This window comes from Microbacterium sp. GW823-FHT02G05 (assembly GCF_058797175.1).
Genome location: NZ_JBXAJK010000001.1, coordinates 283,263 through 340,933 on the forward strand (window position 1 = coordinate 283,263; position 57,671 = coordinate 340,933).

Annotated in this window: 47 protein-coding genes (2 of these 47 cut by a window edge); 11 read left to right on the forward strand and 36 right to left on the reverse strand. The window is 68.1% G+C overall.

From position 1 onward, the window contains the following. Window positions 1-604 carry the 3' portion of a lipopolysaccharide biosynthesis protein gene (locus tag AC1REM_RS01360; RefSeq protein WP_492512957.1) on the forward strand. 908 nt of this gene lie to the left of the window's left edge, so 604 of the gene's 1,512 nt are visible here — the last part of the coding sequence; its start codon lies off the left edge, out of view; the stop codon is at window positions 602-604. Window positions 605-606: 2 nt separating this feature from the next. Here the strand turns inward: AC1REM_RS01360 and AC1REM_RS01365 are convergent, their stop codons facing one another. Genes AC1REM_RS01365 through AC1REM_RS01375 form a run of 3 tightly spaced genes read right to left on the reverse strand, consistent with a single transcriptional unit; the run spans window position 607 to window position 2,532 of the window. After that, entirely contained in the window at window positions 607-1,173 is a 567-nt protein-coding gene (locus AC1REM_RS01365) for a glycosyltransferase (protein ID WP_492512958.1), read from the reverse strand. After that, entirely contained in the window at window positions 1,173-1,622 is a 450-nt protein-coding gene (locus AC1REM_RS01370) for a glycosyltransferase family 28 protein (RefSeq protein ID WP_204938260.1), read from the reverse strand. Before AC1REM_RS01370 ends, AC1REM_RS01365 begins: the two co-directional genes overlap by 1 nt. A 1-nt stretch (window position 1,623) precedes the next feature. Then, window positions 1,624-2,532, reverse strand: a complete 909-nt coding sequence (locus AC1REM_RS01375) for a glycosyltransferase family 2 protein (protein ID WP_492512959.1) — start codon at window positions 2,530-2,532, stop codon at window positions 1,624-1,626. A 184-nt stretch (window positions 2,533-2,716) separates the two neighbouring features. On the opposite strand from AC1REM_RS01375, the gene AC1REM_RS01380 reads away from it, so the two are divergent. From AC1REM_RS01380 to AC1REM_RS01390, 3 genes are all read left to right on the forward strand, one after another. Next, window positions 2,717-3,850, forward strand: a complete 1,134-nt coding sequence (locus tag AC1REM_RS01380; RefSeq protein ID WP_492512960.1) for a Gfo/Idh/MocA family protein — start codon at window positions 2,717-2,719, stop codon at window positions 3,848-3,850. After that, window positions 3,847-4,764 carry a hypothetical protein gene (locus AC1REM_RS01385; RefSeq protein ID WP_492512961.1) on the forward strand — a complete coding sequence of 306 codons (918 nt, stop codon included), beginning with the start codon at window positions 3,847-3,849 and terminating at the stop codon, window positions 4,762-4,764. The genes AC1REM_RS01380 and AC1REM_RS01385 overlap by 4 nt, the downstream gene beginning before the upstream one ends. 126 nt (window positions 4,765-4,890) lie before the next feature. After that, window positions 4,891-6,507, forward strand: a complete 1,617-nt coding sequence (locus tag AC1REM_RS01390; RefSeq protein WP_492512962.1) for a glycoside hydrolase family 16 protein — start codon at window positions 4,891-4,893, stop codon at window positions 6,505-6,507. Between the two features lie 22 nt (window positions 6,508-6,529). Here AC1REM_RS01390 and AC1REM_RS01395 read toward each other — a convergent pair whose 3' ends face one another. The 3 genes from AC1REM_RS01395 to AC1REM_RS01405 all read right to left on the reverse strand — a co-directional run bounded on the left by AC1REM_RS01395 (window position 6,530) and on the right by AC1REM_RS01405 (window position 10,133). Continuing rightward, window positions 6,530-7,453, reverse strand: a complete 924-nt coding sequence (locus tag AC1REM_RS01395; protein ID WP_492512963.1) for a YveK family protein — start codon at window positions 7,451-7,453, stop codon at window positions 6,530-6,532. 106 nt (window positions 7,454-7,559) lie between these two features. Beyond that, window positions 7,560-8,885, reverse strand: a complete 1,326-nt coding sequence (locus tag AC1REM_RS01400; protein ID WP_492512964.1) for a phenylacetate--CoA ligase family protein — start codon at window positions 8,883-8,885, stop codon at window positions 7,560-7,562. A 75-nt stretch (window positions 8,886-8,960) separates the two neighbouring features. Continuing rightward, window positions 8,961-10,133, reverse strand: coding sequence for a glycosyltransferase (locus AC1REM_RS01405; protein WP_492512965.1), 1,173 nt, complete (start codon window positions 10,131-10,133; stop codon window positions 8,961-8,963). A gap of 195 nt (window positions 10,134-10,328) precedes the next feature. Between AC1REM_RS01405 and AC1REM_RS01410 the strand changes: the two genes are divergently transcribed. From AC1REM_RS01410 to AC1REM_RS01425, 4 genes are all read left to right on the forward strand, one after another. Then, entirely contained in the window at window positions 10,329-10,784 is a 456-nt protein-coding gene (locus AC1REM_RS01410) for an FAD synthase family protein (RefSeq protein ID WP_492512966.1), read from the forward strand. A 65-nt stretch (window positions 10,785-10,849) separates the two neighbouring features. Beyond that, entirely contained in the window at window positions 10,850-11,113 is a 264-nt protein-coding gene (locus AC1REM_RS01415; protein WP_492512967.1) for a glutaredoxin family protein, read from the forward strand. A gap of 124 nt (window positions 11,114-11,237) precedes the next feature. Continuing rightward, the gene (locus AC1REM_RS01420) at window positions 11,238-12,668 is read left to right on the forward strand and encodes an MFS transporter (protein ID WP_492512968.1); all 1,431 of its coding nucleotides are present in this window, start codon (window positions 11,238-11,240) and stop codon (window positions 12,666-12,668) included. Between the two features lie 92 nt (window positions 12,669-12,760). Then, complete coding sequence (locus tag AC1REM_RS01425; RefSeq protein WP_492512969.1) at window positions 12,761-14,482, forward strand: aldehyde dehydrogenase family protein; 1,722 nt, start codon at window positions 12,761-12,763, stop codon at window positions 14,480-14,482. 61 nt (window positions 14,483-14,543) lie between these two features. On the opposite strand, the gene pip is transcribed toward AC1REM_RS01425, so the two are convergent. Both pip and ypfJ read right to left on the reverse strand, forming a co-directional pair. Continuing rightward, entirely contained in the window at window positions 14,544-15,509 is a 966-nt protein-coding gene (pip, locus tag AC1REM_RS01430; RefSeq protein ID WP_492512970.1) for a prolyl aminopeptidase, read from the reverse strand. Window positions 15,510-15,659: 150 nt separating this feature from the next. Beyond that, entirely contained in the window at window positions 15,660-16,526 is an 867-nt protein-coding gene (gene ypfJ, locus AC1REM_RS01435; RefSeq protein WP_492512971.1) for a KPN_02809 family neutral zinc metallopeptidase, read from the reverse strand. A gap of 56 nt (window positions 16,527-16,582) precedes the next feature. On the opposite strand from ypfJ, the gene AC1REM_RS01440 reads away from it, so the two are divergent. Both AC1REM_RS01440 and AC1REM_RS01445 read left to right on the forward strand, forming a co-directional pair. Then, complete coding sequence (locus tag AC1REM_RS01440; RefSeq protein ID WP_492512972.1) at window positions 16,583-17,572, forward strand: malate dehydrogenase; 990 nt, start codon at window positions 16,583-16,585, stop codon at window positions 17,570-17,572. A gap of 63 nt (window positions 17,573-17,635) precedes the next feature. Then, complete coding sequence (locus AC1REM_RS01445; RefSeq protein ID WP_492512973.1) at window positions 17,636-18,106, forward strand: recombinase family protein; 471 nt, start codon at window positions 17,636-17,638, stop codon at window positions 18,104-18,106. A gap of 158 nt (window positions 18,107-18,264) precedes the next feature. On the opposite strand, the gene AC1REM_RS01450 is transcribed toward AC1REM_RS01445, so the two are convergent. From AC1REM_RS01450 to AC1REM_RS01565, 24 genes are all read right to left on the reverse strand, one after another. Further along, window positions 18,265-18,552: a WXG100 family type VII secretion target gene (locus AC1REM_RS01450; protein ID WP_204938273.1), complete on the reverse strand. Its 288-nt coding sequence runs from the start codon at window positions 18,550-18,552 to the stop codon at window positions 18,265-18,267. Window positions 18,553-18,667: 115 nt separating this feature from the next. Then, window positions 18,668-19,336, reverse strand: a complete 669-nt coding sequence (locus tag AC1REM_RS01455; RefSeq protein ID WP_492512974.1) for a hypothetical protein — start codon at window positions 19,334-19,336, stop codon at window positions 18,668-18,670. After that, a complete protein-coding gene (locus AC1REM_RS01460) occupies window positions 19,333-20,151 on the reverse strand; it encodes a hypothetical protein (protein WP_492512975.1) in 819 nt (272 codons plus the stop codon). The genes AC1REM_RS01455 and AC1REM_RS01460 overlap by 4 nt, the downstream gene beginning before the upstream one ends. Then, a complete protein-coding gene (locus AC1REM_RS01465) occupies window positions 20,148-20,786 on the reverse strand; it encodes a hypothetical protein (protein WP_492512976.1) in 639 nt (212 codons plus the stop codon). Before AC1REM_RS01465 ends, AC1REM_RS01460 begins: the two co-directional genes overlap by 4 nt. Beyond that, entirely contained in the window at window positions 20,783-22,033 is a 1,251-nt protein-coding gene (locus AC1REM_RS01470) for a hypothetical protein (protein WP_492512977.1), read from the reverse strand. The genes AC1REM_RS01465 and AC1REM_RS01470 overlap by 4 nt, the downstream gene beginning before the upstream one ends. A 17-nt stretch (window positions 22,034-22,050) precedes the next feature. Beyond that, window positions 22,051-22,401, reverse strand: coding sequence for a hypothetical protein (locus AC1REM_RS01475; RefSeq protein ID WP_492512978.1), 351 nt, complete (start codon window positions 22,399-22,401; stop codon window positions 22,051-22,053). 129 nt (window positions 22,402-22,530) lie between these two features. Next, window positions 22,531-22,818, reverse strand: coding sequence for a WXG100 family type VII secretion target (locus AC1REM_RS01480; protein WP_204938279.1), 288 nt, complete (start codon window positions 22,816-22,818; stop codon window positions 22,531-22,533). Between the two features lie 118 nt (window positions 22,819-22,936). Beyond that, on the reverse strand, window positions 22,937-27,448 hold the full coding sequence (locus tag AC1REM_RS01485; protein ID WP_492512979.1) for a type VII secretion EssC family protein: 4,512 nt from the start codon (window positions 27,446-27,448) through the stop codon (window positions 22,937-22,939). Window positions 27,449-27,488: 40 nt separating this feature from the next. Then, window positions 27,489-28,901, reverse strand: a complete 1,413-nt coding sequence (locus AC1REM_RS01490; protein WP_492512980.1) for an RDD family protein — start codon at window positions 28,899-28,901, stop codon at window positions 27,489-27,491. Window positions 28,902-28,968: 67 nt separating this feature from the next. After that, complete coding sequence (locus tag AC1REM_RS01495; protein WP_492514461.1) at window positions 28,969-29,697, reverse strand: hypothetical protein; 729 nt, start codon at window positions 29,695-29,697, stop codon at window positions 28,969-28,971. 44 nt (window positions 29,698-29,741) lie between these two features. Next, window positions 29,742-31,394: a serine/threonine-protein kinase gene (locus AC1REM_RS01500; RefSeq protein WP_492512981.1), complete on the reverse strand. Its 1,653-nt coding sequence runs from the start codon at window positions 31,392-31,394 to the stop codon at window positions 29,742-29,744. Continuing rightward, window positions 31,391-32,848, reverse strand: a complete 1,458-nt coding sequence (locus tag AC1REM_RS01505; RefSeq protein WP_492512982.1) for an FHA domain-containing protein — start codon at window positions 32,846-32,848, stop codon at window positions 31,391-31,393. The genes AC1REM_RS01500 and AC1REM_RS01505 overlap by 4 nt, the downstream gene beginning before the upstream one ends. Continuing rightward, window positions 32,848-33,663, reverse strand: coding sequence for a PP2C family protein-serine/threonine phosphatase (locus tag AC1REM_RS01510; protein ID WP_492512983.1), 816 nt, complete (start codon window positions 33,661-33,663; stop codon window positions 32,848-32,850). The genes AC1REM_RS01505 and AC1REM_RS01510 overlap by 1 nt, the downstream gene beginning before the upstream one ends. Then, window positions 33,660-34,886 (reverse strand): RDD family protein, encoded by a 1,227-nt coding sequence (locus AC1REM_RS01515; protein WP_492512984.1) that lies wholly within the window; start codon window positions 34,884-34,886, stop codon window positions 33,660-33,662. Before AC1REM_RS01515 ends, AC1REM_RS01510 begins: the two co-directional genes overlap by 4 nt. Then, the gene (locus tag AC1REM_RS01520; RefSeq protein ID WP_492512985.1) at window positions 34,883-37,261 is read right to left on the reverse strand and encodes a transglutaminase-like domain-containing protein; all 2,379 of its coding nucleotides are present in this window, start codon (window positions 37,259-37,261) and stop codon (window positions 34,883-34,885) included. The genes AC1REM_RS01515 and AC1REM_RS01520 overlap by 4 nt, the downstream gene beginning before the upstream one ends. Continuing rightward, on the reverse strand, window positions 37,258-38,517 hold the full coding sequence (locus tag AC1REM_RS01525; protein WP_492512986.1) for a DUF58 domain-containing protein: 1,260 nt from the start codon (window positions 38,515-38,517) through the stop codon (window positions 37,258-37,260). Before AC1REM_RS01525 ends, AC1REM_RS01520 begins: the two co-directional genes overlap by 4 nt. Beyond that, window positions 38,517-39,488, reverse strand: coding sequence for an AAA family ATPase (locus AC1REM_RS01530; RefSeq protein WP_492512987.1), 972 nt, complete (start codon window positions 39,486-39,488; stop codon window positions 38,517-38,519). The genes AC1REM_RS01525 and AC1REM_RS01530 overlap by 1 nt, the downstream gene beginning before the upstream one ends. A gap of 53 nt (window positions 39,489-39,541) precedes the next feature. After that, entirely contained in the window at window positions 39,542-45,583 is a 6,042-nt protein-coding gene (locus tag AC1REM_RS01535; RefSeq protein ID WP_492512988.1) for an Ig-like domain-containing protein, read from the reverse strand. Window positions 45,584-45,776: 193 nt separating this feature from the next. Next, entirely contained in the window at window positions 45,777-46,820 is a 1,044-nt protein-coding gene (locus AC1REM_RS01540; protein WP_492512989.1) for an NAD(P)-dependent alcohol dehydrogenase, read from the reverse strand. Continuing rightward, entirely contained in the window at window positions 46,817-47,425 is a 609-nt protein-coding gene (locus AC1REM_RS01545; protein WP_492512990.1) for a DNA-3-methyladenine glycosylase I, read from the reverse strand. The genes AC1REM_RS01540 and AC1REM_RS01545 overlap by 4 nt, the downstream gene beginning before the upstream one ends. A gap of 48 nt (window positions 47,426-47,473) precedes the next feature. Beyond that, window positions 47,474-49,516, reverse strand: a complete 2,043-nt coding sequence (locus AC1REM_RS01550) for an acyl-CoA dehydrogenase family protein (RefSeq protein WP_492512991.1) — start codon at window positions 49,514-49,516, stop codon at window positions 47,474-47,476. 132 nt (window positions 49,517-49,648) lie between these two features. Continuing rightward, window positions 49,649-50,758 carry an HTTM domain-containing protein gene (locus AC1REM_RS01555; protein WP_492512992.1) on the reverse strand — a complete coding sequence of 370 codons (1,110 nt, stop codon included), beginning with the start codon at window positions 50,756-50,758 and terminating at the stop codon, window positions 49,649-49,651. After that, window positions 50,755-51,528 (reverse strand): DUF5819 family protein, encoded by a 774-nt coding sequence (locus AC1REM_RS01560; RefSeq protein WP_492512993.1) that lies wholly within the window; start codon window positions 51,526-51,528, stop codon window positions 50,755-50,757. The genes AC1REM_RS01555 and AC1REM_RS01560 overlap by 4 nt, the downstream gene beginning before the upstream one ends. A gap of 51 nt (window positions 51,529-51,579) precedes the next feature. Continuing rightward, complete coding sequence (locus AC1REM_RS01565; RefSeq protein ID WP_492512994.1) at window positions 51,580-51,933, reverse strand: ArsR/SmtB family transcription factor; 354 nt, start codon at window positions 51,931-51,933, stop codon at window positions 51,580-51,582. A 74-nt stretch (window positions 51,934-52,007) separates the two neighbouring features. Between AC1REM_RS01565 and AC1REM_RS01570 the strand changes: the two genes are divergently transcribed. Further along, a complete protein-coding gene (locus AC1REM_RS01570; protein WP_492512995.1) occupies window positions 52,008-53,342 on the forward strand; it encodes an FAD-dependent oxidoreductase in 1,335 nt (444 codons plus the stop codon). Between the two features lie 46 nt (window positions 53,343-53,388). On the opposite strand, the gene AC1REM_RS01575 is transcribed toward AC1REM_RS01570, so the two are convergent. From AC1REM_RS01575 to recQ, 4 genes are all read right to left on the reverse strand, one after another. Continuing rightward, window positions 53,389-53,793 (reverse strand): arsenate reductase ArsC, encoded by a 405-nt coding sequence (locus tag AC1REM_RS01575; RefSeq protein WP_492512996.1) that lies wholly within the window; start codon window positions 53,791-53,793, stop codon window positions 53,389-53,391. A 16-nt stretch (window positions 53,794-53,809) separates the two neighbouring features. Then, window positions 53,810-54,790 carry a metalloregulator ArsR/SmtB family transcription factor gene (locus AC1REM_RS01580; RefSeq protein ID WP_492512997.1) on the reverse strand — a complete coding sequence of 327 codons (981 nt, stop codon included), beginning with the start codon at window positions 54,788-54,790 and terminating at the stop codon, window positions 53,810-53,812. After that, a complete protein-coding gene (gene arsB, locus AC1REM_RS01585) occupies window positions 54,787-55,857 on the reverse strand; it encodes an ACR3 family arsenite efflux transporter (RefSeq protein ID WP_492512998.1) in 1,071 nt (356 codons plus the stop codon). The genes AC1REM_RS01580 and arsB overlap by 4 nt, the downstream gene beginning before the upstream one ends. A 135-nt stretch (window positions 55,858-55,992) precedes the next feature. Further along, on the reverse strand, window positions 55,993-57,671 hold the 3' portion of the coding sequence (gene recQ, locus AC1REM_RS01590) for a DNA helicase RecQ (RefSeq protein ID WP_492512999.1). 325 nt of this gene lie beyond the right edge of the window; 1,679 of the gene's 2,004 nt are visible here — the last part of the coding sequence; its start codon lies beyond the right edge, outside the window; its stop codon occupies window positions 55,993-55,995.

The following is a 57,671-nucleotide window of genomic DNA, read 5'->3' on the forward strand; positions in this document are numbered from 1 at the left end:
GGCGACGAGGTTGCACACGCGCGTCGTCCGCGCGATGCTGCTCCTGAACTGGCCCTTCTACCTGCTCCTGATCTCGATGGGCTCGGCCGTGCTCGCGATCTTCGGCGAAGAGTTCCGCTCCGGATGGGGCCCCATGGCACTGATGGCCGCGGCGATCATGTTCCAGACGGCGTGCGGGATGCTGCAGAGCATCCTCCTGCAGGGCGGGAAGAGCACCTGGCAGATGTACAACAAGTCGCTCGCCCTCGCCCTCAGCATCGGCGGCAACGTGCTGCTCGTGCCCGTGTGGGGGCTCTGGGGCGCCGCCGTCACGTGGGTGGGGGTCGTCCTCGTCGACAACCTCATCGCCGCCTTCCAGGTGCACCGTGGCATGGGCGTGCAGTTGGAGCCGTTGCGGCTGGTGCCGGCGATGGCGCTGCCGATTGTGGTCTTCGGAGGCGGAGGCTTCGCATTCACCCTGTGGCTGGGTACCGGCATCCTCGCCCTGCTGCTGGCCGTGCCGGTGCTGTGCGCCGTGTACGGACTTGTTCTCTGGCTCCTGCGCGAGCGCCTGCAGATCGTGCCGCTGTGGCGGAAGGTCCCCGTCCTCGGGGCACGCGCCTGAGTTCAGCGCCGAAGGACAGCACGGGCGACGGCACCTCCGGTGCGGACGAGGCGCCGCGGCCGTTCGTACCACGGGAGGCGGGCGACGGGCTGCTCCAGGAGGGCACGCACGACCTCGGCGCCCGGCGTCGCGATCTCCTGCGGCACGTCGGCACCGACTCCCGCGAACGTGTCCTGCAGCTGCTGCGCGAGCTGCTCGGGGGTGAGCGCACGACGCAGGATGCCGAACTTCTCCATCTCGGCGGTGAAGACCAGCTGATGGTCGTCGACGACCTCACCGCCGCCCGGCACACGCGGCACGACGATCGGCACGATGCCAAGCTCCCGCATGTCCATGACGCCGCCGGCGCCACCCTGCAGCACCACCGCGTCGGCGCTGCGACACAGGGCAAGGAGCTCGGCATACGGCAGGATCTCGACGTTCTCTGCGCCCGCGACCGGACGTGATGGCCCGTGCTGCATCACCACCCGGGTGTCGACGGCGTCGCGCAGCCACTCCTCCATCCAGATCGAGAGCCGGTCGAAGGGCAGATGGTAGGTGCCTGCCGAGACGACGACGAGGCGCGACATCAGAGCACCACTCCCACCGAGCGGGACCCGGGATAGAACGCGCGCATGTGATCCCACTGCACGAGGAACTCGTCGGCGAAGGGGTAGACGAGACGTCCGCTCAGACCCGGCGTCGTGATGCGATCGACCGGCTCCAGGTACACCGTGCGAGCACCGAATCTGCGCGCCTGGCTGAAGAACGGCAGCGCGATGGCGGCCCCCGTCGAGAACACGATGTCGGGCTTCTCGTCTTTCAGCACGCGCCTCGCGAGACCGAAGTTGCGGCGGAGATTGGGCACATTGCGGACGGTCGGGTAGTGGATCTCGTAGACCTTCTCGTCGGCCAGTCGCGAGCGAGCGTCCTCGACAGGGAACGTCGCCCAGACCCGCTCATGCTCTCCCCACCAGTCGCGCAGCGCGAGCGCCTGAGTGAGGTGTCCTCCGGAGGAGCAGGCGATGAGGATCTTCATGTCAGATTCCTCGACCGAGCTTCTGCACCAGGCGGGTGACCGTATCGGTGCGGACCAGTCCGCGCGAGATCGCGATCGCGAGCATCGCCTTCACCTGGGTCGGCGCATTGCGCAGCGCCCGCCAGGCCCATTCACGTGCCGCGGGTCCCTGATCGCTGGCGGCGAGGGCGAACGCCACCTGCGCCTGAATACGGCCGTGGGCGCGGGGAATGCGGGAGAAATCCGGATGCTTCGCCAGCAGATACTGCAGCGCTTCGGCATAGCTCGCCCACTGCCCGAAATAGTACGACTGGCCGTTCCACAGGACCTTGACGAGCGGCTCGTTCACCACCGTGACGAGCCCTAGCGCCGACGCGCGCAGCAGAATGTCGTAATCCTCCCCGTAGCTGCGTGGGAGCTCCTCGTCGATGAGGCCCAGATCTCCCTGGAGCACCTCGCGTCGGAACATCAGGCTCGACGAGTGCACACCGGGAATCCGGTTGCGGAGGAAGTCCTCATGCGTCAGCTCTTCAGCGGGGGCCCGCCGCTCGATCCGGCTGGTGCCGTCATCGACGAGCATCGCCGTGCCGACGACCATCGCCGCCGGCACCTCCGCGAAACGTCGCAGCTGCGCGGCAAGCTTGCCCGGCAGCCACTCGTCGTCGTCGTCGAGGAAGGCGACGAGGCGGCCGGTCGCGGCGTCGATTCCGGAGTTCCGGGCGCCGGCAAGGCCCCGCGAGCGCGAGTTGGCGATGCCGCGCACCGACCACCCCGCAGGAATGTCAAGCTCGGGCACCTCGATCGGGCAGGCATCGAAGACGATGATGACCTCACCCGTGGCATCCGTCTCCTGCGTCAGCACGCTCTCGACCGCGCTCTTCATGAACGCCGGCCTGTTGTGCGTCGGAACGACGACGGAAACCTCTTGCATCTGACACACTCCCCTTGTGTGACGTCGCCGGACAGAGGAGCGAATGCGCTCACCATCTGGCCTTTCCCCACGGCTCCGGCAGGCCCCATCCCACCGGAAAGACATCGACAGAAAGTCGATGTGCCAGTTACTATAGCGAATGGAGCCTCCCTGGGAAGGGGCTCTCTGGGGAAGGGGATCTGGCGTGCCAGAAGAATCTGTGTCGACGCGCGTTCGCGTCGGGGTCGTCGGGGCCGGAAAGATGGGCCTCTCGCACTTGGCGATCGTGCGCGCGCTGCGCGACGTCGAGCTCGTGGGCGTCGTCGACGCCACCGACTACCTGCTCGACGTGCTGAACAAATACACCGGCGCGCAGACGTACTCGACGCTCGAGGCGATGCTCGCTGAAGCGCGTCCCGAGGCCGTGCTGATCGCCACACCGACCGGCTCGCATGCAGCACTCGTGCGCACGGCCCTCGAGAGCGGCGTGCACGTCTTCTGCGAGAAGCCCCTCACTCTCCGCGCGGAAGAGTCGCTGGCACTCGCGGCCCTCGCGGAAGAGCGCGGCCTGGTGGCTCAGGTCGGCTATCACAACCGCTTCATCGCGACGTTCCAGGAGGTCAAGCGCCTCCTCGACGCCGGGGCGATCGGCGAGGTGACGCACGTGCTCGCCGAGGCGTACGGGCCTGTCGTCCTCAAGGCAAAGGGCGGCACGTGGCGCTCCAAGCGCACGAGCGGCGGCGGATGTCTCTACGACTACGCGGCCCACCCGCTCGACCTCGTGCACTGGTACCTCGGCGCGCCCGAGGCGGTGCGCGGTTCCGTCCTCAACAGCATCTTCTCCGCCGACACCGACGACGAGGTCTACTCGACCCTCGAGTACCCGAACGGGCTCAGCGTCCACCTCTCCGTGAACTGGTCCGATGAGTCGTATCGCAAGATGTCGACGAGCGTGACCCTGACCGGCACTCTCGGACGGATCGTCGCCGACCGCCAGGAGATCCGGGTCTTCCTGCGTGACGACGCTCCCGCCCCGGAGGGCTACCGTCCCGGCTGGAACATCCGCTACACGACCGATCTCACCGCGCCCGTCTCCTTCTATCTGCGTGGCGAGGAGTACAGTGCGCAGCTCGAGAGCTTCATCGCCGCGATCGCCGCAGGTGAGCGCACCGCACGGCAGAACGGCTTCCTCGGGGCGGCGCAGACCGACCGCGCCATCGAGTGGATCCAGGCGGATGCTGCGGGTGAGGCATCCCCCGCGGCCGCACTCGCTGCGCCCGCATCCGTGATGCGCATCCGCACACGCCGCACCCTGTTCGGTCGGAGGAAGACAGCATGAGCGAATCATCCGAACTCGCCACGATGGCCGACGCCGAGACCGCGGCGCGCCGCCTCGATCTTCTGCTTCTGGGGGACAACCAGTTCTTCGGCATCAACCACATGTCCGAAGAGAAGGCGCGCGCGCAGGCGATCCGCTTTCAGGATACGTCCGCGATCATCGACGTCATCGACATCGCGCTCGACCACGGCATCCGCACGCTCATGTGCACCACGCACGACCGCATCGGCGAGGTCTGCGACCACATGCGCGCGAACCCGGAGCGCTATGCCGACTACCGGTTCTATCCGTGCATGCCGTACGCCCACAAGTATGCGAACGCGGTGACCGACAACGGGATGCTCGGCGCCGTACGACAGTTCCTTCCGGAGGAGGGACTCCTGAATGCCGCCCTGCGCGGCGGCAAGTCCTTCATGCGCAAAGACATCGAGGGCATCATCACCCTGCTCATCGACGCCGAGATGAAGATGTTCCAGGGGCTGAACACACCCGTCGTGTTCCTGCAGAACGTGATCGTCGACCTCATGCTCGGGCTCGGCTTCGATGAGGCCTTCGCGATCTTCGACCGTCACGTGCGCGAACGCTACGGAGCCGAGCCGGGGTTCATCACGATGAACCTCCCGATGCTGCTGGACACGCTGGACCGAGTCGGCATTCGCAACCCGATCGTCTGCGCCAACATCAACGAGATCGGGTTTCGGATGTCAGGCGGGATCGACGCATACGAGCAGGCGCTGCGCGAGCGTGAGTTCCGCCCCGTCGCCATGTCGGTCTTCGCCTCCGGCGCCATTCCCCCGCAGCGCGCACTGCGGTGGATTCATGACCACGCGCAGGTGGAGGCGATCGTCTTCGGCGCCTCCTCACGCGCCTCGATTGCCAGCACGACGGATATTGTCAGGGATCTTTGGGGATGACCTGACCTACACTGGGTGCTGTTAACCCAGACCAGGGTGCCGCGAGGGGAATCGTCAGGCATCCGCGAGCCCGACGCCTGCTCCCCACGGCGAAGAGTGACGCTCTTCCCGGCAGACGTCCGCACAATGATCCCCATAACAACTCCATTCCCCCTTCGTCCCCGACTTCTCCTCGCGCCGCTTGCGATCATCGCCGTGTTCCTCGGCATCTTCGTCGCCGCGCCCGCCGCTGAGGCGGCATCGACCGTCACCAAGTCCACGAGCTCCGTGATCAAGCGCGAAGCATCCGGATGGTCGTATTACCGCGCGACCGCCGCCCCGGCCACGACGTGGAAGACCGACACGACCGACACGGGCTGGCGCACCGGCAATGCTCCCTTCGGCGTCGGCACGACGGGCCTCACAGCCGGCACGACCCTCCCGACGATCAGCGGCACGCAGCCGCTCGCGTCCTACTACCGCAAGACGTTCACGCTGACCAAGGACCTCCCCGAGTACGCCTGGCTGAACACCTGGGCGGACGACGGCATCGTCGTATGGGTCAACGGCACCGAAGTGGGCCGCAAGAACGCACCGGCCGGCACCATCACCGACAAGAGCTACGCGACCGCGGCGCCGTCGACCAAGAAGGCGCGCTCGGAACCGGTCACGTTCACCGTGCCTGCGAAGCTGCTCAAGGAGGGCGCCAACACGATCGCCGTGCAGGTGCTCGCGAACTACCGCAAGACCCCGAACGTGAGCTTCGACGCCCACTTCGTTCGCGAGGACCACACCTCGACAGAGACGACGCCCCCGGTCGCGCCCACGACGCCGCCGACGACCCCGACGACTCCGCCGACCACACCCACGACACCGCCGACCACCCCGACGACACCGCCGACCGCCCCGGACGCGGGAGACAAGGTCGAAGGATGGGGCACGCCCACCTGGCGCGACGAGTTCGACTACGTCGACCCGGCGACCGGCGCTCCCGCCGTCGACCCGAGCAAGTGGAACGTCCGCGGTCGTGACGATCTCGGCCTGCTGTTCGACGCCGCTGTTCCGGACCGCGGTCAGGTGACCGTCGATGGCGCGGACGTGCTGCACATCCGCGGCGACTGGCTCGACCAGCCCGTCGTCCGCCCCTCGAACCAGACCGGCCCGCGCGAGCTGTGGCACAAGACCGGCTACCTCGACCAGCGCAAGCTGCAGTCCGACGATGTCTCGATGGCGCAGCAGTACGGTCGCTGGGAGATCCGCGCGAAGACCCCGAGCGGCCCGAACACCTTCGGTTCGCTGGCGGCGTTCTGGCTGCGCAACAGCCAGTCGGGTGAGATCGACATCATGGAAGCCTGGGGCTACGACGACGCCGCAGTGCGCGATCAGCGCATCGACACCGCGACGACCACGATCCACACCCACACCGCCGACCCGGCCGCGAACCAGCGGTACATCTGGCACCACCAGGACTTCGGCGGCCCGACGCCCGTGTGGGACGACTTCCACACCTACGCGTTCGAGTTCACCCCGAGCTATGCGGCCGTGATCGTGGACGGCAAGGAGATGCTGCGCGCGACGCCGGCATCGCACCCGAACCTGTGGAAGCAGGAGTTCTTCGGTTCGCCGCTGCACATGCGACTGAACCTGCACATCGGCCCGTCCGAGAAGTACTGGGGTCTCCCGGACCCGAACAACAAGGCGGCGACGCAGAACCTGGACTTCCAGGTCGACTACGTGCGCACCTGGGCCTACACGGGCTCCTGATCACGTCCGGCCCAAGCGTCGCCTAACGGCGGCGCTTGGGCCGACGGCGTGAGGCCGCGATCGGGCCCGACGCCACGAGTCTTCCCGAGTCCGGCTCGACGAGCGTGTCGTCATCGTCCAGCACGACGGGAGGCGAATCGGCCGGCACCTGCGGCTCCACAACCTCATTCTCGTCGAACTCCTGCTCCACCTGGCGACGGTAGGAATGGCCCGGTGCGTTGCGCACCCGCGACGTGATGAGTGCGGCAATCGATCCGAGCAGCAGTCCGAGGAAGAGCCCCGCAGCCACGAACACATAGATCGACGGTCGATTCGACTCCCGCGGCGGCTCCGCCTCCGTCACGAGCGTTCCCGGATAGAAGGGCGTCGCCGCGATCCGCGCCTGCTGATCCAGCAGCGCCTGGACCTGCAGCTGCGTGGCCGCCCGCTCGTTGCTGCCCTCGGCCTGCGTCGCGAGTAGTTCCTGTAGCTGAGTGATCGACTTCGTCAGCTCCGCCGTCGTCTGATCCACGACCGCGCGCGCGTTCTCGGTGCGCTGCTCGCCGTAGGCCGTCGCGAGGGCGTTCGCGCGCCCGGCCGCAAGCTCGGCGGAGTTCGCGGTGACCTGGAAGATGAGAACCTGCGAATTGCGCGGCACCTCGATCACGGTGTTCGCACGGAGCGCCTCGACGGAGGTGTCATCCAGCGACTCGACTGCCCGCGTGAGAACGCTCGTCGAAGTGGCGATGACTTTCTCGGTCTCCATGTTGACCGTGTTGAAGCTCGATCCGGAGGAGAGCACGCTGATCGGCTCGACGGTGTGCTGGGCGGCCGCGGTGTATTTCTGCGGATAGATCAGAAAGATCGCGGCGCCCGCTGCGGACAACACGACGATCGTCCCCACGAGCACGAACCACGACTTTGTGATTCCTCGATACAGGTCTTCCAACGTCCAGTGCGTTGCCACTCGTTGTCCCCCCAGCTCTACCCAATGCCGGCCTCCCCACGCTGGGTGCGCTCATCCTATAAGCCGACCCTTCAGACAAACCGAGAAATCTCGGGCGATTCCGGCTCTATGTCTCTGCCTCGGAGATGACCAGGCGCGCCTTGCCTCCGCTGCCGTCCACCGCCGTGACCGCTGCGGCGACCACCTCGACCTCGTTCGCGAGGAATCCCGCCACGGTATGGCAGACGCTCTGCGCTGCCTGCGCGGCAGCGGCAGCATCCGAGCCGACCACGTAGCGGATGCTGACGCGATAGTCCGCCGCCTGGTGCACTTGGAACTGTCGAACGACCCCCGGCCAGGCGTTGAAGAGCCCGCCGAGACCGCCCGAGACGGTGCGTCCGGAGGGCGCGCGCAGCACATCGGCGATGCGCCCATCAATCGGCGCGATACGCGCGAGTGTGCGTCCGCAGGCGCACGCGCCCGGCAGCACGGCGGTGCGATCTCCGATCGCGTAGCGCACGAGGGGGAACACCCGGTTGTCGAAGTCGCTCACCAGCACGGAGCCGACTTCACCTGCGGCCGCCGGGAAACCGTCGTCGTCGACGATGTCGACCCGGCGCCGGTCGGAGAGCACGTGCAGGCCGTCGTGCGCGTCGCATTCCGCCGCGATCCACGGCACCTCCGCGCTGCGGTAGGTGTCGAAGACGGGCGCGCCGAGCGCGGACTCGATGCGCGCACGCTGGCCCGGATGCAGCATGGAAGCCGTGACCGAGATCGCGGCGAGCCCGCGCAGCCCTCTGCCCTGTTCTGCCACATGCGCCGCGTATTCGGCCACGCCCTCCACGTAGCCCACGAGGAGACGGGGGCGCACCCGCGCCATCTCGCGATCGAACGCGGCGATGGTGTCCGCCGTCGCGCCCCGTGCATCGAGGAGGATGTGGCGCGTCGGCCACCATTCCGCGTCGTAGCGCAGCTTCTTCGCACAGTTACGACTCTGGCGATAGATGAAGGCGGCGTCATCGGCGGGATGCACGCCCCACCAGGAGTACACGCGCCACCACAGAGCCGCCGTCGGGGCTCTGCGATCGTTGTAGACCAGCAGCGGTCGACCCGTGCTGCCCCCGGTGCGGGAGGGCAGTCGATCTCGCGCCGCGGATGTCGATGAGATCAGGGCGTCGCCGGCGTCCTGCAGCATCGGCTTGGTGAGCGCCGGTAGGGCAGCGAAGTTCTCGGACTGGGCGACATCGGCCTCAGAGAAGCCGGCCGACGAGTAGTGCTCGCGGTAGAACGCCGTCGTCCGGAACGCATGCAGCGCAAGTTCCGCGCTGCGGGCGGCGGCGAGCGCAGCAGCATCCGCCGCAGTCCGCCGCTCGTCCTGCAGCATCTGCGCGAGCGCGCGACGATCCGCTCGCATGAACAGGCGAGCCTTCGCGTCGAAAACGGCTCTCTTCACAGCTCCCCACAAGCTCCGGCCCCCTGCCGATTGCCTCCATGCTAGAGCGCTGGCCGTCATTCCGGCAGGGTGCGTTCAGAGTTCGCCGGGCTTCATCGCCTCCGCATCGATCGCACGGATGATGCGCTGCGTGGCCGTGTCGGTGGGCACCTCTGCGGGCTCGTCCGCGACTCGACGTCGCGGCGCGTACACGACGAGGGAGTGGAAGAGGAAACGGGCGAAGAATGCGACGACGAGCGAGATCGCCGCGGCGAAGATCGCGGAGAAGTGCCAGGTCTCCACCATGAAGGCCAGCAGCGGGATGCGCAGCGCCGCCTCGATGTTGTTGAAGGTGAACGACGAGAGGAACCGGACGCCGAGGCCCGATGCCCCGCGGCGCATGTCGGCGAAGACGAAACGCTCCTGCAGCACGAAGTTGCCGATGATGGTGGCTTCGGCACCGATGATCGCGGCCCACACGTAGTCGACGCCCAGAGAGATGAGCGCCCACATGATGCCGAGGTTGGCGACCGCGCCGATCGCGCCGATGACCGCGAACAGCGACATCTTGCCGAAGCGCAGCCGCGTGAGGTGGGCAATGAACGTCGCTCCCTGGCGCAACGACGCCTTCGAGGTGCCGTGGCGGCGCTCGCTGAATTCCATGGGGACCTCTGCGATGCGCACATCCGACCGGGCGAGGATCTCCAGCAGGATCTTGAACCCCTGCGGCCTCAGGGCGTCGAGGTCGATGCGTCGCCGGTCGACGAGGAAGAAGCCCGTCATCGGGTCGGTGCTGCGCGCCAGACGGACGGGGAACATCGCGCGGGTGAGCCAGGTCGATGCCCGCGAGACCCCGAGCCGGACCGCCGTGCCCAGCCCTCGGGAATCGCCCCCGCCCACGTAGCGCGATGCGGCGACGACATCCGCGCCACCCTCGCGATACCGGGCGATGAGCTCGGGCAGGAGCTCCGGCGGATGCTGCAGGTCGCCGTCCATCACGATGCAGACGTCGCCGTGCGCTTCGCGCAAACCCAGAACGACCGCACCGCCCAGTCCTCCCGTGTTGCGCTCGCGATGGATCACGCGCACCGGCAGCGGTGCATCTGCGGCGACGCGTGCCACTTCGGCGGCGGTGTCGTCACTGCTGTCGTCGATGAACAGGATCTCTGCGTCGAGGCCCTCGAGTGCGCGGGCAGCGCGACTGACGAGCTCGGCGACGTTGTCGCGTTCGTTGAACGTCGGCACGAGCACTGTGAAGTCGCGGGTCACGACGTTCTCCTTCTGCGGCACGGACGTTGCGGTCTCTATCGTTTCATGTGCGGCTGTGCTCAGCGTGCGCGCGTCGGGATCTGTGAGATTCGCCCTGTTCAGAAGGCAGTCCACCGCCTAGACTGGGCACACGGCTGTGGGAGCCGTACGGGTGGCTGGGGAGTCGCCCTTTCTGGGGATCGATCTGGGGAGATCATGACGACGCGTATCGGCTACGCCACGGGAGCATTCGACCTCTTTCACGTGGGCCATCTGAACATCCTTCGTCACGCGAAAGAGCAGTGCGACTATCTGATCGCCGGCATCGTGAGCGATGAGATGCTGCGTCAGGTGAAGGGCATCGAACCTGTCGTGCCGACGCTCGAGCGCGCCGAGATCGTGCGGCACATCTCGTTCGTCGATGAGGTGTACATCGAGACTGCGCCCGACAAGATGGACGCCTGGCGCGATCTGCACTTCACGCACTTCTTCAAGGGGGACGACTGGCGCGGCACCGAGAAGGGCCTGCGGCTCGAACGGGAGTTCGGCACCGTCGGCGTCGAGGTCGTGTACTTCCCGTACACCGCGCACACGTCCAGCACGTCGCTGCGGCAGGCACTCGACCTCATCACGCAGGGCGCTTCGGCTCCAGGCGCGCTCGCGCTGGGCTGACCGGCCACTGCATCGATCCGAGGCATTCGGCGCCCGTCCAGACGAGCGCCAGTACCCTAGGGGGTATGACTGCACCTGCCTCTGACACCATCACCATGTTCGGCGCGGACTGGTGCCGCGACTGCATTCGCACGAAGAAGCAGCTCGATGAGCTCGGCGTCGCGTACACCTACATCGACCTGGTCGAGACGCCGGATGCCGCCGATGTCGCGAAGGACATCTCGGGCCGCACGAACATCCCGGTCGTCGTCTACCCGGATGCATCGCACCACGTCGAGCCCTCCAACGCCGACGTCGAGTCGAAGCTGCGCGAGCTCGCTCTGATCTGAGACCTCCCCACGACGCGCCGTATCGCCGAGGGCGCGCTCTGCCGACGCAGGTAGGGCGCGCCCTCGGCGCGTCTGCGCGTCGTCGACCTCCCCACGCCCGCTCCGGCGCCGATATGCTGACGCGATGAGCAACGTCGCTCGCACTCGAGCCCCTTCGCGCCTGCCCGCCCGCACCGTCGCCCGCTACGCCGCGGGCTCGCTCGGAACGGGCGGATACGCCACACTTCCCGGCCTCGTCCTCACCTACTTCCTCACCGACAACCTCGGCGTCGCGGCACTCCTCGCGGGTGTCATCGTCACGGCGGCGAAGGTGTGGGACGTCATCATCGATCCGCTCATCGGCGCCGCATCGGATCGGCAGCTCGCCCGCACCGGCTCACGGCGCGGCCTCATGCTCGTCGGCGGATTCACGCTCCCGCTGTTCTTCGCCCTCACCTTCGCGGTTCCGCCGGTGTTCGGCCCCGTCGCCGGCGCGATCTGCGTGCTGCTCGCGTTCCTCGCGACAGCGACCGCGTTCAGCCTGTTCCAGGTTCCGTACGTCGCGCTTCCTGCCGAGCTCACCTCCAGCTATGACGAGCGCACGCGCCTTCTGAGTTGGCGCGTCATCGTGCTGACCGCGGCGATCCTCCTCTTCGGCGCGGGCGGTCCCGAGCTGCGCGCGCTGACCGGCGATCCGGTGACCGGCTATCTGCTGATGGGCGTCGTCGCCGGGATCACGATCGGGATCGGCATGCTCATCGCGTCGCGGACGGCGGATGCTGCGGCGCAGCGCGTCGCCGCGACGACTGCGCCCTCCGATACGGCGGCAGCCCTGACATCCGCTCCCGCGGGGATCCGCGTGCAGTACGCAGCGGGCATCGACGTCCTGCGGCGCAGCGCTCCCTTCCGCGCCCTGCTGGCGACGTTCCTCCTGCAGGCGCTCGCGACGGGCACGATGCTCGCCGGCGCACAGTACGTCGCCACCTGGGTGCTGCGTTCGGAGGGCGCCGTGACGTTCCTGTTCCTCGCGCTCGTGGGCCCGGCGCTCGTGGCGACGCCGCTCTGGCAGCGACTCTCGCTGCGCATCGGAAAGGAGCGCGCGTTCGGATTCGCGACCGTGCTGTTCCTCATCGCGGCATTCACGATCACCGGTGCCATCTGGGCACCGGGCGCATGGGTCTACGCATCCGTCGCCGTCGCGGGCATCGCCTACGCGGGCCTGCAGGCGCTGCCGATGGCGATGCTGCCGGATGTCATCTCGCACGACGAGCGGGTCAGCGGCCGAGGCCACGCCGGCACCTTCACGGGTGTCTGGACCGCCGGCGAGACGATCGGCTTCGCGCTGGGCGCGTCGACTGTCGCACTCGTCCTTGCCGCGACGGGCTACGTGTCCCGGGTCGCCACGGAGACGGTCACGCAGCCGGAGGCCGCGATCACGGGCATCGTCGTCTGCTTCAGCATCCTGCCCGCGCTTCTGCTGCTCCTGAGCCTCATGACTTTGGCCCGGTACCGACTCCGTCGCAGCGACATCGACGGTGACGCAGAGGTCGACACGGACGCCCGCACGGCGGGCTGAGCACGTCTCCGGCCTGCACCCGGATGCCGGGCGTAGGCTGGGGGTCCCGCGCGGTCGTCGCCGACCCGCACTCTTCGCCGAAGGAGACGCCGATGCCCGCCGCCGTTGCCGATGACACCCGACAGGCGATCGAAACCGCGATCGAAGAACTTCACGGCGGTGCACGTTCGTGGGCGCTGCTGACACTGGGCCAGCGCATCACGCTGCTGCGCTCGGTCCGTCGTGCCGTCGCAGCGAACGCGCGAGCCTGGGCGCAGACGGCCGCGGAGTCGAAGGGGCTGTCGGCGCAGCATCCGCTGCGGGGTGAGGAGTGGCTGAGCGGCCCCTACGGGACGCTCGGTGCGATCGACGCGTACATCGACACGCTCTCGAAGCTCGCGGCGGGACGCACTCCGCTGGAGGGCGTGACGGTGTCCCGTGCACCCGGCGACCGCACCCGCGTGCACGCGTTCCCGCTGACCGGAATCGACCGCTTCCTCCTGTCGGGCTTCTCAGGCGAGGTGTGGCTCGAGCCGGGCATCACCCCCGGCACAGCGCGGGCGAAAGCCGGTCTCGCGCAGCGCACACCGGGAGTCTCCGGCGGGATCGGCCTCGTCCTGGGCGCGGGCAATGTCACCTCGATCCCGGTGCTCGACGTGCTGTACGAACTTCTCGCGCACAACCGTGTCGCCCTGCTCAAGGTCAATCCGACGCAGGATGCGATGGTGCCGATCTACGAGCGGGCGTTCGCTCCGCTGATCGGAGCCGGATTCCTGCGGATCGTCAAGGGCGCGGGCGACGTCGGCGCCTATCTGACCGCGCATGACGCTTTCGCGCACGTGCACATCACGGGCTCGGCGCCCACGTTCGACGCCATCGTGTGGGGCACGGGCAAGGACGCCACGCGTCGCCGCAAAGAGGAGCATCCGCAGCTGACGACCCCCATCACCGCGGAGCTCGGTGGTGTCTCTCCGATCATCGTCGTGCCTGGCGAGTGGAGCGAGGCCGATCTGCGGTTCCAGGCCGAGCACATCGTCACGATGCGCCTGCAGAACTGCGGACACAACTGCATCGCCGGACAGGTCGTGATCCTGTCATCCGAGTGGCCGCAGGCGGATCAGTTCCGCCGTGCGCTGCGTCGTGCCTATGCCCTGGCTCCCGAGCGCCCCATCTGGTATCCGCGTTCCGAGGAGCGGATGCAGCAGGCTACCGAGTCCTATCCGGATGCGCTCGTGCTCGCCGACCGCCTGCTCATCGAGATCGGTCCGGATGACGACCCCACGGCGCTGGAGCAGACCGAGTACTTCGCCCCCGTTCTGGGAGTGGTCGAACTGCCCGGCACGGGTCGCACCTTCCTCGATGCCGCGGTCGCGCACGCGAATGAGAAGCTGCAGGGCACACTCGGGGCGAATCTGCTGATCGATCCCGTCACGGAAAAGGCCCTCGGGGCGGACTTCGAGCGTGCGATCTCCGACCTCCGCTACGGCGCGATCGCGATCAACACCTGGACGGCCTTCGCCTTCCTCACCCCGACTCTCACCTGGGGGGCGTACCCCGGTGGGACGATCGAGGACGTCGGCAGCGGCATCGGAGTCGTGCACAACGCGCTGCTCCTCGATGGCGTCGAGCGCTCGGTCGCCCGAGGGCCTTTCCGTCCGCTCCCTCGCGCGCTGGGCTTCTGGCGTGACGGCGGACGTTTCACGATCCTGCCGAAGCCGCCGTGGTTCGTGACGGCGCGCACCGGCGCCGAGGTCAGTGAGGGTCTGACGAGATTCCGCGCGCGCGGCGGGGTGCTGTCGCTGGCACGCACGCTGCTGCAGGCGCTGCGCGCGTAGTTCAGGGAGCGATGTTCACCCTCGAATCGCGTGAAACAGGGTGAACATCGCTCCCTGAAAGTCAGTTCGCGGCGAAGCCGTCCGTCGCGGCGCGCAGGGCGCGCTGGATTCCCGGCTCGGATGCCGCGTGCCCGGCGTCGTCGACGACGACGAACTCGGCCTCCGGCCACGCACGGTGCAGATCCCATGCGGTCATCATGGGCGTGCAGAGGTCGTAGCGCCCCTGAACGATGACCGCCGGAATGTGGCGGATCGCGTCGACGCCGGCGATGAGCTGCCCCTCCTGCAGCCAGCCGCCGTTCACGAAGTAGTGGTTCTCGATGCGCGCGAAGGCGGTCGCGATCTCCGCTTCGCTCATCTCCTCGACCTTTGCGGGCTCCGGCAGGAGCGTCACGGCCGCCGCTTCCCAGCGGCTCCACGCGATCGCCGCGGGCACATGCACCGCAGGATCAGCGTCGAACAGGCGTCGGTGGTAGGCCTCGATCATCCGGGGGCGCTCCAGCGGCGGGATCTGCTCGACGAACTCCTCCCAGCGATCGGGAAGGAGGGCTGCGGCCCCGCCCTCGTAGAACCATTCGAGCTCGAAGCGGCGCAGGGTGAAGATGCCGCGGAGCACAAGCTCGGACACTGCCGTCGGATGCGCCTGCGCGTATGCCAGCGCGAGGGTGCTGCCCCACGATCCGCCGAACACCTGCCACTGGCTGATGCCGAGGTTCTTGCGCAGCAGCTCCATGTCGGCGACGAGGTGCCACGTCGTGTTGAAGCGCATGTCGGCGTCGGGTTCGCTTGCGTGGGGTGTGCTCTGGCCGCAGCCCCGCTGATCGAACAGCACGATGCGGTACTTCTCGGGATCGAAGAAACGCCGCTGCCACGCCGACGTGCCTCCGCCGGGACCGCCGTGCACGAAGACCACCGGCTTGCCGTCGGGGTTTCCGCTGACCTCCCAGTAGATGCGGTTGCCGTCGCCGACCAGCAGATGGCCGGCCTCGTCGGGCTCGATCTCCGGATAGAGCGCGTCAAAGTTCATGAGGACCCCTCAGTCCGAGGCGTTTGGGGTTGATCCCGGGCGCCCGCTGCAAAACCCGCAGATGCGGACGTCCTTCCACGCTAACTCACAGGTTCGCGTGGGCGGGAGCGTTCTCTGCGCGGGTCGAGAATTACCTCTGGAGGCAGACTTTCAGAGGTCGTCGGTGGCGAAGGCGTCGCACTGACCGAGGCCGTACTTGTATCCCGTCGCGAACCAGCGGGCGCGCTGCTCGCTCGTGCCGTGCGTGAAGCTCTCCGGGTTGACGAATCCCGACTGCTGCTGGATGTGGTCATCGCCGACGACCATCGCCGCGTTGATCGCATCTTTGAGCTGCTGCTCGGTCGGCGCCTCCAGGTACCGCTGACCGTTGGCATCCTCCTGCTCGGTCATCGCTCCCACCCACGCACCCGCGTAGCAGTCGGCCTGAAGCTCCATGCGCACGCCGTTACTCTCGGGGCCCGTGCCGTTGTTCGGGTACGCCTCCATGGTTCCCATCAGGTTCTGCACGTGGTGCCCGTATTCGTGCGCCAGGATGTACAGCTGCGAGAGGTTGCCGGCGGATGCTCCGAACTGCTGACGCAGGATCTGGAAGAACGTCGGATCGAGGTAGACACCCTGCTCCGGCGGGCAGTAGAAGGGGCCCACGGCGTTCGAGGCCGTGCCGCACTGCGTGGGTGTCGAGCCGTCGACGATCGTGAGCGACGGCTTCACGTAGCCATTGAGGTTCTCGTCCCAGAACTGGTCGAGGGCGAGAGATGCTGCGGCGATGCGGCAGTCGTCGTTCTCGTTGGCATCCTGCCCGGTCTCGCAGTTCTCGATGACTGTGCCCTGCGATGAGCCGGTCGCCCCGCCCGGGGCACCGCCGCCGAGGAGTCCCGTCAGGTCGACACCGGTGAAGGCGCTGATGAGCATGACGGCGATCGCACCGATGCCGATGCCGCCGCCGGCGATCGCCGCGGTGCGCCCACGACGACGGGCCGTGTTGTTGCTCACATCGGCGTTCGGGTTGAAGGTCATGCCCCGAGATTACTCCTGTCTGGCACGACTTTCGGGGCGGGCGTAGGCTCGAGCATATGACGACCACGGTCACGATCACCGGCGCCGGAGGCCAGATCGGCTACGCGCTTCTGTTCCGTATCGCCGCAGGCGACATGCTCGGGCCCGATGAGCCCGTGCGTCTGCGCCTGCTCGAGACCCCGCAGGGGATGGCGGCCGCAGAGGGCGCCGCCCTCGAGCTTCAGGATGCGGCCTTCGAGCTGCTGGAGGGCATCGAGATCACCGATGACGCGACGGTCGGATTCGACGGTGCCGACCATGCTCTGCTCGTCGGTGCGCGCCCGCGCGGACCTGGCATGGAACGCGGCGACCTCCTCGCCGCCAACGGTGGCATCTTCGGCCCGCAGGGCGCCGCGATCGCCGCATCCGCCGCCCCCGGCATCCGCGTCACGGTCGTCGGCAACCCGGCGAACACCAACGCCCTGATCGCGGCGGCAGCCGCTGAGGGCGTTCCCGCCGAGCGCTTCACAGCCCTCACCCGGCTGGACGAGAACCGCGCCCGCGGGCTCCTCGCCCAGACGCTCGGCGTTCCCGTGCGCAGTATCCACCGCCTTCCCATCTGGGGAAACCACTCGGCCACGCAGTTCCCCGACATCACCTACACGACCGTCGACGGCCGCCCGGTCCTCGACCTTCTTGCCGCGCAGGTCGGTGACGTGCGCTCGTGGTTGGAGGAGACCTTCATCCCGCGGGTGGCCACGCGCGGGGCCGAGATCATCCGCGTGCGCGGCTCGTCGTCTGTGGCGTCCGCCGCGAGTGCGACGATCGATCACGTCCGCGACTGGGTGCACGGCACGGTCGACTGGACCAGCGCCGCCGTCGTCTCGCACGGCGAGTACGGCGTCCCGGAGGGCCTCATCTCCTCGTTCCCGGTGCGCGCGATCGATGGCGAGTGGCGGATCGTCGAGGGCCTGAAGCCGGATGCCTGGGCGCAGGCGCGCATCGACGCATCCGTCGCGGAACTCGTCGCGGAACGCGATGCGGTGCGCGCACTCGGACTCGTCTGAGAGCACGCCGCGGGCTAGGTTTCCCCGCAGGTGCAGGGCAGAATGGATGCCGGAGGCGCACCCATGAACAAGGCACCGGATGTGACATCGGCGATGAACGACGCACACGACGCCGTGACGAGCCCGCTGCATCTTCCGCACGCGGCTTTCGAGTGCCCGAAGTGCTTCACCGAGTTGCAGCGCAACCACGACTGGTGGATCGCACGCCCTGCCGGATCACGCCTCGTCGGACTCGTCGTCGCCCGTGACGGTATGCCGCCGGTCGTGCAGCAGCGCGAAGACCTCACCCGCTTCGGAGTGCCGATCGAGGGCTTCCGCCACCCGGCACCGGAGATCCTCGAGAGCTGGAGCGACCGACTCGCGCGCTTCATCGACACGCTGGCCTCGGGCGATGTACTCGTGGTCTCAACGGTGCATGCGCTCGGACGCGACATCGACGAGGAGTCCCGTACGGTGGCCGAGCTGCGCCGACGCGGAATCATGGTGAAGGTTCTGGGCCACGGCGCCCGCCACCTTGCCGACGCCGGACGGTAACACCTCGCTCCCCAGCAAGGAATCACCGCACGGCGGTTCGACGCGTCCGTCAGTCCCCCTCGCCCGCCGTAGCGGGCGCAGAGAAGGGCCGGCCTACCCCGACCGGCCCTCCTTCTGACCATCGGGACTGAGGGGGGCGTCCCGTGGTGCGGCGTGTGTCAGCCGCCGGCAAGCTGCGAATCCAGATCCTGGATCGCACGCATCATGCCCAGCAGCGACTCGGACATGTCATTGATGCCCTCCACCGCTTCTTTCAGCCCGCTCGTCAAGTCGGAGTACCCCTCTCCGAACTTTCCCGAGGCGTGCTGAGTCTTGAAGTCCTCACCGAGAAGAGTGTCGACCTGCCCCTTGAGCAGCTCCAGTTGGCCCTGGATGTCGTCGCGGGCCTGCGAGAGCGACGAAGCGACCTGCTCCATCTCGGCATACGATGCTCCGAAGTCAGCCATCGTTCTTCACTCCTCCGTGTGTGGGTCTCGGCCCTCAACGGGGCCGCGCACTCACGCTATCGACGGCCGCAAAAGCTGTCGATGGGGAGAAATACCCATGCCGCGCGTAGGCCTACTAGGTGACGGGCGCCGCCGCTTTCGAGTCGATCGGAAGCCAGGTCAGAGTGGACGCGCAGAGGTCGAAGAGCGTCTTCATCTGCACGAGCGGAAGGTCATCGGACGGAGCATCTGTCGGACGCAGAATCACCAGCGTCAACAGCAGAGCCCGTCGCCGTTGCGACCCCGGAACCGGGGTCATGTAGACCACGGTCGTGGCCAGCATCGACTCCCCGTCCATGCGCTCGGTGGTCTCGCGCTCAACCCGGAGGAAGCGCTTGTCGCCGAAGAGCGCCGTCGCCCCGTTCGCAGTGATCGCACCGCGCACGTAGGCATCGAGGTTCTCGCCCGGCTCCGCATGCTGAATCGTGGCCGTGAGCGACGCGGGCATGTACGCGGAATCCGGTGCGTCATCGCCCGCGGTGAACATCGCGACCGTCGACACGCTGCGCATCTGCGTGAACGCCTGGGTCACCAGCGCGCGCATACGACCGTAGAGGTCGGGTCGGTGGGCATCGAGCAGACGGCCCCGCATCTTGTCGAGCATGTGATCGCGCTCAGTATCGGTGACATCGCGGCGCACCCACCCCGGCGGCAGGACGAGCGCGAAATCCGGATCCGGAGCACCACCCAGCAGCTCTCGCAGTGACACCTGCGTGGGGGATCCGTTCGGCGTTGCTTCCGTCATGCGGAGACTCCTCTCGGGGCGTCCAGGGTGAAGAGGGTTCCGAGGTCGGCCTGCAGCGCGCGCGCCAGCGTCTCGTCGTCGATCAGCGTGCGCTCAGCGAGGATCCGCAGCGCGGCGTCGCGGTCCTCGCGAACCGCCGCTCGCTCCTCGGCCGCCAGGGTGGCAACTGCCGCCATCGCCGTTGCCCGGTCGCTGACCGTCGGGCGCATCGGGCGCTCGGCAGACTCCGCCTCCGGGTGTCGCGTGCTGCGGCGTAGAAGCAGCACTCCCGCCAGGACCACGCCCAGGACGAGCGTCAGCCACACCGGCAGAAGGGCGATGGGGTCCAGGAGGTACCCGTCGCGCTCGGAGACGCGGGGCATGCTGACGGCGGAGAAGCCCGCGCTCAGCGCCGATACGACGCCGATGCCACACACGATCCCCGACCAGTAGGCGCCCGAACGCCACCATGCGATGAGCGTGACCACCAGCACCGCCGCAGCGACCCAGAAGGCACCCGAGGCGATCGGGACGGACACGCTCGCCGTCACGCGATCAACGAGGTAACTCTCCGCTCCGAGCACGACCATGCCCGCGACCGGGGAGAGAATGCCGCAGATCCCCAAGAGGAGAAGCAGCCCGCGCCCCACTCGGCGCACGGAGGTGTCCGTGGGGCGAGAAAGCAGCGCGGCGATCGTGGCGCCATCATCGCCGAACGTCGCGACGACCTCCGGATGCGCCTGGAACGCCACCGCCTCCAGCATCCCCAGGCGCGGGATGTCCGATCGAGAACGGGCGTGGGCCCAGGACTGCGCGTCTTCGTGAGCAAGAGTCATGATGCCGTCAGGCTATCAACCCAGGTATTGACAGGCTGGGCCTCGAGGAGAGCGGGCGCGGACGCGCGCCTCGTCGTGCCCTCGGGATCCACGAGCTCCATCCCGTCCATGAAGGCGTGAACGGACGGAGAGATCACGCCCAGGAAGTCGGCGAACGTCGGCTCGACCGACACGACGACCGCGACACCATCGAAGCTGAAGACCGTGTCGTAGCCGATGAGCGCTGCACCATCCGCATCGATCAGGCGCGGCGACAGCACGCCCTGCCCGAGCCCGGCAGAATCGAACAGCACGCCGTCGCCGGGGCCGGGCATGGGCTCGGCGGCGTCGACACTGCCCATCGCGACGTGCACGAACGCACACACCGCGATCGTCAGGGGCCAGAGCTGGAAGGCGAGCGCATCGTCCGGGCGGCGCCGATCGAGCGCGGCCTGCAGCGCGAGCGGCACGAGAGCCTCGTTCTCCGCGGTCCACTGGTCGCCCCACGCCTCACGCAGCAGCGCGGTGTTCTCTGCGATCCAGGTCTGCTGCTGCGCAGCATCCGCAAGGGACGGAATCGCGAGCCAGCCGCCGTCGAGCGCGGATCCGCTGATGCGCCAGGTCCCCGGGGCCCAGTCCGCAGGGAACGCGCTCACAGGATCGCTCCGAGCCACGGCACCTGCTTGGTGATCTTCTTGTCACCGTTGCCGGTCCACTCGAGGATCTTGTCGACAGTCTTGATCGGCGAGCCGATCACCATGTGCGTGAACTCCCACGCCGCCGGAAGCACAGGCGAGTACTGCCATCCGCGCGCGCCGTTGGACATGGCATCCGTCAGTTCCACCAAGCCCGTCGTGTTCTTCCCGAAGATGAACCGCGCCATCACGTCGCCGACGCCCGCAGGGTTGTTGAGCTGCCACAGGGTGCGACCGCTCTGCAGCATCCCCGTGAACCCTCCGCCGGCGAACCGCCCGGCCATCGCCATGTTGTTGAGCTGCCCGGCCGCAGCCGACCAGGTAGACGGCTTGAACGCGGTGACCGCGTCGCCCGCGAAGTTCACCAGGCCCTGCTTGCCCTGAGCGAGCTTGCCCAGACTGCCGAAGGGGATCACCCCGATGATCGCGAGGGCGAGATCCCATCCGCTGGCATCACCTCGGAAGAACTGGTACGCGACGAGAGCAAGCGTCGCGACCGCGATGATGCCGCCGATGATCGCGAAGATCGGCCCTCCGATGATGATGGCCGCGATCGCGACGATCGTGCCCACGACCTGAAGCACCTTGACGACCCCGGCGACGAAGCCGTCGACGTTGTCCCAGAAGCCGTCTTCGATCTTGCCCTTGAAGGCGTCATCGATCTTGTCTGCGGCCTCGTCGAACGCCAGCTCCCACGAGTCGACGGCGTCATCGAAGTCTTTGAGGGACTTGCGATACGAGTCGTACAGCTTCTCCTTCTGGAGATCGTCCGCCTCGTTCTCCTCCCCCATCCGCTCTTTCTCCTCATCGCTGCGCCACGGCGCCGGTTGCGCCCAGAACGGGCGTTCACCGTCCCGGTAGCCGGGGGCGCTGGAGTATGCCTGCTGCGCGTCACCGCATTCCTCAACGAGCGTGCGAATGCGCGGCTGATGCACGTCGAGCGCCTCCGCGTAGGAGACGAGGATCGGTCCGGTCGGTTTGTAGAGCTTCGCCGCGTCCGCGAGCGCGACATGCGTGTCGCCGACGACTTCCTGCAGCTTCTCGACGGCCTCGCCCTTCATCCCTGCGGAATCTTCGATGAGTCCGCGAAGAAGGGTGCTGCTCGATTCCATCTTCCGACCGAGCGAGGTGATCTGGGTGCCGCGGCTGCGGATCGTCGACGCATCACCGAACAGCTCGACGACCGGACGGCCCTTGGGAGAGTACATAGGAGATCTTCCTCCGGTCAGTTCGGCACGGCGGCGGTCGGAGTCGGGCGGGAGCCGTTGCTGCCGGTCACGTCGACGTCCATCTGCGAGGCGGTCTTCGCGTCCCAGTCTGAGACGCCGTCGAGCACACCCTGAACGTGCTTCTGCACCTTGTCGATGTCGGCGGCGAGCTCTTTGCGCTTGTCGTCCCACCTGCCCTCGAAGTCGTGGACACGCTGACGCAGACGGTGCTTCGAGTACGGGGTGCCGATCGCAGCCTCGACCGCGTCCGTGCGCTGGGCAGCCTGCTCCAGCTCTTCCACGATGACCTTGAGCTGGTCGCTCACCCGCGACAGCTCGTCGTACTTGATCCAGATGGCCTCAGCCATGTCGTCCCCCTCCGTCGCTCACAGCCTAGAATCCCCCACAGTTGCCGTCGATGGGGAGAACTCCCCATGAGATGACGAACGGGGAGGGGCCGATTGGTCGGCCCTCCCCGTTCACGCGTGTCGTGCGGCTCAGCCGCCGGCGAGCTGCGAGTCCAGGTCCTGGATCGCGCGCATCATGCCCAGGAGCGACTCGGACATGTCGTTGATGCCCTCCACCGCCTCCTTGAGGCCGCTCGTCAGGTCGGCGTAGCCTTCGCCGAACTTGCCCGACGCGTGCTGCGTCTTGAAGTCCTCACCCAGCAGGGTGTCCACCTGACCCTTCAGCAGCTCGAGCTGGCCCTGAATGTCATCGCGAGCCTGCGACAGCGATGAAGCCACCTGCTCCATCTCTGCATACGACGCTCCGAAATCAGCCATCGTCCCACTCCTCCGTTATCGATCGTCCCGACCCCGAACCGGGCCGACACCTACAGCCTAGAAGTCCTCTGCAACAACCGTCGATGGGGAGAACTCCCCATCCACGCGCCGGCGCGCATCACGCGAGCCGATCCCCTTCCACGAGCGGCAGCTGCACCGTGACCTGGCGGCCCGCCTGCACGAAGATGCCTCGACCGTCGGGGAAGTCGTTGCGCTTGACCTTCGGGAACGGGACCTTGAAGACCGCGTCGCCGTCGAACGAATCGGGCTTGATGATGATGCCCTTGCGTCCGGCCTTGAAGTCTCCGATGAACCCGAAGCCGCTCGTGACCTGCGTCACGTCGGCATCGCCGATGAGCAGGTGATCGCTGCGGTTGATCGCCTGGAAGAGAGCCTTCATCTCGCGCTCGGCGGGGCTGTCCGCGAACTGCGGGACATCCTCGACGACGATCATCAGACGCATCGGGATCGACTCGTCGCCCATGAGCTCGGTGAGCTCCTTGGCGAGCTCCTTCGCGTCCTCCGGCGTGAGCGCACTGCGCGTCCAGTCGGCGTACTCCTTGAGCTGCGCGCGTCGCCCGCCGAAGTGGAACAGCTTCACCTCGGGGTCGAAGCGTCGCATCGACGAGATGAGCGCCTTGAGCGCGTTCGTCTTGCCCGACAACGGGGGTCCTGCGACGACGAATGTGCCGACGGGATCGAACTCGCGCGGCGCGAGCGTGTCTTCTGCGACGCCCAGCACGGGGAACTCGCCGATCCGGTCGGGCAGCTGCCGCATCGCAAGCTGGGTGGGAAGGGCGCCGATCTCGGCGACCTCGCGGGCACCGGCCGCACGGAGATCGGATGCCAGCTGTTCGAGCAGCTTCGTCTGCTCGGCGACGTTCGGGGTGCCGCCGAGCGTGGCGATCTGCGTCTCCAGCCCGTCGACGATCGCTCGCCCCGGTGCGGAGCGCTCGTCGAGCACGTCCTTCGGCGCATTGAGCATCGCGTAGGACGACTCGTCCGCGAGCCGCAGGACGACGCGACGCGAGACGTTCGCGCTGACCGCCGTCGGAACGGAGCCGGAGCGGTCGGCGCTCGCGATCACGTGCACGCCCAGCGGGCGGCCCTCGCCGAGGATGCGCATGAACGTCTGGTAGAACGGCATCCGCGCGGTCGTGGACTCCCACTCCGAGCGGAACTGCGGGAACCCGTCGATCAGGAACAGGATGCGCGGCTCCGCCTGGCCGGTGAGCTCGCGGTACTCGCTGAGGCTTGCGGCGTTCGCGGCGCTGAACTTCTTGCCGCGTTCGTCGATGATGCGTCCGAGCGATCGGAGGATGCGCTGCACGCGCTCAGCGTCGTCGCCGGCGATGATCGAGCCGACGTGCGGCAGAGTCTCCAGGCTCTTGAGCGCACCGGATCCGAAGTCGAGGCCGTAGACCTCCACGTTCGCGCCTGCCTGCATGCCGGCGGCGATCGACAGCGTGCGCAGCACGGTCGACTTGCCGGACCCGCTGGTGCCGTAGACGAGCAGGGAGCCGTCGCGGTCCGGGGAGAAGTACGCGGGTTCCTGCAGTTGACGCTCGGGAACGTCCATCTTTCCGAGCAGGATCTGCCCGTCGCCGAGGACGGGAAGGTCGCGCAGGTCGACGGCGCGCTCGAGGTCGTCGAGCCAGGGACGGCGCGGAGCCGGGATGCCCGCCTGCGCGGCCGCCTTCACCAGGGTCGCGACGATGCGCTTCTGGTCGTTCGGTCCGAGGTCCTCGTCGTGGGAGTCGGATTCCGGGGCCTGCTCGGCTTCCCAGAGCTGCGTCGAGCCGAAGCGGAGTTCGGCGACCTTGACGTCTGCGACCTGCTCCTCATCCGTCGTCCAGCCACCGGCATAGGCCGACTGGAAACGGACGAGGCGCCCGGGACCAGTCTTGGCGATGCCACGGCCCGGAATCGAGGGCGGGAAGCTCGCCGCGATGGGGTCGTCGACGACGTCCTTCGAGTCGGATTCATCGGCCATGCGCAGCGCGACGCGGAGGTTGGTGTTCGCGCGCAGGTTGTCCTTGATGACACCGGCGGGGCGCTGCGTCGCCATGATCAGGTGGATGCCGAGGGAGCGGCCACGCTGCGCGATGTCGACAACGCCGTCGACGAACTCCGGAACCTCACCGGCGAGGGCGGCGAACTCGTCGATCACGAGCACGAGCGCCGGAGGCGTCTCCGGGTCACGCCGCTTCTCGAGTTCGAGGAGATCCTTCGCCTTCTTGCGGTTGAACAGGTGCTCGCGGTGGTGCAGCTCGGCCCGCAGGCTCGTCAGCGCACGGCGCACGAGGTGCGGACTCAGGTCGGTCACGAGTCCGACAGTGTGCGGAAGCTCGACGCAGTCGGCGAAGGCGGAGCCGCCCTTGTAGTCGACGAACAGGAACGTCACGCGATCCGGGCTGTGCGCCGCGGCCATGCCGAGCACCCACGCCTGCAGGAACTCGCTCTTACCGGCACCGGTGGTCCCACCCACGAGCGCATGCGGGCCCTGCAGACGCAGGTCGAGCGTCATCGCGTCGGTCTGCGTCTGCCCGATGATGGCGCGCAGGTTGCCGGCCTTCTTCAGGCGCGGCTGTGGCACACCTGAGCGGTCGATGATCGTGTTGTTCTGGCGCCAGCGGTCGATGATCGCGGAGGCGTCTTCCGCCACCTCGTTGCCGACGAGCGAGAGGAAGCCAACGGAGTTCGGGATGTCGGAGGAGTCCTCCACGACCGTGCTGGAATCCACGACCGGGGCCAGGCGCTTCGCGAGCATCATCATGTACGCGTGCGAGACGCCCTCGACCTTGACGTCGTCATAGGAGGCGCCGTTGCGCACCGTGCCGACACGGGCATGGTCGAGACCGTTCGTCACGTCGACGAAGCTGCGGCAGGCCGCGGGCAGCGCCTCCACGACGGGAGCGACGAAGAGTCCGTAGACCCCGACATCAGCTCCGCGCTCGAGGATCTGCGTGAGCCGTGCGCGGTCGACAGGCGCATCGTTCGTCACGATCACAAGCACCGCGGTCTGCCCGGGGAAGGATGCCTCTTCCGAGGCGCGCTTCACATCCGTGCCGTACAGCATCGGGTCCCAGTCATCGCCGTACGGCGGACGGCTGGACGTCGGCGCCTTGGCGCGACGCATGACGAGCTCTTCAAGTCCACTCAGCAGTGCCGTGCCTGTGGAGGCAGAATCGGCGAGCGCCATGTCCTTGAAGGGGTTGCGCTCGCTGGACGTGTGCGGCAGCCACTTCAGCCAGTCGAGCTCATTGGCCCAGCCCGGCTCGGTGAGCGCGACGGCGACGAGCTCGTTGGGCGAGTGCATCCCGAACAGCTGCGTCGCGATACCGCGCAGCGCGTCACCGGCGAGCGATGTGGGACCCGCGACGCCGAGGGATCCCGCGCTCTGCAGCGACTCCAGCACCGGGACGTCATCGATCATCTTGTAGCGCTCGTTGAGCCGGTCCACGCGCTCGACGAACTCGACGAGCGCGTCGGCGTTCTCCATCCGCTTGATACGCGTGCGCGAGAGGTCCGTGCACGTCCCCAGCCGCACGGCGAGGAAGTTCCAGTGCTCCGGCCGGCGCGTCCAGAGGAGTGGCCCGAGACGCATAGCCTCGTCGAAGACGTGCGCGACGGCGGGCACCTCTTTCTGGCGCACCTCCCGCTCCTTCGGACGCTCGTGGTAGAGGCGCTCCTCGAGTCGCTCGAACTGCTCTTCGAACGACGCCGTCTCGTGCTTGAGCCGCTGGCCGATGTTCGTCCGCTGAGAGATGTAGTTGCCGAACATCATGAGCGGCGTCATGAGGATGATCAGCAGCGAACGCGGGTTGTTCATGATCATGAACATCGCGGTGCCCAGCAGGATCGGCGCGACGAGCATGGGCCAGGGGAAGAGGCGCTGCACCTGGTCGCGCGGGTAACGGGGCTCATCGAGCTCCTCGCCGACGTAGCGCTCTTCCACGCGCGGGCTGCGGTTGAACAGCAGGGCACCGCCGCGCTCCAGCACCGGGTCGGCGTCGCGTGCGGAACCGTCGAAGTCGCTCACCAGGCGCACCACGATCTCGGAGTCACCGAGCGCGAAGGGCTGCCCGGGGATCACGCGCAGACGCTGCACGAGGCCGCTGTCGACGAGGATGCCGTTGGCGGAGTTGAGGTCGACGATCTCGACGAAGGTCGCGGCGACCTCGATACGCGCGTGGCGCTTGGAGACCAGCGGATCCGGCAGCGCGATCTCGTTGGCGGCGTCACGGCCGATGAAGAAGTGACCGATGGGCAGGGAGAACTCCTGACCGGCGGCGGGGCCGGACAGCACGGAGAGCAGCACCGCGGGCTGTGCGCCCGCCGTGCCGGTCGACACATGGTGCTGTCCGAGATTCACGACCTCGGTGAGAAAGCCCGAGCCGAGCGGCGCGTCGCCGACGATCAGCTCCGGGCTCAGCAGCGTCAGCTGGTCGCTCGTCGGCGAGGCGACCGAGAGCGTCAGCACGTCACCCGCCCCAGTCGGAATCGTGCGCAGCGGGTCGGTCTGCGCGATCTGCTGCGCGACATCGGCCACCGTCGCGGTCGAGTCGGCCATGACGACGATGTCGGTGAGGGCTGTGCCCGGGCGGCGCAGGGTCAGTTTGACTCTCAACGGTCATCCTCTCGGCGCGGAATGCGCGGCATAGGGGTACTCACAGCTGCTCGACGCGCAGGCTGCGGTCTCCGAAGTTCACGATGTCACCGGTGCGAAGTTCGACGGGATGACCCGGCAGCAGCATCGTCTCGACACCGTCGCGCACGAGTGCGCTGCCGTTCGTGGAGGCGCGGTCGACGGCCATTGCGCCCCGCCGCGCGATCTGGATCGCGAGGTGGGTCTTCGACACCGAGCGCGTCTCGTCGTCGATGCGCGCGAGCTGCACGGCGCCCTCGCCCGCAGCGGGGCTCGGCGCCCGTCCGATCAGCGTCGTCGCACGCACCTCGATGCGCTCACCGCTGTCGAGCACGAGGACCGCGCGCACCGGTGAGATCGCCGCTGCGGCGGGAGCGGATGCGGCCTCCGAGGCCGGCGGCGTCGGAGGGGCGGATGCAGATGCAGCGGCGGGAGCAGTGGGCGCTGCGGGAGCAGGAGGAACCGCAGTCGGGACGGGCGCAGCATCCGCGCGCGGAGTGAAGGGCGTTCCGGTGACCATGCCCGTCGCGGGCGCAGAAGCGGCACCGGGAGCACCCGGAGAAGCCACGGGCGCAGGGGTCGGCACGACCGCCGACGCGGGCACCGGCGCCGGCGCAGGCGCTGCGGTCAAGGGCCCGCCGGGAGCGGCCTCGGCCGGGGATGCCCCGGTCGGTCCGGAGCCGGTCGTGCGGTGGGCACCCAGCACCCCTCCGGAGAATCGCGCGGTCGGGACGTACTCGGCCGGCGCGTGCAGCTCGGTCGGCGTCGCCAGCGACGGCAGCGGAGCGACCTCCTCGTGGAGGGCCGTCCGGAACTGCTTGCGCGCGATGCGCATGCGCTTGACGTCGTAGGGGTTGAGGCCCGTGCGCACATCGACGAACCACGTCGCTGCGGCGAGATCGAGCCATCCGCGTCCGCGCCGTTCGGAATCCATCAGCGGCGAGAACGCGATGACGAGGACAGGACCGATGATCGGCACGAGGAAGGTCGCGCCGATCAGCAGATAGCGCACGACCGCTCCACGCCAGAAACCGGGGCGCTCCAGGGTGCGCACGTTGATCGAGCGGATGCCAACCAGACCCTTACCGAAGGTGACGCCCTTACGACCGTGCAGGACGAGCTGCACGATCGTGTACGCCGTGATCAGCGCCTGCGAGACCGAGGCACCGACGATGAGCCAGACCAGGTCATCACGCGCGAACAGCGCATCGAGGTCGAGCGCTCCGGAGACCGCGTCGAGGGCGATCGGTACAAGCACGAGCATCCCGGGCAGAGCGAGGATCAGCGCGAGCGTGAGCTCGAGGACCGTCGCGAGTACACGCCGGCCGAAGGGCGCGGTGCGCAGGCCCAGCGCCGCGGCATACGCCGGGTCGGGACGACCGTTCTCGTCGAGTCCTTCGACGGCCTTGGGCGCGTCGTCGATCTCCCAGATCACTGCGTACTCCTCTTGTTCTCACGCCCGACGGGTTCGAGGGCGGATGCTGCGCCTGCGGCGCGGTCGTTCATTCGGCGTCGTCGTCGGCGTCGGGCTGCGAATCCAGCAGCACCAGGTCATCCTTGGTGACCAGACGCGAGGCGATCACGTGCTCGACAAGACGCGCGCGCCGGTTCGTCGCGAATGAGCGGGTGCCCCCGCGCATCCCCGGCACACCCACGCGCTCGAACTTCTCGCAGACGTTGTCGAGCTTGCGGTTGAAGCGGGTGACCGTCCATCCGAGTCGAGCTGCGGCCGCGGCCGAACTCGGGATTGCGCTCATGCCCGTGCCGTCACGACGGAGCAGCGGCTCGGCGAGCGCGAGCAGGAGCTGCTTCTGTGTGAGGGTCAACGGCACGTCGCCGATCGTCGACTGCCCATCACCGTCGAACTCGCGACGGGTCGGGCGGAACGTCGGCTGCGTCGCGTGAATCGTCAGCTCGTAGGTCGTGGGACCGGCGGTGAAGACGATCGTGGTGACCGCGAACACGAGAGGCAGCCGCGCACCGGGCGCAAGCCACGCCTGCACGCCGCCGGTCACATCCGTGACCGTCGCGGTGAGGCGGGTGCCGATGTTGCCCAGCCACCACATCCCGTCGGTGTTCGAGACCTCCAGGAAGTGCCGGTGCAGGAACAGGTTGTCGTCGATCGCCAGATCGCCCTCACGCCCGACGATGAAACGCCCGCCCGGGCTGACCGGGAAGTACTCCCCCGCGAAGTCGACGGTGACCGTGCTGCCGACGGGGTCGGCGAGCACGCCGGCACCTGCTCCCGGCGCGGTGTCCTCTACTTCGATGTCGCTCACGGCGCGCACCCCCGAACTGCCTCAGAACTTCGACCATCCGCACGTCGCAGGATGACCTCGATGCAGGTCTGCCCCTCAGCGACCGGTACTGCAATTGTCGGGTCGCTGATCAGCGCGGGTTTTCCCTCGCCGTTCAAGTCGACCGTGTACCAAAGGTAGCCGTCTCCGTCCTTCGGGGAGGGGTTCTCCCACGTGAAGGTCATCTGCGTGCCGTCGCTCACGCCCACCGGGACGCTCACCTTCGGCACTGCTTCCGGCACGACATCCTGGGGATCGGCCACCTCGGTCTCTGCCGGCTTCGGTGTGACGCCGCCTGCGTTGAGCTGTGTGACGATGAGGGCGGACGCCCCGATCAGCGCTCCCAGTCCGACGAGCGCGACCAGAATCCACAGCCACGCGCGGTTGCGCCGCGGGCGCGGTGCGGCGGCCGGCGCCGCGGGTGCGGCCGGCGCCGGTGCTGACGCTGCGGGGGCCGACGCCGCCGGCGCGCTGTCGACGGTGCGCGGCGCGCGCAGCACGGTCGCCTCATCGACGCTGTCGACGGGAGCGGATGCCGCAGGCACCCGGATGACTGTGCTGTCGACGTCCTCGACGGGTGCCGCGGGCGCCGCCTCGAAGCGCGGACCGGGACGGTCGGTTACCGGGGCGGCGACAGGGGTCGTCGTCGCCGAGGGACGCGTGGCCGTCGCACTCGGAACCGCCCGCTGGCCCGGCTCGATGTTCGTGATCGCGCGGACTCGCGTCAGGCCGTCGTCGTCGTCCTCCAGCTCTTCACCCGGCGCGTGGTCGTCGACGATGTCGACCGGCGTCACCGAATGGGACAGTTCGATCTGCACCTTCTGCAGCGCGCGAGCGAAAGCCACGGCGCTCGGGAAACGATCATTGGGGTTCTTCGCCATGGCGCGTTCCAGAACGCGCTGCAGGCTCTCCGGAGCATCCGCACGCCCCGTCGGCGACACCGGAGACCGCTCGATGCGCTCGATCAGATCCGCGCCGGTGTTGCGCTCCCCCGGGCGCTCGAACGGCGAACGTCCGGTCAGCAGCGTGTACAGCGTCGCGCCCAGGGCGTACACGTCGGAACGCTGATCGCTCTGCGGCTTCTCCGCGAAGGACTCCGGCGGGGACCACGGAATCGACATCCCCGTGGCCGCATCCTGACTCGCGGTCGTCGACGCGATGCCGAAGTCGGTCAGCGCGGGACGGTTGTACTCCGTGACGAGAATGTTCGCCGGCTTGATGTCGCGATGCAGCACGCCCGCGCGGTGCGCCGTCTCGACGGCTCCGGCGACCTGCACACCGACGCGCAGCGCCTCGGCGATGTGGAAGGGCTCGCGCCGCGCGCGCAGCTGCAGGTTCGGACGCGGGCAGTACTCCATGACCAGATACGGGCGACCGTCGTCGGCGACCCCCGCCTGATAGATCGTGACGATTGCCGGGTGCGTCGACAGCATCGCCATGACATTCGCCTCGTGCGTGAACTCCTGCGCCGCCCCGCTGGCAAGACGGTCGGCGAGCAGCACCTTGACGGCGACGCGACGTCGCGGCATGGCCTGCTCGTACAGGAAGACGTCCGCGAAGCCGCCCGTGCCCAGCGGCTCGAGGTACGTGAAGCCGGGCAGCGCGGGCGGCGGAGACGGCGGCCTGCTCACGGCAGATCCTCGAACAGCACCGTGACGTCGTCGCCGAGGTCGATCGTGTCGCCGCTGATGACGACCGTCTGCTCACCGGGGTGCAGGCGCATCGGCTCGCTCCCCGGACGCAGCAGTACAGAGCCGTTCGTCGTATGAAGGTCGACCACCACGACGGTGCCCTGCTCGGGGCGGATCTCCAGGTGGCTTCGCGAGATGTCCTGCTGCGGGCTGTCGACGGCGATCAGGTGCGGCAGCGTCGCCCCCGACGAGCGGGTCGAACGCGGGCGTCGTCCGACGATCACGGTGCGATCGAGAGGCACGATCTGGCCGGTCGACATCCGGATGCGCGCGCCGGATTCCGCGGCATCCGCCTCTGGCTGCGCGGGAAGCGATGAAGTCGGCGGCACCGGAGGGAGCGGCGGAAGAGGAGGAAGGGGCGGAAGCGGCGGGTCGACGACGGCGGATGCGGCCGCTGCCCGCTCTTCGCGGAGAGCCCGCGCCTGCGCGAGCGAGATCGTCGCCCCGTCGTGATCGCCGCCGTTGAGCAGCGCCCCGAGCGCGTCATCCGTCGTCACCCGCACCTGCCCCTCGGGACCCTGAGGGCGATGGATCGTCTGCGCGAGCGCGGAATCATCCTCGAGCGGCGCCTCGACCGGAACGTCCGCGTAGGTGACCTCCGTCGGCAGCAGCGTCTCCGTGCTGACGGACTCAGACGCGGGAGCATCCGGATTCAGAGTGTCGATCGACGCATCGTCAGCCAACGGAGGCAATGCGACCAGCGAGGGGATCGAGTCGATCACCGCGCCGGCGGCATCCTCCACAGGGACGTCGGCAACGGCGCTCGGTTCGTCGGGCACGGTCGGAGCGGGTGCCGAGAGCACGGTCGCCTCGACGTCGTCCTCCGTGATCGCTTCGGGCGCCGCGACGGGTGCAGGCGGAAGATCCGGAAGGGCCACGAGCGCGGGACCCTCGTGCGAGTCTTCCGGCCCGGGTGCGGTCTCGATGATCGGGCCGGCGAGCTGCGCCTCCGTCGCACGCAGACCACCGAGGATGCGCGAGACACGCACCGCCCCGGAGCCGATCGGCAGGCCCGGGCCGTCCGCGTCCTCTTCGTCCAGCACGATCTCGAAGCCCGTGAGATCGGCGACGAAGCGCTCGCTCCACGTCGTGACCTCCGCCCCCGTGAACGACTCGGTCCCGGCGAGCGACGAGACGTGCGCGACGATCTGGCCGCGCACCGCGAGCCGCACGCCCGTACCGTCACGCACGAGCGCCGCGAACGGCGGCATCCGCGCGAAGCCTCCGTCATGCCCTCGGGTCAGTCCGTCGACGACGGAGCCGAGCGTGACCTCCTGCTGCAGGCTCGCCCAGACGCCCTCGATCGCATCGATCGTGGCATCCGGAGCGAGCACGACGATCGCCTGCTCGTTGACAAGCGCGTACCACTGGCCGGACTGGTAAGTGATGTTCATCAGCGTGCCCCTCCCATCGCTTCCTCCCGCGGACGGGTGTCGGAATCGATGTCCGACTCCTCGTCGGTGGCCCCCTCCGGACGCACCGACACATGCACGGCATCCACGACGATCGCGGTGACGTTGTCTCTTCCGCCCTGCGCGAGCGCCCGTGCGATCAGCTGATCCGCGGCACGCTGCGGGTCGGTGTTCGTGCGCAGGATCTCTCGGATCAGCAGATCCGGAACCTCCGACGACAGCCCATCCGAGCAGACCAGGATGCGGTCGCCGACCTCCGCAGGAACCATCCAGTAGTCGGCCTCGCCGACGCTCCCCGCACCGATCGCGCGGGTGATGATGTTGCGACGGCGATCATCGTGCGCTTCGCTCTCGTCGATCTCTCCTGCGTCGATGAGCTCCTGCACGACCGAGTGATCGATCGTGAGGCGCTCGAGTCCTGCGCCGGTGAGACGGTACGTGCGCGAGTCGCCGATGTTGACCACGAGCCAGTAGCCGGTGCCGTCGACGGACGCGACGGCGACACCGGTCAGCGTCGTTCCCGCGCGCGACTCACCGTCCGCCCCCAGACCGTCGATCGTCGTGCGGGCGCGGGCGAGCGCGAAGCGCAGGTCATCGAGAGTGATCGAGGTACGGCCGACCAGCGGACAGAACGACTCGACGACCGCGGTGCTCGCGACATCGCCCGCCTCGTGTCCGCCCATCCCGTCTGCGACGAAGAACAGGGGCGCGGTCGCGACGAAGGAGTCCTCGTTGAGTGTGCGGCGTAGGCCCGTGTGCGTGGCGACGCCGTGCGTCACGACGATCGGCGTCCTCATTCGTACCCTCCGATGGTGACGATGCGGTCGCCGATCTCGAGGGCGTCTCCGATGCGCACGGGCACACGGGTGCCCGGAGGGCAGGCTATCCGTGCGCCGTCGCGAACGATCGTGACGCCGTTCGTCGAGTAGCGGTCGAGCACCCAGGCACCCGACGACTCCGCCGCAGCCTCGAAATGCGTCTTCGATAGGGAGAGGGTCTCGTCACGCACAGCGACGACAGTCGCGCCGTCTTCGGACGCGGGGTTACGCCCGAAGACCGTACGACGGGAGACCCGAACACGCACGCCGTCATCCCAGATGAAGACAAGGCGATGGCCCGGGATGCTGATGCGCGTCGACTCGAGATCATCGTCGAGAGCCGACGGCTCGAAGACCTGCGCGGCGGGGGTTTCCGGGACGGCGGGGACTTCCGGAGCAGACGCGGGTGCGACGACCGGTGCGGCAGGTGCCGGCGGGGTCACGGGCGCGACGGGTACGGCAGGCGGTGAGGTCACGGTGATGCCCGGAACCATGTCAATCAGGCCGTCAGGTGCGGGGGCAGGGGCCGGCTGCGCAGGGACCGGTGCGACGGGGGCCGCTGCGGGCGACACCGGTTCGGATGCGGCGGGCGCGGGAGGCAGCGGCGGACGCGGTGGGACGACCTGCGCGGATGCCGGAGCACTCGGCACCGCGGACCCGAGACTCGTCGCGGTCGCCAGCGTCCGTGGAGGCGATGACGGCAGCGGCGGCGCGGCCACGGCGACGGACGGAGCGGTTGCCGCAGCATCCCGCACGTCGCGCATGAGCGCTCCCCCCGCCTTGTCATGCCAGCCCTGGAAGCGGCCCGAACCGTCGAAGAGCGGCGTGAAGTAGCCGACGATGATCGCGGTCGAGAGCCCGAACACCACGTTGCGCAGCAGCGCGCGCCCGAAACCGAGCGGCGCGGAACCGTCTTCGCGCACGAGCTGCAGCTTCATGATGCGCATACCGATCGAACCGCCGCCGCCCTGCATGAATGTGTACACGAGCGCCCAGACCAGCATCACGAGCCCGACGACCGAGATTCCGAGGGCCATCCCGGCGAGGGCCGTGGCGACATCCGTGACACCGCCGCCAAGGGCGGCGCCCAGCACGATGCCGTAGCCGATTCCGCCGAGGAGACCCGCGATCACGGCGTCGATCAGATAGGCGATGGCCCGACGGGACACAGGTGCGATCGACCCGATGCCGGGAATGGTCATGGGGTCTCCCTTGTCTGCGTGTCACCCTGTGCGGGTGACTCCTCGGCGGGCGTCGTCTCTGATCGCGTTCGTGCTGTCGCAGCGATACGCAGATTCTGCCACCCTGCGACCACGGCGGTGCCCGCGGTCAGCGAGCGCAGACTCAGCCGCGCGCGCATGCGGGCCAGGAAACCGACGTTCTTCGAGATGTCGCCCACGATCGCATCGACCTCCCGCCAGAACTCGTCGACCTCTTCGGGGCTCGGCTCGGCGGGCCCGAAGACCTGACCATCCGCCCGCGTCGCCAGCGTGAGAACCGCGGGCTGCGCCAGCGACTCGGAGACCTGCTGGGCCTCCTCACCGCGCGTCGCACCGGCATCGAAACGTGCGCCGTAGTCGACTGCGCGGTCGGTGAGCTCATCCCAGCCACCGCTGATCTGATCCGCCGAGCGCTTGGCGTGACGACGGGTGCGCCGCTTCGCCGCCTTCCACGCGCCGATCAGGATGAACGGCGCCAGCAGCAGAAGCAGGATGCCGGCAGCGCCGGCGACGTACAGCACGATGATGCCGAGCGCCGCCAGCGGATTCTCGTCACCGTCTTCGCTCTCGCGCTCATCCGGCAGCACAGGCGGCAGGTCGACAGGCTCCTGCGGCGGGGGCGGCGGCTGCAGCACCTGCGGCTTCGGGTCGACCTTGGGCTTGGTGCTCTGGTCGGCGGGGACCTTGTCGTCCGGCGGGGTCGGGTCGAACGGCACCCAGCCGATCTTGGCGAAGTTCACCTCGACCCACGCGTGCAGAGTGTCGCCGGTCGCGGCGAAGGTCGCCTGCGGTTCCTCCTCTTCGGAGGGATAGAAGCCCATCACGACGCGCGCCGGAATGCCGACCTCGCGTGCGAGCAGTGCCATCGCGACAGCGTACTGCTCGTCGTCGCCGACCATCTGCTCGCCACCGAGAAGCGTCGAGATGCGCTCCGAGGTGTGCCCGGCGCGAGAGATGACCTCTCCGGCGAGTCCGTGACTGAAGAATCCCTCCTCCGAGAGGAAGACCTCCAGGGCGCGCACCTGCTCGATCGCGGTGCCCGCATCCGCGACCGTCTCTGCCGCGAGCGAGGCGATCTCTTCCGGCACAGCGGACTGCTTCGGCATCGAGACGTGGCCGAACTCGGCCTTCGCCAGCCGCGCGTCCGAGACCTTCTCCGGCAGGGTGGTCGTCAGAGTGTAGGAATCTCCTGTGGCCAGGCGGCGTGCGGAGACACCCGTGCTGCTGGAGTCGTTGTAGTAGCTGTTCCGGCGCAGCTCTTCTGCCCGATCGCCGTGGAACGCGAACTCGGATGCCTGCCCCGAACCCGGAAGCCAGTAGCCCTTGTACTCGTCGATCGTGAACTCGAGCGTCGCGGGAATGCCCTCGGCTCCGTCGGACATGTTGCCGCGCATCTGGGTGAAGGCTCCGGAAGAGCCGACCCCTCGATCGGAGACGTTGTAGACGATGCCGTTGTAGGCATCCATCGCACCCAGACGTACGCGTGCGCCCTCCGGAAGCCCCTTGACGGTGAAGAGCGTCTCGTCGGCCTGGTCCTGAACGATGCCGCGGAAAGACTGCAGCGGGCTCGCGTACTGGCGCACATCGAACGGCGGGATCACGGTGTCGCGGAAGACCTGACGCGGCGCGACCGGGGCGGCGACAGCGCTCGTCGCAACGCCCGCGCCGACGGCGATCGCGAGAACCGCGGCGCCGGCGCCCAGCCGACGCATCCGCATCTGTGCGGCACGGCCCGGGTCGACCTCGCTGACCGAGACCGCGGCGTTCTGTGGCGCCCACAGCTGGCGCACGGCGAGCCACGCGATGACGACGACGCCGAAGACGATTCCCTGCGCGATGGGCATCGCAGGCGTCGGGGTGCCGAGCGCGATCACCAGGATCAGGTGGAGTGCGGCGGGAATCAGCGCCCATGCGGGCTGCCGCAGGCGCAGCGCGAGGGACGCGGCGACAACGCTCAGGACGAGGGCGAGCAGGAAAGGCGCGAGCAGGTGACCGTCGGATGCCGCGACGGGCGCGACGGTCGTGAGCAGCTGCTTCCAGGAGGTGACGACGCCGAACGCGAGCTGCGTGAGGCTCTCCAGCGAGGGGATCACCCCGAAGATCGAGAGGTGCGGAAGCGCCAGCGCGCTGCCGAACACGAAGTAGGCCGCGACCGTCAGGCCGGCGGTGACGAGGATGCCCCAGCTGCGCCAGGTCGCGAGAGCGGCGACGCCGAGGCCCAGCACGAGCCCGCCGATCGTCGCGAGAAGGAACTGGGGGCCGCCGAATGTCGGCCACCAGCCGACGATGCCGACGAGGAGGAGGACGCCGACGACACTGAGGTCGAGGATCCAACGGCGGCGAGGAAGTGCGGTCATGCGAGCACCTTCTGCAGGGCGATGGGGAGCTGATCGAGAGCCCCGACGGTCACGACGTCGGCATCGCCGATACGACGGAGCGACGGCGACTGCCCGGCTGCGGCGGTGATCGCGAGCACCCGGGATCCATAGGGGAGGCGGGCGCACGAAGCGCGCAGGTCTTCGGGGCGCACCTCACTGCCGCTGACGAGAACGACAACACTCGCGAGCGGCATCGTCGCAGCGACGACCCCGGCCAGTGCGACGAGTCCGCCCTCCTTGGGCTTGCTGGCCTCAATGCCGGAGAGCGAGTCCAGGAGTCGCTTGCCGCTGGTCGACGGCAGCGAGCGGCCCTGCACGCGCAGATCGACGTGCTGTGAATCCTGCAGCGCGCGCAGGCCCACGGAACCGGCGATCGAGATCGCGAGCTCGAACTCGGCCGGATCGATGTAGTCGGATGCGGCGCAGGAGAGGGCGATCACGAAGTGCGAGCGCCGCGTCTCTTCGTACTGCCGGACCATCATGGTTCCGGTGCGGGCGGTGGAACGCCAGTGCACGCGGCGCAGGTCGTCACCCGGCTGGTACTCCTGCAGTGTGTGGAACGACACGTCGTCGCGGGAGAGGTCCGCGGCGGGCAGACCCTCCAGGTCGCGCAGGAAGCCGAGCGACTGACCGCTGAAGGCGATGGTCTTGGGGTGCACGAAGAGGTCGATCGGCTCGTCGCGGTGATGCGTGCGCTCGAAGAGTCCGAGCGGGTCGCCCCGGACGACACTCACCGGGCCGACCTTCACGATGCCACGGTTCTGCGTCGGAATCGCGAAGAGCTCCTCGGCCTCTTCTCCCGCGGCAAGGCGCTTGATGCCGAACTCGCCGCGCCCACTGCCCACCGGCAGGACGACCCGCGAGGGAAGGATCGCACGGTTGCTCGGGTTCGCCAGCTTCAGCGCGCCCACGGCGCGCTCTCCGACGACGACACGGGTGCGCGCGAGGTCGAGGGCAACGTCATAGGCCGTGCGCCCCAGAAGGAAGAGCGCGCACAGCAGGATCGTGGCGGCGATCACGGATGCGGCGACCGTGAGCTCCCACCATCCGAGGACCTGCCCGCCGATCCACAGCGCCACCATGAGTCCCAAAAGAACCCACGCGAGCGGACGCATCGCCCCGGCGATGAGTGCCGCGCGCCGACGCACGCGTGCGCCGATCAGCGCCGCGACGTCACGCCATCCGGCGGTGCGGCTGTCGGGGTTCTCGACCTCCGGCAGAGCTTCGGTCGTCATCAGGCCGCGGACCGTGCCTGCGGGGCTGCGATGCTGTCAAGCACACGGGAGATGATGGTCTCGGGAGTGGTGCCGGCGAACTCCGCCTCGGGGTCGAGCAGCAGACGGTGCATCCACACCGGACGCGCGAGGGCCTTGATGTCGTCAGGAAGCACGTAGTGACGCCCCTGCGACGCCGCCCACACCTTGGCGATGCGGACCATGGCGATCGCGCCGCGCACCGACACGCCCAGGCGGATCGCCGGGTCGTTGCGGGTCGCCTCAACGAGCTGTGCCGCGTAGCTGAGCACAGCAGGCTCGACGTGCGTGGTCGCGGCGAGGTCGGCCATGTCTGCGACGGCGCTCGTCGTGATGATGGGGGTCAGGTGCGCCGAGGGGTTGCGGTCGCTCGCGCCGGCCAGGATCTTCTCGGTGACCGCGAGATCGGGGTAGCCGAGCGAAGTCTTGATGAGGAAGCGGTCCAGCTGCGCTTCGGGCAGCTTGTAGGTTCCGGCCTGCTCGATCGGGTTCTGGGTGGCGATGACGAGGAACGGACGACCCGCCTCGTGCGCGACACCGTCGATCGTGACCCGCGACTCCTCCATGACCTCGAGCAGCGCGGACTGCGTCTTCGGCGAGGCGCGGTTGATCTCGTCGGCGAGCACGATCGAGGCGAACACCGGGCCGCGGTGGAACTCGAAGGTGTGCGACTGCTGGTCGTAGATCGTCACGCCCGTGACATCCGAGGGCAGCAGGTCCGGAGTGAACTGGATGCGGCTGTTGGTGCCCTGCACGGTCGCGGCGAGCGCCTTCGCGAGGCTCGTCTTTCCGGTGCCCGGGGCGTCCTCGAGAAGCACGTGTCCTTCGGCGAGCATCGACGCCAGCACGAGGCTGACGATCTCACGCTTGCCCTGGAGCGCCTTGTCGACGTTGTCGACGAGACGCTGGAAGGTGCCCTGGAACCAGGCGGCCTGTTCGGCGGTCATTGTCATGAGTTGGTGTGTTCCTTGTTGTCGTCGGATGTTCTCTGGGCAGCCGGGGCGGACTACCAGTAGACGGGTTCGGTCACGGACGGGTTTCCGCCGATGATGCGCACGGACTTGTTGCCGGCGTAGCCGTTGTAGCAGTTCAGCTCGACCCGGCCGTTGGACGGGATGTGGACCTTGTACCCGGCGTTCGTGCCGAAGACGGCTCCGTTGTTCATGCACTCGATGTTGTAGTCGCCGCCTTGGAAGGCGTCGTTCGTGTTGATCACGAGCTTGTAGCAGCCGCTGCCCGAGCATCCGCTGACGAACGACCCCTTGGAGGTCCATGCGCGAGGCACCGGCGGATCGTTCGTGCGTGCAGAGGCGGATGCTTCGCTCGACCACTGCCCTTCGGTGTCCATCGCCCGCACACGGATGCTGTGCGTCTGCTGGAACCCGTTGCCGACGGTGGTCGTCCCGTCACGACCCACGTTCTGCCAGCCTCCGCCATCGACGCTGATCTGCATCACCTGGATGCTGCGACCGTTGTCTGCGGGAGCCGACCAGCCGAGTGTCACCGAGGTGCCGTTGTTCCTCGCCGACGCACCCGGCGTGTTGACCGGACCGAAGGGGATCAGCGCCTTCGTTCCGCCGGAGGAGGGCCCTGGCTGCGACTCCTGTCCGCCGACCACGGAGTACGCGCGCACCCGGATCACATTCGACGAGCCGTTGCCGGCGTTGATGCGCGAGCCGTCCCAATCGCGACTGAACGCGCCGCCGTTGACGCTGAACTCGTAGCGGATCTCGCTGGCGCTCGCGCCATTAGCGTTGCTCAGGCTGTAGGACACCGTCACGTAGCCGTTGTTCTCGGTCGTCCCCGTGATCGTGGGCGCGCCGGGGCTGCCGAAGGCACGAAGCGGGGCGGATGCCGCGCTCCACTCCCCCCATCCGGCCTTGTTGCGCGCACGCACCAGGAACGTGTACTCGGTGGTGTGCGTGGCAACGGTCACGGCCTGCGACCGCGCCGTACCCGTGGAGATGGTCGTCACATGTTCGCCGCCGCGCATCACCTGCAGCTGGTACTCGGCGATGGCGTCGCCGTTCTGCGGCGCCGCCGCCCAGCTCACGTTCATCTGCGCCTGGCTGCCGACCGACGGCGCCGTCGATGCCGAGGGCGCGCTCGTGGCCCCGGGAGGACCGGCCGGAATCTCGCCCGCCGACCAGGCGCTCCACGCCGAAGGCTCAGGAGCCCGGTTGTGGGCACGCACGCGAACCTGGTAGTCCGCACCGTTCTCCAGCCCCTCCCAGGTCAGGGAGTTGCCGGTGACGCCGACCTTCTCCGCGGAACCCGACGGCGGGGCCGGCGAGATCTGCAGCGTGTAGCTCTCGACCGGCGATCCGGGTGTCGTCGGCGTCGTCCAGCTGACCGCAAGCGAGCGATCCCCGAACTTCAGGGTCGGAGGCACCGGGGTGTCAGGACGGGCATCCGGACGAGCGACAGCGGACGCCGGCGACGCCGGCGAGTCGCCGACGCGGTTCGTGGCGACGACCGTGAAGGCGTACTCGACATTGTTGGTGAGGCCGTCGAGCGTGCAGGTCGTCGATGTGCACTTCTTCGTGTACGGCGAGGTCACCGACGTGACGGTGTACTCCGTGATCGGTGCGCCGTTGTTCGCGGGCGGGCTCCAGGAGAGCACGACCGTGCGATCCTGCACACTCGCGACGGTCGGCGTGCCCGGAGCATCCGGGATTCCCTGCACCGTCAGCTTGACCTGTCCGTCAACCTCACGGTCAGGATCCTTCGTGGCGTCCTGGATGCGGTAGCTCACCGTCATCGCACCGAAGAAGGTCGCGCCGGGGGTGACCAGCAGCCGGTCACCGTCGACCTTCACCTCTCCTTCGCCTGTCTCCACCACGGCACTGCGGATCTTCAGCGGTGTCTCCGGGAACGGGTTCACATCGTTCTTGAGAACGTCGACAGGAATCTGCTTGCCCTGGTCCGCTTCCGGGACCGTATCCGTGTTCGCTGTGGCCAGCGGACGCGTCGAGGCGGTGACGGTCACCGCGATGCTGCCCGTCACCGGGGCGGTCTCACCGTCGGTCACGGTCAGGTTGACCGTCGCTGCAGAGCCCTTCGGCGTGCTCGAGGACGCTTCGACGTGAAGGACTGAGCCCTCCAGTCGCGCCTTGAACCCATCCGGCATAGTGCCCGTGAGCGCGAACTTGTGCTTGCCCTTGTCATCCGGGTCGGGGTCGCTCGTCATGGGAGCCAGGTCCAGCGTGACCGCGGGCTCCCCAGGCGCGACGCTCATCGCGCCGTTCGTGAACACGGGCGGCTGGTTGTCGGGCGGCAGCACCGTGATCGGCAGCGTGAGCGTCGCCTTGCGGCCCTCCGGGTCGTCCGGTCCCGTGCCGTCGGTCACCTCGAACGTCAGCGCATCCTCACCGAAGTAGCGGTCGCGCGACGTGTACACGAGAGTGCGCTCGTCCTGGATCAGATCCGCGCCGTTGCTGTTGACGGCGCTCACCTTGGCGGCTTCGGTCAGGATCACCGCGCCGCCGTCGAAGCCGTTGACGTAGTCAGCCAGCGGGATCTTCACGGTCTCGCCGCTCTTGACCTCCAGAGGCTTCGTCGACGCGAGCGTCGGAGCGAGCTCCGAGATCGCGGGCACGAAGATGAAGGCGGACGTCGCCTGGTCATCACGGTCGGTGATCGTGTAACGCAGCAGTTGACGCTCGGGGCCGACGGTGACCTCGATCGTGCGATCGTCGAGGATGGTCGCGGCGGAGTCGACCTCGAGGGCGAGGTCATCGACTGTGCCGTCCGGATCTTCGTCGTTGGTGAGCACATCCACCGCGACGGTCATCTCTTCCGTGATGTCTTCCAGCGCGATGCGATCGTCGCGTGCGATCGGGGCGAGCAGCGGCACCTCTTCGTCGACCGTGATCTGCAGCACCGCAGTGGCGCGCGCACCCTTGGAATCCGAGATCGTGTACTGCAGCGAGGTCTCGATCTCTCGATCGGGAACCGTCACCAGAACGCGATCACCGGAGACCTTCGCAGACAGTCCGTCGACGTCCGGCACCTCCAGCCCGTTCTTCACGAGGGCGGGGGTCTCGCCTTCCGGGTCGGAGTCGTTCGCGAGCACCGCGACCGCCACAGTGCGTCCGGGACGTACCGTGATCGAGTCCTTCACAGCGTACGGAGCCTGGTTCGCCTCGTCGCCCGGCGCGATGCCGACCCGGATCGTTCCCGTGGCCTCCTGCCCGAGACGGTCGCGGACGCGGTAGGTGAAGCTGTCGACGCCAGAGGAGCCTTCGAAGGCCTGGTACACGAGGAAGTTCGTGCCGCCCATCTCGACCTTGCCCTTGCGGGGGGCCGAGTCGTGACCGATGAGTTCGACCGAGTCGCCGTCGGCATCGATGCCGTCCAGCGGTACGGCGATCCGCACGCTCGAACCGCTCAGCGCACGCACCGTGATGTCGCGCGGACGCGGCGCGGCATTGTTTTCCACGTCGACCGGAAGTACCTGGATCGTGATGTAGCCGGCATCCTTCTGGCCCATCGAATCGACGACCTCATAGGTGGCGTAGACCGTTCCCGGGGTGTCGCTGGCTCGGAACCGCACCTGGTCCTGAGAGACGAAGGCCTCGCCGGCCTCGGGATCGACGAGAGGTTCGACGAGCTCGGGGCTGACGTGCATGGCGTCGCCGTTGGGGTGCGCGTCGTTGCGGAGGACCGGGATGGTCACGACGTCGCCGACGCGCACGACCGCCTGGTCGTCATTCGCAATGGGCGGGAGCATCTTCTCCGGCGCCGCAATGGGGATGACGATCACATCGCCCTCCGCGCTGGCGGAGCCGTTCGAGATGCGATAGCTGATGCGCACCTGCTCATCGAGCGCGCCCTGGTCGGTGATGCGCAGGCTCTCATGGTTGAGCACCGAGACAGAGATGCCGCTGTTCGGCGGTACCGTCACGGACTGCACGACGAGGATGCCGCCGGAGGGCTCGGTGTCGTTTCCGAGCACGTTCACGAGCACGGATCCGCCCGCGGGCACGAGCGCCACGTCGCGCACGGCGACCGGCGGCAGATCGGTCTCGCTCGCGTCCTGCACGTCGACGCGCACAAGGCCGGGGACCGCGTTGGGGCCGGCGCTGACGAGGTACTGCACGTAGTAGACGCCCGCGGTCGGAGACTCGAAGGTGAACGACTTGTTCGGGAAGTCCGGCACGATCGTCGCACCCGCGACCTCGTCGAGTCGGGCGAGACGCAGCGGCTCGCGGCCCGAGCTCGTGTCGTTGGCGAGCGGCGCGATCGTGATCGCCTCGCCGACACGTGTCACGAAGTGGTCTGCGTTGGTCTTGGGAACCGTCGATCCGACGGGACGCACATCCAGACGCAGCACACCCGTCTCGACGCTGCCGAGCCCGTCCGCGACGACGATGGTGATGTCTTTCCGCCCCTGCAGGCTGGCCACCGCACGGTAGGTCAGCTGACCGTCGGTCGTGAACTCGACCTCGTCACCCGGAGCGGCCTCGACAGCCTTCAGGTAGATGTCGTCGCCGTCGGGATCGATCCAGTCCGGGAGGACGTTGTACGAGACCGTTCCGCCCTCTTCCACCGCGAGTGTCGTGGTGCGGCGCTGGTCCGGTGCGGAGTTGGTCTCCCAATCGTGCACAGACACGGTCGCCGTGGCGGAAGCCGTTCCGCCCCGGCCGTCATCGATGTTGTAGGTGAACGACGCGCTGCCGGTGGCATCCTCTTCCGTGGAGAGCTGGAGAGACCCGCCGTTCTGGATCGTCTGCACGGTCCCGAGCCCGAGCTGCGGCTCCGGGACGGTCGCGACCAGCACGTCGCCATCGGCATCCGTGTCGTTGTCGAGAACGGGAAGCAGCGTCGAACGGCCCGGCCGCACACCGAACTCGTCATCGGTCGCGACGGGAGGAGTGTTGATCTCACTGCGCTCGGGGAGCGTCGTCTCGACGGTCTCCTCCGTGGTGCGCTCGTCGTCTTCAGCTTCACCGTCGGGCGGGGTGATGTCGTTCCAGTTGTCGACCTGCTGCAGGCTCTCGGTGGCCATCCACGCGGCGCCCGAGACCACGTCGTTGAGCACGACCACATCGCGGTTCACCCGGAACGTGAGCTCCGCGCCCTCTTCGAGACCATCGATGTCGCTCTGCAAGTCGGATGCGTCGCCGAGGCAGTCCCGGATGAACTTGCCCGACTCGCTCCACGCGCCGTAGGTGCAGCCCTTGAGCGTGACAGGAGCCGCAGGTACGCCCTGCCCACCGGAGCTCCGTTCGACGATCTCCGCGCCTCCGTCGAAGGGCACCGTAAGGAGTTGACTGTTCGTGGCCACCGCGACCGACTCACCGGCGCTGGACGGCTGCTGCAGCACCGCATCTGCGGCGTTCTCGAGCGGCGTGCTGAATCCGCCGGAGGCGAGCAGCACGCCGGCCTCCTTGTCGAGCACCACAGGGCGCGTGCCGACCGCGGTGATCGTCGGCGCCGCGTTCTCCGCGATCGCGACGCCCTCGGCAGCGAGATCCAGCGGCTCACCCTGCGGGTCGACCGGAACTGTGATGAGCTCGCCGTTCGCCGGCGAGACGCCGTACACCGAGCCGTCCGTGCCGACCGTGACATCCGCGTTCTTTCCGAGGACGGCGATCGGCTCTGCGGCCTTCGCCTCGAAACCGGCGAGCCCCGACGCGGGCACGACCCAGAGGTTTCCCTTCTCGGGTTCAAGAATCGCGACGGTCTTTGCCCCGAGCGCGACCTTCGCACCGCCGGGGATCGACGCACTGTCGGTGAGCGCGACGCGAGCGGGATCGATGACTGTCGCCGCCGAGGCGCTGCGGTCGACCACGACGACCGTCGGACCCGCCTGAAGAATGTCGTACGAGTCGCTCGTCGTGCGCAGACCGCCGTCAAGGAGACGGGACTCGTTGTTGAAGTGACCGACGAGAAGACTGTCGTTCTTGGTGATCCAGACGCCGCCGTCGTGCAGATCGACCTCGGCGGTCGGGAGCCCTTCGTAGACCATCGCCATGGTGGTGATCGCGACTGCGACCGCCGTCACGCCCGCCGCAGACGCCAGCGTCTTCGGACGCGCACGCATCCACGCGAATGATTTCACAGCGGGTCCCCCCCTGGGCCTATGTGTGTCTTTTCCTCGGACGCTCACACACGCGGGGGCTCGCCCCTCGGGTGGGCGCACGAAAGCTCGTTTCATCCTAACCGCGACACGCGGAGACTCCGCATGGGGACAAATACCCATCTGCCCCGAGACCTCGTCTCGCCGGGTCGGCGTGTCAGCGCATGCTGGCGATGTCGATCACGAAGCGGAAGCGGACGTCGGAGGCAAGCACGCGCTCGTACGCCTCGTTGATCGCCGATGCGTCGATCGTCTCGATCTCGGCCGTGATGCCGTGCTCGGCGCAGAAGTCAAGCATGTCCTGAGTCTCGGGGATCCCGCCGATGTTCGACCCTGCAAGTGAGCGTCGGGCGGCGATCAGCGAGGAGACGTTGAAGGACTGCGCCTCCGGCGGCGCGCCCACGCACACGAGCGTGCCGTTGGTGTCGAGCAGCCGGAGATACGTGTCGAGGCTCAGCGGTGCGCTGACCGTGTTGATGATGACGTCGAAGGAGCGGCGGATCTCACGCAGCGACTCCGCGTCGCTCGTCGCGTAGTAGTGGTCGGCGCCGAGACGCAGCCCGACGTCCTTCTTGCTCAGCGTCTGTGACAGCACCGTGACTTCGGCGCCCATCGCGTGGGCGATCTGCACCGCCATGTGACCGAGGCCACCGAGACCGATGACGGCAACCCGGCTTCCGGGGCCGACCTTCCAGTGGCGCAGCGGAGAGTAGGTCGTGATCCCCGCGCACAGAAGAGGGGCGGCGCCGTCGAGCGGCAGCGCGTCGGGAATGCGCAGCACGAAGCCCTCGGTGACGACGACCTGCGTCGAATAGCCGCCCTGCGTGACGGTGCCGTCTCGGTCGATCGCCCCGTACGTGCCCGTCGCACCCACCCGACAGTACTGCTGCTGACCGGCCAGGCACTCCGCGCATTCACCACAGGAGTTGACGAGGCATCCGACACCGACGCGGTCGCCGACGGCGAAGCGCGTGACCTCGGCACCCACCTCTGCGACCGTTCCCGCGATCTCATGGCCCGGCGCGAGCGGGTAATGCTGCGGGCCCCAGTCGCCGCGCACGGTGTGGATGTCGGAGTGGCAGATGCCCGCATACGCGATGTCGATGCGGACGTCGAGCGGACCGAGCGCTCGGCGCTGGATCGTGGTCTTCTCGAGCGGAGCCCCTTCGGCAGGGGCGGCGTATGCGGTGACGGTGGTCATGGTGTCTCCTCAGAATCGGATGCGGTCGGCTGCGGCGTCACGCGCCAGCATCCGTCGAAATGATCGTCGACCATGCCCGCCGACTGCATGAGCGCGTACATCGTTGTGGGGCCGACGAACCGGAACCCCCGCGCGCGCAGGGCCTTGCTCATCGCCGTGGACTCCGCGGTCACCGCCGCGACATCGTCCATCGAGCGAGGGCGGGGACGCGAAGCATCCGCGGGTGCGAACGACCACAGCAGGGCATCGAGCTCGCCCTCGGACATCTCGCGCACGATGCGGGCGTTGCCGATCGTCGCCTCGATCTTGGCCCGATTGCGCACGATGCCCGCATCAGCCATGAGCCGTTCGATGTCGTCGTCACCGAAGGCGGCGACGACCGCTGGCTCGAAGCCCGCGAACACCTCACGGAACCGCGGACGCTTGCGCAGGATCGTGATCCACGAGAGCCCGGCCTGGAAGCCCTCGAGCGACAGCTTCTCGAACAGTGCACGGTCGCCACGCAGCGGCTGGCCCCACTCCTCATCGTGGTAGCGCTGGTACTCCGGATCAGCACCGACCCATGAACAGCGGGCACGCCCGTCGGCAACCAGGAGCGAAGTCATAACCTCAGCGTACGCACGGGCCCCGACATCCGGGACCCGCGCGTGCCGTCAGGCCTTCTTCTTGAGCTTCTTCTCCTGCACCGGTGCCGTCCCGGATGCCTCGAGGTCGGCGTAGTACGCACGGGCCTGCTCCTGGCGCTCGCGCTCGATCCCCGATGCGATGGGGGCGCGCACATGCTCAGGCTCGTAGCCGAAGGCGTTCACGAGATCGAGCGCGTGCGGACGCAGGCGCTGCGCGAGGCGGTCGATGTAGCGAGACACCGCGCCGGCACGCTGCGCGGAGAGGCGGCCGTTGATGAGGTACCAGGCGAGATGCTTCTCGATCAGCTGCAGACCGAAGAGGTCGCGCAGCCAGGTCATGACCTGCTTGGTGTCGGCGTCGTCGATCGCGTGGACGGCATCCGTGAACGCCTCCCACTGCAGCAGCTCGCCGTGCGCGCGGGCTGCCTCGATGAGCTCGGCCTGGTTCTCGTTGAAGAGCTTCTCGCCGAGCACCTTGTCTTTGCCGGCAGGGCGCAGGCGCCCGGCGATGTCGGCGACCATCTGCTGCACGCGATCGGCAAGCAGCTCGTGCTGCTGCTCTTCGCGCAGCCCGAACTCGACCGAGCGTGCCGTCGAACCGAGGTCGGCGACCGCCTGACCGAACTGGCGAAGCCCCGCGCCGTGGAACACCTTGCCGGCCGTCTGGCCGACGGCGTACTTGGCGAGCGCCGCAGCATCCTTGCCCTTGAACTGGCTGGCGAAGTCCTGCAGCAGGCGCTTGCCGACCAGCTGCAGCAGCACGTTGTTGTCGCCCTCGAAGGTGACGTAGATGTCGAGGTCTGCACGGAGGCCGACAAGGCGGTTCTCGAACATGAATCCCGCACCGCCGCACGCCTCGCGCGCCTCCTGCAGGGTGTCGAGAGCGTGCCAGGTCGACAGCGGCTTGAGAGCTGCCGCCAGCGTCTCGAGGTCTTCACGGTCCTGCGGGGTGTCGGTGCGGCCCGAGAAGACGCCGTCGAACTTCTGCAGGAACTCATCGTGCGCGAAGATCTGCGCGTACGTCGTCGCCAGGCGCGGCAGCAGGCGGCGCTGGTGCTTGCCGTAGTCCAGCAGCACGGTCTCCTGGCCGTCGGCGCCGGTGAACTGACGGCGCTGGCTCGCGTAGGTGATCGCGATGTAAAGACCGAGAGCGGATGCCCAGGACGATGCGCCATCGAGAGAGACGCGTCCCTGCACGAGCGTGCCGAGCATCGTGAAGAAGCGGCGTCCGGGGCTGTCGATGTCGCTCGTGTACGCGCCGTTCTCGTCGACGTTGCCGTAGCGGTTCAGCAGGTTGGTGCGCGGAATGCGCACGTGGTCGAACGAAAGGCGACCATTGTCGATGCCGTTCAGGCCACCCTTGAGGCCGTCATCCTCCCGTCCGATGCCGGGCAGGTCGTTGCCGTCCTCACCGCGCAGCGGCACATAGAAGCAGTGCACACCGTGGTTCACGCCGTTCGTGATGAGCTGCGCGAAGACGGTGGCGGCGATGCCGTGCAGGGCCGCGTTGCCGAGGTACTCCTTCGTCGCACCGCGGAACGGCGTGTGGATGACGAACTCGTCCGTCTCCGGATCGTACGTCGCGGTCGTGCCGACGGACGCCACATCCGAGCCGTGCCCGATCTCCGTCATCGCGAAGGCGCCGGGGATCGAGAGATCCATGATGCCCGGCAGCCACTTGTCGTGGTGCTCGCTCGTGCCGAGCTGCGACACCGCCGAGCCGAACAGTCCCCACTGCACGCCCGACTTGATCTGCAGACTCGGATCGGCGAGCACCAGCTCTTCGAATCCCGCGATGTTCGCCCCGTTGTTCTCATCCCCGCCGAAGCGCTTGGGGAACGCCCGATGCACGGCCCGGTTCTCGACGAGCAGATGCATCTGCGCGAGAACGCGTTCACGGTGCGCATCCTTGTCGAGCGAGTCATCGCGCCAGAACGCCGAGTCCCTCACCAGGGCACGCGCCTCGCGGCGGGTGTCTGCCCAGGTGCCGAGCAGAAGCTCGTTGACGCGCGCGACATCGATCGTCGGGGTGTGCTCGACGGATGCGGGGCGGACGGCGGTGTCGACCATTGCGGTTCCTCTCAGGAGACTTCGGGATCACTCTGATCGTAGGTCTGCCACAACTCCGAGCGAACTCGGATGTAGAGGTGCAACAACGCCCCGTGGGCACGGATGCCGCCCGCGTTGTCATCTCACGACAGTTCACGCCTCCGCATGGACGCGCTCGCGGGGAGGGACGCCGGGAGCAGGTGCGGTCGCCCCCACGGCATCGGGCGGAGAATTCGGCGCATCCGGCGGAGCATCCTCGGCATCCGGTGCGGCTCGCCTCGTCAGCCGTTGCCAGCGCGCGTGCAGCCACCCCTTCGCTTTCATCCAGCTGCTCTCGCGGATGAAGATCATGTCGCTCGCGATCATCACGAGTGAGAAGAAGGGCAGGGCGAGCAGTACGCCGATGCCCGCGTGCATGCCCGTGATGCCGATGAGCGCGATGATGCGCGTCCAGCGGTTGAGCAGCAGCAGCGGGAACAGCAACTGCAGATAGACACTCGCCCACGACGCGAGATACACGACGGGCGTCATCTGCCAGACGAGGTCGTTGAGCCATGGCACGAGCGTGAGCTCATCCAGCCGCAGCGGGTAATAGACGGCGACGCCGACGACCCAGGTGCTGCCCTGCAGCTTCCAGAGCGCCGACGAGATGTAGATCGCGAACACCTGGAACGCGATCAGCATCACCGCGGTGTTGTTGAACAGGTGCGGAGCCCAGCGGGGCAGCGGCCACAGCTGCAGTCCGCGGATCCGCAGCACCGGCGACACCGGCGCATCCTCTCCCCTGCGCGCGCGACGCCGCGCGTCGAGCGACCACCGGCGGGAGAGATCCGCGAACAGCAGGAAGATCAGCATGATGCGGAAGGTCTGGTAATGCCCCGAGTTCGTCACGACCGGGTTGAGCGTGCTGAACCCGAGCCACAGATAGACGAACAGCGGCGAGACGATGCGCATCCGCCAGCCGAGCGTGTACGCCACCGCAACGGCCGCGAGCATCGCCGTCTTCGCGTAGAGAACCGGATCGGAGTCGGCGCGATCGAACGGGAAGGGCAGCGGCCAGGGGTAGTCATTGACCGAGGAGGTCGTGCTGAGGGGTCCGGACCAGGCCGCGCCCTCACCGAAGGTGTAGCTGAGGTACGGCGCGTACAGCGCGAGGATCAGCACCGTCATGCCACCGAACACGATGCGCATGATGGCCAGGCCATGGCTGGCGCGATAGTCGTCGAGCAGCCAAGACAGACCCCGTGAGAGGAGAGCGGTCATCGCAGCGTCGCCTCCTCCGGGGCGGAGGCGTACCAGGCGCGGAAAGCGCGGGCGAACTGCTCGCTGTTCTGCCCCGGGAAGACGATCGGCTCGCGCCATCCGGTGTTCGTGTAGCTGGACGCCGGCCTCTCGGCCCCCTCGACCATGCGGTCGTTCCACCGCACGACCGGGTCGTAGACGACGCGCGTCTGGACCGCGACGACGTCGGCGTTCTCACCCCACAGCGCCTCGGCCGCCTGTGTCGCGTAGGCGAGGATGTAGTCGCCGGAGGTCATATACTCCGAGATGTTCTGGCCGCCCTCCGACAGCGCCTGGGCGAACTCGCCCCGACCACCCGTGCCGCCCCCGCGGAAGTCGCGCGCGGCGACCTCCTGCTGCTCCGGAGTGAGAGCGCGATGCGCGGCCATGAAGCGCTCGGCCCCGATGATCGTGGACTGCTTGCGCAGCACTCGCCGATACGGCTCGGCCAGCTCGACCGCCGTCGCGTTGACCCACGGCGACATCGTCTCGCCAGAGGCATCCCTCGTGATCGCACGGAACCACAGCTCGCGATCTTCGCTCGCCGGGTTCGGGGCGAAGATGCGGTAGTTCTGCACGAAGAGCGGGCGCGTGTACGCATCGGCGGCGGCACCCGGGAGGCTGCCGTACTTGACCGCCGAATCGGGAACATTGACGACAGCCGTGAAGAACATGTGCACCGCGGCGAGCGCGAGCACCAGCACCGTCACGATGAGCGCGGGCACTGTGCGTCGCGTCGTCGTGGAAGGCATAGAGCGAGGGTAGTCGTTTCGGGCGGCATCCATAGGCGAGCTGTGGAGAACTCAGGATGCTGCAGCGATAAGAGCGCCGACGGCGTCGGAAAGCGCGCCCGTCGTCGGCCGGTAGTACGCCCAGCGGCCCCGCTGCTCACGCACGACCAGGCCCGCGTCCGCGAGCAGGCGAAGGTGATGTGAGACGGTCGGCTGGGACAGCCCGACCGGATCGGTGAGATCACAGACACACATCTCGCCCGAGCTGTTCGCGACGATCATCGACAAGAGTTTGACGCGGGTCGGGTCGCTCAGCGCTTTGAAGACCCGTGCCACATCGCGCGCGGCCGCCTCATCGATGACAGCCCCCGGCGGGCAGTCGCATGCCGTCGACTCGGCCGAGATCGTCGCAGGAACCGTTGCCATGCCTCCATCCTGCCTCACGCATTGACATCCGTCGATGCATCATCAAGACTCGACACATCGAAGAATGTCTATGCATGGAGGATGCAATGGAACCTGTCGTCATCATCGGAGCAGGCCCCCAGGGCTTGGCCGCGGCCGCCCATCTGCTCGAGCGGGGGCTGCAGCCACTTGTCCTCGAGGCAGGCGACGGCCCCGGTGCTGCGGTCGCCGAATGGGGTCACGTCCGACTGTTCTCGGCATGGCCGGAACTCATCGATACCGCCGCTCGCCGCACCCTGGATCAGACAGGATGGGCGGCTCCGGAGAAGGGGTACCCGACCGGCCGCCAGTGGGTCGACACGTACCTGGTCCCCCTCGCCGAAGCGCTGGGCGACCGCGTGCACTATGGATCGCGCGTCGTCGGTGTGGGGCGCAGGGGGCGCGACCTGTCGGTCGATGCCGGCCGCGCGGAAGAGCCTTTCGTCGTTCACGTACAGCGCGCCGACGGCGAAGAGCGGGTGCTGGCCAGCGCGGTGATCGACGCGTCCGGCACCTGGGCGCTTCCAAGCCCCGCGGGTGCCGACGGCGTCGCCGCCCTGGGCGAGCGGCGGGCATCCGCGGCCGGGCTGCTGGAATACCGGATGCCGGCAATGGAAGACCTCGCGGCTCTGGCCGGCCAGCACATCGTGGTCGTCGGAAACGGTCACTCGGCGGCAACGACGATCGTCCTTCTCTCCCGTCTTGTGAGGCGCTCTCCCCGCACTCGTGTGTCCTGGGTGCTCCGTCGCGGGAGCGCCGACAACGCCTTCGGCGGAGGTTCCACCGATGAGCTCCCGGAGCGCGGGGCGTTGGGCCAGCGAGCGAAGAAGGCCGTCACTGACGGGCAGGTCGATCTGGTCACCGGGTTCCGCACGGAATCCGTGAACATCGTCGGCGACCAGGTATCGCTGACCGCCGAGGACGGGCGCAGTCTCGATCCCTCAGCCAAGGTGTTCGTCTCGACCGGATTCCGTCCGGACCTGTCATTCCTTTCTGAGATCCGACTCGACCTGGACATGCGCCTGCAGGCTCCAGTGAGGCTCGCCGCGGAGATCGATCCGAACCTGCACTCCTGCGGATCGGTCCGCGCGACGGGGGCCGCAGACCTCGCCCATCCAGAAGCCGGCTTCTACATCGTCGGAGCGAAGTCCTACGGGCGTGCGCCGACCTTCCTTGCCATGACCGGGTACGAGCAGGTGCGCAGCGTCGTGGCGGCGATCGCCGGTGACCATGAAGCCGCCGAGCGGATCGAGCTCGACCTCCCCGCTACCGGTGTGTGCGGCGGATCCGGTCTGTTCGATGCTCCCGACGAGACCACCGCTTCAGCAGGATGCTGCACTCCCGTGCCCCAGCTGATCCCGCTCGGCAGCGCACCGCTGTCTGCGCGATAGCTGCAGCAAAGAGTGCGGCAGGGATCATCGGCACCCTCGCTGTGCGTCAGCCGAGCAGTTCCGCGATGAGGATCTCGACACGTCCTCTGATCTCGTCACGGATCGGGCGGACGGCGTCAATGCCCTGCCCCGCGGGGTCGTCGAGCGTCCAGTCCTCGTAGCGGGTGCCGGGGAAGAACGGGCATGCATCCCCGCAACCCATCGTGATGACGACATCGGATGCCTGAACGGCTTCGCTCGTGAGGACCTTGGGCTGCTCGGCCGTGATGTCGATACCCTCCTCGCGCATCGCCTCGACGGCGATCGGGTTGATGTGCTCGGCGGGCATGGACCCCGCAGAGCGCACCTCGATGCGGTCACCCGCGAGATGACGGAGGTACCCGGCGGCCATCTGCGAGCGGCCCGCATTGTGGACGCAGACGAAGAGCACGGAGGGCTGGGGAGCGTTCATGTTCAATTCGCTTCTTTCAGGGGATGAGGGTGGCAAGCAGACCGCGGACGCGGGCTTCGATGTCGTCGCGGATCGCCTCGATGCCTTCGGCAGAGGCGAGCGCCGGGTCTCCCACAGCCCACTCCTCGTAGCGGACGCCGGGGATGATCGGGCACACATCCCCGCAGCCCATCGTGATGACGACGTCGGCCGCGCGCACGGCGTCATCGGTGAGCGGCTTCGGGAAAGCAGCATCCGCCTCCTGATTCCCCTCAATATCAACGAGGAGAGAGCGCACCTGGGTATGCACCTGGGTGGCCGGCGACGAACCCGCAGAACGGGCGACGACCGCGCCGCCGGAGAGCTGATTGACGAGAGCGGCCGCGAGCTGCGAGCGCCCAGCGTTCTGCACGCAGACGAACAGCACCTGCGGGACGCCGGATGACCGATCACGCACGTGATCCGCGAGGCGCTGTCGCGCGAAGCGCTCGGTGAGGGAAATCAGGTGACCCGTGACCTTCGCGGAGCGCACGAGCCCCGCGTAGGACTCACGAACGATCGCGATCACGAGATCCCGATTCAGGCCCGTCAGCTCGTCGGCGAGATCTTCTCCCAATCGAGTCACGCGGGCGTCTGCGTCGCGCACCGCCTCGACACGTGCCTCCGCGTCCTCCTGAGCGGCGGCGACCGCAGCCGGCGCGAACGCATCGAGAAGCGCGGCGACAGCATGCTGCCTGCCTGGCGCGATTCGGTACCAGACCCACGTTCCGCGCCGCTCCGAGAGCAGTATCCCCGTCTCCTTGAGCACCTTGAGGTGGTGCGACACCGTCGGCTGTGACACCTCGGCCAGCGCAGCGAGATCGCACACACAGGACTCGCCCCGCGGATCGCTCGCGATCGCGGAGAGCATACGCAGGCGGAGCGGATCCGCGAGGGATTTCAGCGCCCCGGCGAGCTCTGCCGCAGCATCCGCCCCGATCGCATAAGTGGTGGACGGAGCACACGTCATCCCCGTCATGAGACACGCTCCTCGGCAGCGCGGGGATCAACCTGGAACCAGGAGCGAGCCATCCACAACGAGACGTAGACGAGACCGACAAGCACCGGCACCTCGATCAGCGGCCCCACCACCCCGGCGAGAGCCTGGCCGGATGCGGCACCGAAGGTGCCGATCGCGACCGCGATCGCGAGTTCGAAGTTGTTGCCGGCGGCCGTGAAGGCCAGCGTCGTCGAGCGCGCGTAGGTGAGACCGAGGCCCTTGCCGAGCAGCATGCCCGCGAACCACATCACGCCGAAGTAGACCAGCAGCGGGAGAGCGATGCGAGCGACGTCCAGCGGGTTGGAGGCGACCGCGTCACCTTGCAGCGCGAACAGCAGCACGATCGTGAAGAGCAGTCCGTACAGTGCCCACGGGCCGATGGTGGGCAGGAACCTCTGCTCGTACCAGTCGCGGCCGCGGCGCCTCTCGCCGATCCAGCGGGACGCGAAGCCGGCGAGCAGCGGAACCCCCAGGAAGATCAGCACATTGAGCGCGATGTTCCCCACGGATACGTCGAGACCCTGCGTATCGAGCCCCAGCCACCCCGGCAGTACGGAGAGATAGAACCAGCCGAGCGCAGAGAACGCGACCACCTGGAAGACGGAGTTGATCGCGATGAGCACAGCGGCGGCCTCGCGATCACCGCAGGCCAGGTCGTTCCAGATGACCACCATGGCGATGCAGCGCGCGAGCCCGACGATGATGAGCCCCGTGCGGTACTCGGGCAGGTCGGGCAGGAAGATCCAGGCCAGAGCGAACATCAGGGCGGGCCCGACCAGCCAGTTCAGAACAAGCGAGGAGACGAGCAGCCTCTTGTCGCCCGTCACAGCGGCGACTCTGTCGTAGCGGACCTTCGCGAGCACGGGGTACATCATCACGAGCAGGCCCAGCGCGATCGGCAGCGAGATACCGCCGATCTCGAGCCGAACGAGCAGGTCGGAGAGTCCGGGGGCGAAGCGACCGAGCAGCAGCCCCGCGATCATGGCGAGGCCGATCCACACCGCCAACCACTTGTCGAGCGTCGGCATGCGCACGGGGCGCGTCATCGCGGATGCGGAGGGCTCCCCAGCGGACGCGCGCGGATGCTGTTGATATGACACTTCTCTATATTGATGGAGATCGATATAGAGAGCAAACCTCCGCCACCGGGTTCACCGAACGTTCATCCGCACCGCACGTCGTCACCCCTCAGCGGCAATGACCGCGAGAACAGCCTCACCGTAGGCGGCACGCTTCTTCTCGCCGATACCCGTGATGCCGCCGAGGGCGGCGAGCGAGACGGGGCGCGCTTCGGCGAGCGCGCGCAGTGTGGCATCGCCGAAGACGATGTACGCGGGCACACCGGCCTCGCGAGCGGTCTCCGCGCGCCAGGCGCGCAGCGCCTCGAAGAGCGGCCGGTCGGCGGCATCCAGAGCATCAGCCGCCGAACGCTTGCTGCCCGACGCCTTCGCCCCCTTGCCGACGCGCGTGAGCACATCGCGCCGGAGCTGCACGGGAGTGGATCCGGACAGCACACCCGCGCTCGCGTCGCTCAGGCCGAGCGTGCCGTACTCGCCCTGCGCCTGCATGAGCCCCTGCGCCAGCATCTGCCGCACGACGCTGCGCCACTGCGCGTCCGAGAGATCGGCACCCAGGCCATAGGTGGAGAGCTCATCGTGGCGCATCGAGCGGATGCGTTCCGTGGATGCTCCTCGCAGGATGTCGATGAGATGACCGGCGCCGAACGACTGGCGACGCTCACGCTGCAGACGCACGATCGTGGAGAGCAGTTTCTGAGCGGGGATCAGGCCATCCCAGCTCTCCGGAGGCGTGAGGCAGGTGTCGCAGTTGCCGCACGGCTGCGCCTGCTGCCCGAAATAGCCGAGCAGGTTCTGACGACGGCAGGACACCGTCTCACAGAGGGCGAGCATGGCGTCGAGGTGCTGGTTCTGGCGCTGCTTGATCGCACGATCGCCGTCACCCTGCTGGATGAACCGGCGCTGCTGCACGACATCCGCGAGACCATAGGCCATCCAGGCCACCGAAGGCTCACCGTCGCGGCCCGCGCGCCCGGTCTCCTGGTAGTAGCCCTCGACGGACTTTGGCAGGTCGATGTGGGCGACGAAACGCACGTCGGGCTTGTCGATGCCCATGCCGAACGCGATCGTCGCGACGACCACGACACCGTCATCGCGCAGAAACCGCGCCTGGTTCGCGGCTCGCACCTCCGCGGGAAGACCGGCGTGGTACGGGATCGCGTCGATGCCCTGCTCGCGCAGGTACGTCGCCGTCTGCTCGACCGAGGAGCGGCTCAGCGCGTAGACGATACCTGCGACGCCATCGCCCTGCGAGCGGATGAAGGAGGTGAGCTGAGCGCGCACGTCGACCTTCGGGTCAATGCGGTACTGGATGTTGGGCCGGTCGAAACTCGCGACGAAGTGACGGGCCTCGGGCAGACGTAGCCGCTCGGTGATCTCGCGGTGCGTCTCGGCGGTGGCGGTCGCGGTGAGGGCGACGCGCGGAACCCCCGGGAACTTCTCGCCGAGGTCGCCGAGCGTCAGATAGTCGGGGCGGAAGTCGTGCCCCCACTGAGACACGCAGTGCGCTTCATCGATCGCGATGACGCTGAGGGTTCCCTGCTGCAGCAGACGCACAGTGGCGGCGTTGGACAGCCGCTCGGGGGCGACGTAGATGAGGTCGAGCTCACCGGCCAGGTACGCGCTTTCGACTTCCGCCCGCTCGGAAGCGGACTGCGTGGAGTTGAGGTAGGCCGCGCGCGCACCGTTAGCGGTGAGCGCGTCGACCTGATCATGCATGAGGGCGATGAGCGGGCTCACAACGAGGCCCGTGCCCTCGCGCACCAGCGCCGGAACCTGATAGC

Coding starts and splice junctions, on each gene's coding strand:
- AC1REM_RS01365 (WP_492512958.1), bottom strand. CDS start 1,173: ATGTCGCGCCTCGTCGTCGTCTCGGCAGGCACCTACCATCTGCCCTTC.
- AC1REM_RS01370 (WP_204938260.1), bottom strand. CDS start 1,622: ATGAAGATCCTCATCGCCTGCTCCTCCGGAGGACACCTCACTCAGGCG.
- AC1REM_RS01375 (WP_492512959.1), bottom strand. CDS start 2,532: ATGCAAGAGGTTTCCGTCGTCGTTCCGACGCACAACAGGCCGGCGTTC.
- AC1REM_RS01385 (WP_492512961.1), top strand. CDS start 3,847: ATGAGCGAATCATCCGAACTCGCCACGATGGCCGACGCCGAGACCGCG.
- AC1REM_RS01390 (WP_492512962.1), top strand. CDS start 4,891: ATGATCCCCATAACAACTCCATTCCCCCTTCGTCCCCGACTTCTCCTC.
- AC1REM_RS01410 (WP_492512966.1), top strand. CDS start 10,329: ATGACGACGCGTATCGGCTACGCCACGGGAGCATTCGACCTCTTTCAC.
- AC1REM_RS01415 (WP_492512967.1), top strand. CDS start 10,850: ATGACTGCACCTGCCTCTGACACCATCACCATGTTCGGCGCGGACTGG.
- AC1REM_RS01420 (WP_492512968.1), top strand. CDS start 11,238: ATGAGCAACGTCGCTCGCACTCGAGCCCCTTCGCGCCTGCCCGCCCGC.
- AC1REM_RS01425 (WP_492512969.1), top strand. CDS start 12,761: ATGCCCGCCGCCGTTGCCGATGACACCCGACAGGCGATCGAAACCGCG.
- pip (WP_492512970.1), bottom strand. CDS start 15,509: ATGAACTTTGACGCGCTCTATCCGGAGATCGAGCCCGACGAGGCCGGC.
- ypfJ (WP_492512971.1), bottom strand. CDS start 16,526: ATGACCTTCAACCCGAACGCCGATGTGAGCAACAACACGGCCCGTCGT.
- AC1REM_RS01440 (WP_492512972.1), top strand. CDS start 16,583: ATGACGACCACGGTCACGATCACCGGCGCCGGAGGCCAGATCGGCTAC.
- AC1REM_RS01445 (WP_492512973.1), top strand. CDS start 17,636: ATGAACAAGGCACCGGATGTGACATCGGCGATGAACGACGCACACGAC.
- AC1REM_RS01450 (WP_204938273.1), bottom strand. CDS start 18,552: ATGGCTGACTTCGGAGCATCGTATGCCGAGATGGAGCAGGTCGCTTCG.
- AC1REM_RS01455 (WP_492512974.1), bottom strand. CDS start 19,336: ATGACGGAAGCAACGCCGAACGGATCCCCCACGCAGGTGTCACTGCGA.
- AC1REM_RS01460 (WP_492512975.1), bottom strand. CDS start 20,151: ATGACTCTTGCTCACGAAGACGCGCAGTCCTGGGCCCACGCCCGTTCT.
- AC1REM_RS01470 (WP_492512977.1), bottom strand. CDS start 22,033: ATGTACTCTCCCAAGGGCCGTCCGGTCGTCGAGCTGTTCGGTGATGCG.
- AC1REM_RS01475 (WP_492512978.1), bottom strand. CDS start 22,401: ATGGCTGAGGCCATCTGGATCAAGTACGACGAGCTGTCGCGGGTGAGC.
- AC1REM_RS01480 (WP_204938279.1), bottom strand. CDS start 22,818: ATGGCTGATTTCGGAGCGTCGTATGCAGAGATGGAGCAGGTGGCTTCA.
- AC1REM_RS01505 (WP_492512982.1), bottom strand. CDS start 32,848: ATGAACATCACTTACCAGTCCGGCCAGTGGTACGCGCTTGTCAACGAG.
- AC1REM_RS01510 (WP_492512983.1), bottom strand. CDS start 33,663: ATGAGGACGCCGATCGTCGTGACGCACGGCGTCGCCACGCACACGGGC.
- AC1REM_RS01515 (WP_492512984.1), bottom strand. CDS start 34,886: ATGACCATTCCCGGCATCGGGTCGATCGCACCTGTGTCCCGTCGGGCC.
- AC1REM_RS01520 (WP_492512985.1), bottom strand. CDS start 37,261: ATGACCGCACTTCCTCGCCGCCGTTGGATCCTCGACCTCAGTGTCGTC.
- AC1REM_RS01525 (WP_492512986.1), bottom strand. CDS start 38,517: ATGACGACCGAAGCTCTGCCGGAGGTCGAGAACCCCGACAGCCGCACC.
- AC1REM_RS01530 (WP_492512987.1), bottom strand. CDS start 39,488: ATGACAATGACCGCCGAACAGGCCGCCTGGTTCCAGGGCACCTTCCAG.
- AC1REM_RS01535 (WP_492512988.1), bottom strand. CDS start 45,583: ATGCGTGCGCGTCCGAAGACGCTGGCGTCTGCGGCGGGCGTGACGGCG.
- AC1REM_RS01540 (WP_492512989.1), bottom strand. CDS start 46,820: ATGACCACCGTCACCGCATACGCCGCCCCTGCCGAAGGGGCTCCGCTC.
- AC1REM_RS01545 (WP_492512990.1), bottom strand. CDS start 47,425: ATGACTTCGCTCCTGGTTGCCGACGGGCGTGCCCGCTGTTCATGGGTC.
- AC1REM_RS01550 (WP_492512991.1), bottom strand. CDS start 49,516: ATGGTCGACACCGCCGTCCGCCCCGCATCCGTCGAGCACACCCCGACG.
- AC1REM_RS01555 (WP_492512992.1), bottom strand. CDS start 50,758: ATGACCGCTCTCCTCTCACGGGGTCTGTCTTGGCTGCTCGACGACTAT.
- AC1REM_RS01560 (WP_492512993.1), bottom strand. CDS start 51,528: ATGCCTTCCACGACGACGCGACGCACAGTGCCCGCGCTCATCGTGACG.
- AC1REM_RS01565 (WP_492512994.1), bottom strand. CDS start 51,933: ATGGCAACGGTTCCTGCGACGATCTCGGCCGAGTCGACGGCATGCGAC.
- AC1REM_RS01570 (WP_492512995.1), top strand. CDS start 52,008: ATGGAGGATGCAATGGAACCTGTCGTCATCATCGGAGCAGGCCCCCAG.
- AC1REM_RS01575 (WP_492512996.1), bottom strand. CDS start 53,793: ATGAACGCTCCCCAGCCCTCCGTGCTCTTCGTCTGCGTCCACAATGCG.
- AC1REM_RS01580 (WP_492512997.1), bottom strand. CDS start 54,790: ATGACGGGGATGACGTGTGCTCCGTCCACCACTTATGCGATCGGGGCG.
- arsB (WP_492512998.1), bottom strand. CDS start 55,857: ATGACGCGCCCCGTGCGCATGCCGACGCTCGACAAGTGGTTGGCGGTG.